The organism is Nonomuraea purpurea (assembly GCF_042650645.1).
Classification (GTDB): domain Bacteria; phylum Actinomycetota; class Actinomycetes; order Streptosporangiales; family Streptosporangiaceae; genus Nonomuraea; species Nonomuraea purpurea.
Genome location: NZ_JBHSBI010000003.1, coordinates 114450 through 170491 on the forward strand (window position 1 = coordinate 114450; position 56042 = coordinate 170491).

At 71.1% G+C, this 56042-nt stretch carries 53 protein-coding genes (1 of these 53 only partly in view); 24 read left to right on the plus strand and 29 right to left on the minus strand.

Annotated features, from left to right (window positions below; translation table 11 throughout):
• From ACFOY2_RS06980 to ACFOY2_RS07015, 8 genes are all read left to right on the plus strand, one after another.
• Nucleotides 1–342, plus strand: the 3' portion of a protein-coding gene (locus tag ACFOY2_RS06980) for a LacI family DNA-binding transcriptional regulator (protein WP_379527103.1). Its footprint begins 681 nt before the window's first position; only the last 342 of its 1023 coding nucleotides appear in the window; its start codon lies beyond the left edge, outside the window; its stop codon occupies nt 340–342.
• Nucleotides 343–494: 152 nt separating this feature from the next.
• Nucleotides 495–1811 carry a carbohydrate ABC transporter substrate-binding protein gene (locus ACFOY2_RS06985; protein ID WP_379527104.1) on the plus strand — a complete coding sequence of 439 codons (1317 nt, stop codon included), beginning with the start codon at nt 495–497 and terminating at the stop codon, nt 1809–1811.
• Nucleotides 1812–1849: 38 nt separating this feature from the next.
• Complete coding sequence (locus ACFOY2_RS06990) at nt 1850–2782, plus strand: carbohydrate ABC transporter permease (RefSeq protein ID WP_379527105.1); 933 nt, start codon at nt 1850–1852, stop codon at nt 2780–2782.
• A gap of 11 nt (nt 2783–2793) precedes the next feature.
• Nucleotides 2794–3669 (plus strand): carbohydrate ABC transporter permease, encoded by an 876-nt coding sequence (locus tag ACFOY2_RS06995; protein WP_379527106.1) that lies wholly within the window; start codon nt 2794–2796, stop codon nt 3667–3669.
• Nucleotides 3670–3689: 20 nt separating this feature from the next.
• The gene (locus tag ACFOY2_RS07000) at nt 3690–3869 is read left to right on the plus strand and encodes a DUF6903 family protein (protein WP_379527107.1); all 180 of its coding nucleotides are present in this window, start codon (nt 3690–3692) and stop codon (nt 3867–3869) included.
• A complete protein-coding gene (locus ACFOY2_RS07005) occupies nt 3866–5281 on the plus strand; it encodes an alpha-L-fucosidase (protein WP_379527108.1) in 1416 nt (471 codons plus the stop codon). Before ACFOY2_RS07000 ends, ACFOY2_RS07005 begins: the two co-directional genes overlap by 4 nt.
• Nucleotides 5278–6336 carry a hypothetical protein gene (locus ACFOY2_RS07010; RefSeq protein WP_379527109.1) on the plus strand — a complete coding sequence of 353 codons (1059 nt, stop codon included), beginning with the start codon at nt 5278–5280 and terminating at the stop codon, nt 6334–6336. The genes ACFOY2_RS07005 and ACFOY2_RS07010 overlap by 4 nt, the downstream gene beginning before the upstream one ends.
• Nucleotides 6333–8669 (plus strand): discoidin domain-containing protein, encoded by a 2337-nt coding sequence (locus tag ACFOY2_RS07015; RefSeq protein WP_379527110.1) that lies wholly within the window; start codon nt 6333–6335, stop codon nt 8667–8669. The genes ACFOY2_RS07010 and ACFOY2_RS07015 overlap by 4 nt, the downstream gene beginning before the upstream one ends.
• A gap of 87 nt (nt 8670–8756) precedes the next feature.
• Here the strand turns inward: ACFOY2_RS07015 and ACFOY2_RS07020 are convergent, their stop codons facing one another.
• Nucleotides 8757–10163: an aldehyde dehydrogenase family protein gene (locus tag ACFOY2_RS07020; RefSeq protein ID WP_379527111.1), complete on the minus strand. Its 1407-nt coding sequence runs from the start codon at nt 10161–10163 to the stop codon at nt 8757–8759.
• A complete protein-coding gene (locus ACFOY2_RS07025) occupies nt 10160–11266 on the minus strand; it encodes a Zn-dependent alcohol dehydrogenase (RefSeq protein WP_379527112.1) in 1107 nt (368 codons plus the stop codon). Before ACFOY2_RS07025 ends, ACFOY2_RS07020 begins: the two co-directional genes overlap by 4 nt.
• A gap of 74 nt (nt 11267–11340) precedes the next feature.
• On the opposite strand from ACFOY2_RS07025, the gene ACFOY2_RS07030 reads away from it, so the two are divergent.
• Together ACFOY2_RS07030 and ACFOY2_RS07035 are read left to right on the plus strand one after the other, a co-directional pair.
• Nucleotides 11341–12948: an AMP-binding protein gene (locus tag ACFOY2_RS07030; protein ID WP_379527113.1), complete on the plus strand. Its 1608-nt coding sequence runs from the start codon at nt 11341–11343 to the stop codon at nt 12946–12948.
• An 8-nt stretch (nt 12949–12956) separates the two neighbouring features.
• Complete coding sequence (locus ACFOY2_RS07035; RefSeq protein WP_379527114.1) at nt 12957–14117, plus strand: cytochrome P450; 1161 nt, start codon at nt 12957–12959, stop codon at nt 14115–14117.
• Between the two features lie 33 nt (nt 14118–14150).
• Here the strand turns inward: ACFOY2_RS07035 and ACFOY2_RS07040 are convergent, their stop codons facing one another.
• Complete coding sequence (locus tag ACFOY2_RS07040; protein ID WP_379527115.1) at nt 14151–15290, minus strand: nitronate monooxygenase; 1140 nt, start codon at nt 15288–15290, stop codon at nt 14151–14153.
• Nucleotides 15291–15432: 142 nt separating this feature from the next.
• Here ACFOY2_RS07040 and ACFOY2_RS07045 point away from each other — a divergent pair, with 142 nt between their 5' ends.
• Complete coding sequence (locus ACFOY2_RS07045; RefSeq protein WP_379527116.1) at nt 15433–16083, plus strand: TetR/AcrR family transcriptional regulator; 651 nt, start codon at nt 15433–15435, stop codon at nt 16081–16083.
• Nucleotides 16084–16088: 5 nt separating this feature from the next.
• On the opposite strand, the gene ACFOY2_RS07050 is transcribed toward ACFOY2_RS07045, so the two are convergent.
• Genes ACFOY2_RS07050 through ACFOY2_RS07065 form a run of 4 tightly spaced genes read right to left on the minus strand, consistent with a single transcriptional unit; the run spans nt 16089 to nt 19622 of the window.
• The gene (locus ACFOY2_RS07050) at nt 16089–16964 is read right to left on the minus strand and encodes a cyclase family protein (RefSeq protein ID WP_379527117.1); all 876 of its coding nucleotides are present in this window, start codon (nt 16962–16964) and stop codon (nt 16089–16091) included.
• Complete coding sequence (locus ACFOY2_RS07055; RefSeq protein ID WP_379527118.1) at nt 16961–17416, minus strand: Zn-ribbon domain-containing OB-fold protein; 456 nt, start codon at nt 17414–17416, stop codon at nt 16961–16963. The genes ACFOY2_RS07050 and ACFOY2_RS07055 overlap by 4 nt, the downstream gene beginning before the upstream one ends.
• On the minus strand, nt 17413–18579 hold the full coding sequence (locus ACFOY2_RS07060; protein ID WP_379527119.1) for a thiolase family protein: 1167 nt from the start codon (nt 18577–18579) through the stop codon (nt 17413–17415). Before ACFOY2_RS07060 ends, ACFOY2_RS07055 begins: the two co-directional genes overlap by 4 nt.
• Nucleotides 18576–19622, minus strand: coding sequence for a thiolase C-terminal domain-containing protein (locus ACFOY2_RS07065; RefSeq protein ID WP_379527120.1), 1047 nt, complete (start codon nt 19620–19622; stop codon nt 18576–18578). The genes ACFOY2_RS07060 and ACFOY2_RS07065 overlap by 4 nt, the downstream gene beginning before the upstream one ends.
• Nucleotides 19623–19727: 105 nt before the next feature.
• Here ACFOY2_RS07065 and ACFOY2_RS07070 point away from each other — a divergent pair, with 105 nt between their 5' ends.
• Genes ACFOY2_RS07070 through ACFOY2_RS07080 form a run of 3 tightly spaced genes read left to right on the plus strand, consistent with a single transcriptional unit; the run spans nt 19728 to nt 22130 of the window.
• A complete protein-coding gene (locus tag ACFOY2_RS07070; protein ID WP_379527121.1) occupies nt 19728–20903 on the plus strand; it encodes a thiolase C-terminal domain-containing protein in 1176 nt (391 codons plus the stop codon).
• Entirely contained in the window at nt 20900–21325 is a 426-nt protein-coding gene (locus ACFOY2_RS07075; RefSeq protein WP_379527122.1) for a Zn-ribbon domain-containing OB-fold protein, read from the plus strand. Before ACFOY2_RS07070 ends, ACFOY2_RS07075 begins: the two co-directional genes overlap by 4 nt.
• On the plus strand, nt 21318–22130 hold the full coding sequence (locus ACFOY2_RS07080; RefSeq protein WP_379527123.1) for an enoyl-CoA hydratase/isomerase family protein: 813 nt from the start codon (nt 21318–21320) through the stop codon (nt 22128–22130). Before ACFOY2_RS07075 ends, ACFOY2_RS07080 begins: the two co-directional genes overlap by 8 nt.
• 108 nt (nt 22131–22238) lie before the next feature.
• On the opposite strand, the gene ACFOY2_RS07085 is transcribed toward ACFOY2_RS07080, so the two are convergent.
• From ACFOY2_RS07085 to ACFOY2_RS07120, 8 genes are read right to left on the minus strand one after another with little or no spacing between them, the layout of a single operon-like run.
• On the minus strand, nt 22239–23852 hold the full coding sequence (locus ACFOY2_RS07085; protein ID WP_379527124.1) for an AMP-binding protein: 1614 nt from the start codon (nt 23850–23852) through the stop codon (nt 22239–22241).
• Nucleotides 23849–25036 carry a CaiB/BaiF CoA transferase family protein gene (locus ACFOY2_RS07090; protein WP_379527125.1) on the minus strand — a complete coding sequence of 396 codons (1188 nt, stop codon included), beginning with the start codon at nt 25034–25036 and terminating at the stop codon, nt 23849–23851. Before ACFOY2_RS07090 ends, ACFOY2_RS07085 begins: the two co-directional genes overlap by 4 nt.
• Nucleotides 25029–25958, minus strand: a complete 930-nt coding sequence (locus ACFOY2_RS07095) for an LLM class flavin-dependent oxidoreductase (RefSeq protein WP_379527126.1) — start codon at nt 25956–25958, stop codon at nt 25029–25031. The genes ACFOY2_RS07090 and ACFOY2_RS07095 overlap by 8 nt, the downstream gene beginning before the upstream one ends.
• Before the next feature lie 16 nt (nt 25959–25974).
• Nucleotides 25975–27294, minus strand: coding sequence for an ABC transporter substrate-binding protein (locus ACFOY2_RS07100; RefSeq protein ID WP_379527127.1), 1320 nt, complete (start codon nt 27292–27294; stop codon nt 25975–25977).
• Nucleotides 27291–28454: a branched-chain amino acid ABC transporter permease gene (locus ACFOY2_RS07105; RefSeq protein WP_379527128.1), complete on the minus strand. Its 1164-nt coding sequence runs from the start codon at nt 28452–28454 to the stop codon at nt 27291–27293. The genes ACFOY2_RS07100 and ACFOY2_RS07105 overlap by 4 nt, the downstream gene beginning before the upstream one ends.
• A gap of 5 nt (nt 28455–28459) precedes the next feature.
• Complete coding sequence (locus tag ACFOY2_RS07110) at nt 28460–29353, minus strand: branched-chain amino acid ABC transporter permease (protein WP_379527129.1); 894 nt, start codon at nt 29351–29353, stop codon at nt 28460–28462.
• Between the two features lie 9 nt (nt 29354–29362).
• Nucleotides 29363–30073, minus strand: coding sequence for an ABC transporter ATP-binding protein (locus ACFOY2_RS07115; RefSeq protein WP_379527130.1), 711 nt, complete (start codon nt 30071–30073; stop codon nt 29363–29365).
• The gene (locus tag ACFOY2_RS07120) at nt 30070–30825 is read right to left on the minus strand and encodes an ABC transporter ATP-binding protein (protein WP_379527131.1); all 756 of its coding nucleotides are present in this window, start codon (nt 30823–30825) and stop codon (nt 30070–30072) included. The genes ACFOY2_RS07115 and ACFOY2_RS07120 overlap by 4 nt, the downstream gene beginning before the upstream one ends.
• A gap of 106 nt (nt 30826–30931) precedes the next feature.
• On the opposite strand from ACFOY2_RS07120, the gene ACFOY2_RS07125 reads away from it, so the two are divergent.
• Nucleotides 30932–32080 carry a CaiB/BaiF CoA transferase family protein gene (locus ACFOY2_RS07125; protein WP_379527132.1) on the plus strand — a complete coding sequence of 383 codons (1149 nt, stop codon included), beginning with the start codon at nt 30932–30934 and terminating at the stop codon, nt 32078–32080.
• A gap of 30 nt (nt 32081–32110) precedes the next feature.
• Here ACFOY2_RS07125 and ACFOY2_RS07130 read toward each other — a convergent pair whose 3' ends face one another.
• Nucleotides 32111–33229 (minus strand): acyl-CoA dehydrogenase family protein, encoded by a 1119-nt coding sequence (locus tag ACFOY2_RS07130; RefSeq protein ID WP_379527133.1) that lies wholly within the window; start codon nt 33227–33229, stop codon nt 32111–32113.
• Between the two features lie 52 nt (nt 33230–33281).
• On the opposite strand from ACFOY2_RS07130, the gene ACFOY2_RS07135 reads away from it, so the two are divergent.
• Nucleotides 33282–34445, plus strand: a complete 1164-nt coding sequence (locus tag ACFOY2_RS07135; RefSeq protein WP_379527134.1) for an acyl-CoA dehydrogenase family protein — start codon at nt 33282–33284, stop codon at nt 34443–34445.
• On the opposite strand, the gene ACFOY2_RS07140 is transcribed toward ACFOY2_RS07135, so the two are convergent.
• Nucleotides 34442–36151: a flavin-containing monooxygenase gene (locus ACFOY2_RS07140; protein ID WP_379527450.1), complete on the minus strand. Its 1710-nt coding sequence runs from the start codon at nt 36149–36151 to the stop codon at nt 34442–34444. The genes ACFOY2_RS07135 and ACFOY2_RS07140 overlap by 4 nt on opposite strands.
• Nucleotides 36152–36436: 285 nt before the next feature.
• Between ACFOY2_RS07140 and ACFOY2_RS07145 the strand changes: the two genes are divergently transcribed.
• The 3 genes from ACFOY2_RS07145 to ACFOY2_RS07155 all read left to right on the plus strand — a co-directional run bounded on the left by ACFOY2_RS07145 (nt 36437) and on the right by ACFOY2_RS07155 (nt 38551).
• Nucleotides 36437–37330 (plus strand): hypothetical protein, encoded by an 894-nt coding sequence (locus ACFOY2_RS07145; RefSeq protein ID WP_379527135.1) that lies wholly within the window; start codon nt 36437–36439, stop codon nt 37328–37330.
• Between the two features lie 133 nt (nt 37331–37463).
• Nucleotides 37464–38159 (plus strand): glycoside hydrolase family 12 protein, encoded by a 696-nt coding sequence (locus ACFOY2_RS07150; protein ID WP_379527136.1) that lies wholly within the window; start codon nt 37464–37466, stop codon nt 38157–38159.
• A 65-nt stretch (nt 38160–38224) separates the two neighbouring features.
• Entirely contained in the window at nt 38225–38551 is a 327-nt protein-coding gene (locus tag ACFOY2_RS07155) for a DUF3817 domain-containing protein (protein ID WP_379527137.1), read from the plus strand.
• Between the two features lie 79 nt (nt 38552–38630).
• On the opposite strand, the gene ACFOY2_RS07160 is transcribed toward ACFOY2_RS07155, so the two are convergent.
• A complete protein-coding gene (locus ACFOY2_RS07160; protein ID WP_379527138.1) occupies nt 38631–39218 on the minus strand; it encodes a TetR/AcrR family transcriptional regulator in 588 nt (195 codons plus the stop codon).
• A 125-nt stretch (nt 39219–39343) separates the two neighbouring features.
• Here ACFOY2_RS07160 and ACFOY2_RS07165 point away from each other — a divergent pair, with 125 nt between their 5' ends.
• Both ACFOY2_RS07165 and ACFOY2_RS07170 read left to right on the plus strand, forming a co-directional pair.
• Nucleotides 39344–40546 (plus strand): cytochrome P450, encoded by a 1203-nt coding sequence (locus tag ACFOY2_RS07165; protein WP_379527139.1) that lies wholly within the window; start codon nt 39344–39346, stop codon nt 40544–40546.
• A 127-nt stretch (nt 40547–40673) separates the two neighbouring features.
• Complete coding sequence (locus ACFOY2_RS07170) at nt 40674–41405, plus strand: DUF6882 domain-containing protein (protein ID WP_379527140.1); 732 nt, start codon at nt 40674–40676, stop codon at nt 41403–41405.
• On the opposite strand, the gene ACFOY2_RS07175 is transcribed toward ACFOY2_RS07170, so the two are convergent.
• The 10 genes from ACFOY2_RS07175 to ACFOY2_RS07220 form a co-directional block, all read right to left on the minus strand.
• The gene (locus ACFOY2_RS07175; protein ID WP_379527141.1) at nt 41402–42286 is read right to left on the minus strand and encodes a 2-hydroxy-3-oxopropionate reductase; all 885 of its coding nucleotides are present in this window, start codon (nt 42284–42286) and stop codon (nt 41402–41404) included. The genes ACFOY2_RS07170 and ACFOY2_RS07175 overlap by 4 nt on opposite strands.
• Nucleotides 42283–43077, minus strand: a complete 795-nt coding sequence (locus ACFOY2_RS07180; RefSeq protein WP_379527142.1) for a hydroxypyruvate isomerase family protein — start codon at nt 43075–43077, stop codon at nt 42283–42285. Before ACFOY2_RS07180 ends, ACFOY2_RS07175 begins: the two co-directional genes overlap by 4 nt.
• Entirely contained in the window at nt 43074–43760 is a 687-nt protein-coding gene (locus ACFOY2_RS07185) for a GntR family transcriptional regulator (RefSeq protein WP_379527143.1), read from the minus strand. The genes ACFOY2_RS07180 and ACFOY2_RS07185 overlap by 4 nt, the downstream gene beginning before the upstream one ends.
• Nucleotides 43761–43809: 49 nt before the next feature.
• Nucleotides 43810–44739: a D-2-hydroxyacid dehydrogenase gene (locus ACFOY2_RS07190; protein WP_379527144.1), complete on the minus strand. Its 930-nt coding sequence runs from the start codon at nt 44737–44739 to the stop codon at nt 43810–43812.
• A complete protein-coding gene (locus ACFOY2_RS07195; protein WP_379527145.1) occupies nt 44736–45623 on the minus strand; it encodes a carbohydrate ABC transporter permease in 888 nt (295 codons plus the stop codon). Before ACFOY2_RS07195 ends, ACFOY2_RS07190 begins: the two co-directional genes overlap by 4 nt.
• The gene (locus ACFOY2_RS07200) at nt 45623–46513 is read right to left on the minus strand and encodes a carbohydrate ABC transporter permease (protein WP_379527146.1); all 891 of its coding nucleotides are present in this window, start codon (nt 46511–46513) and stop codon (nt 45623–45625) included. Before ACFOY2_RS07200 ends, ACFOY2_RS07195 begins: the two co-directional genes overlap by 1 nt.
• Nucleotides 46514–46522: 9 nt before the next feature.
• A complete protein-coding gene (locus tag ACFOY2_RS07205; RefSeq protein ID WP_379527147.1) occupies nt 46523–47806 on the minus strand; it encodes an ABC transporter substrate-binding protein in 1284 nt (427 codons plus the stop codon).
• 56 nt (nt 47807–47862) lie between these two features.
• The gene (locus tag ACFOY2_RS07210) at nt 47863–49803 is read right to left on the minus strand and encodes a hypothetical protein (RefSeq protein ID WP_379527148.1); all 1941 of its coding nucleotides are present in this window, start codon (nt 49801–49803) and stop codon (nt 47863–47865) included.
• Nucleotides 49800–51878, minus strand: coding sequence for a family 10 glycosylhydrolase (locus ACFOY2_RS07215; RefSeq protein WP_379527149.1), 2079 nt, complete (start codon nt 51876–51878; stop codon nt 49800–49802). The genes ACFOY2_RS07210 and ACFOY2_RS07215 overlap by 4 nt, the downstream gene beginning before the upstream one ends.
• An 87-nt stretch (nt 51879–51965) precedes the next feature.
• Nucleotides 51966–52265: a hypothetical protein gene (locus ACFOY2_RS07220; RefSeq protein ID WP_379527150.1), complete on the minus strand. Its 300-nt coding sequence runs from the start codon at nt 52263–52265 to the stop codon at nt 51966–51968.
• Between the two features lie 218 nt (nt 52266–52483).
• Between ACFOY2_RS07220 and ACFOY2_RS07225 the strand changes: the two genes are divergently transcribed.
• Together ACFOY2_RS07225 and ACFOY2_RS07230 are read left to right on the plus strand one after the other, a co-directional pair.
• Nucleotides 52484–53869: a glutamine synthetase gene (locus ACFOY2_RS07225; RefSeq protein ID WP_379527151.1), complete on the plus strand. Its 1386-nt coding sequence runs from the start codon at nt 52484–52486 to the stop codon at nt 53867–53869.
• Nucleotides 53870–53986: 117 nt separating this feature from the next.
• Nucleotides 53987–54658 carry an alpha-ketoglutarate-dependent dioxygenase AlkB gene (locus ACFOY2_RS07230; protein ID WP_379527152.1) on the plus strand — a complete coding sequence of 224 codons (672 nt, stop codon included), beginning with the start codon at nt 53987–53989 and terminating at the stop codon, nt 54656–54658.
• On the opposite strand, the gene ACFOY2_RS07235 is transcribed toward ACFOY2_RS07230, so the two are convergent.
• A complete protein-coding gene (locus ACFOY2_RS07235) occupies nt 54639–55031 on the minus strand; it encodes a hypothetical protein (RefSeq protein ID WP_379527153.1) in 393 nt (130 codons plus the stop codon). The genes ACFOY2_RS07230 and ACFOY2_RS07235 overlap by 20 nt on opposite strands.
• Nucleotides 55032–55112: 81 nt before the next feature.
• On the opposite strand from ACFOY2_RS07235, the gene ACFOY2_RS07240 reads away from it, so the two are divergent.
• Nucleotides 55113–56039 carry a LysR family transcriptional regulator gene (locus tag ACFOY2_RS07240; RefSeq protein ID WP_379527154.1) on the plus strand — a complete coding sequence of 309 codons (927 nt, stop codon included), beginning with the start codon at nt 55113–55115 and terminating at the stop codon, nt 56037–56039.
• Nucleotides 56040–56042: the final 3 nt, after the last annotated feature.

Consider the following 56042-nt stretch of genomic DNA (forward strand, 5'->3'; position numbering starts at 1 on the left):
TGGTCGCCCGACTCGGGATACCGCCAGGGCCAGGTCCTGGCGATGATCCCCGACGTGACCGCCGTCTTCGCCGCCAGCGACGAGATGGCCTTCGGGGTGATCCGCGCGCTGCGCGAGCGCGGCCGGTCGGTGCCCGGCGAGGTGTCCATCGTGAGCGTGGACGACATCGCCCTGGCGGCCTACTGCCACCCGCCGCTGACCACCGTGCGGCAGGACTTCTACCGCTCGGGCGCGGCGGCCGTGGCCCTGCTGCTGGGCGGGGCCGACGCCGGCGACCCGGACTCTCTCGTCGCCGCGTCGCTGTCGGTGCGCGAGTCGACCGCGCCGCCGCGCCCGAGCTGAGACATCCCGGGGGCAAAGTGCCTCTTGCGCCGCGATGTTATCGATGCCACTGTAACAACATCCAGATCCCAGGCCGGCGACGCGGCCGGACCCTGACTCGCTCCTCCGCCCTGCCCAGGTGGGCAGTCGTCCACGGGAAGGACCCCAGAACCATGAGGAGATCCCTCGTCCTCGTGAGCGTCGTGGTGCTCGGACTGCTCACCGGCTGCTCGGCCGGCGGGGACGGCTCGGCCTCCGGCAAGACGACCCTGAACGTCGCCGCCCTCGAAGGCGGCTACGGCCGGGACATGTACGCCGAGGTCATCCGGGCCTACGAGGCCGCGCACCCCGACGTCGAGGTGCGGTTGCAGATCTCGAAGAGCATCGAGGACGAGATCACCCCGAACATGAAGGCCGGGCGCTACCCGGACGTCGTGGTGCTCGGCCAGGGCCGCAAGGCCGCGCTCACCGAGACGCTCATCAAGGACAAGGCCCTGGAGGACCTCACGCCGGTGCTGAAGGCGAAGGTCCCCGGCGAGGACGGGACCGTGGGCGACAAGCTCGTCGCGGGCATCGTCGGAAACCTCAACACCAACCCCTACGGCACCGGCCAGACCTACACGCTGCCGATGTACTACGCCCCCACCGGGCTCTTCTACAACAAGGCGCTGTTCGCCGAGAAGGGCTGGAAGGTCCCGGCGACCTGGGAGGAGATGTTCGCGCTCGGCGAGACGGCCAAGAAGGAGAAGATCTCGCTGTTCACCTACCCGACCGCCGGGTACCTCGACTCGTTCTTCTTCGCCCTGCTCGCCGACGTGGGCGGGGAGCAGTTCTACACCGACGTCATGACCTACAAGCAGAGCGTGTGGCAGACGCCGCAGGCCCGGCAGGTGCTCGACATCACCACCCGGCTGCTGCGTTACGCCGCGCCGACCACGGTCGGGTACGCCAACGAGCAGGACTTCACCAAGAACCAGCAGTCGGTCCTGGACAACAAGGCGATGTTCATGCCGAACGGGACCTGGGTCGTCGGCGAGATGGCCGACGCCCCGCGCGCCGACGGCTTCCAGTGGGCTCTGACGCCGCTGCCGGCGGTCACCGAGGGCGGCAAACGCTACATCACGACGTCGGTCGAGTCGGTCTGGATCCCCGCCGCCGCCCGTAACAAGGACGCGGCCAAGGAGTTCGTCGCCTACCTGTACTCCGACGCGGCAGCGGGGATCTTCGCCAAGGCGAACGCGATCCAGCCGATCAAGGGCATCGTGAGCGGCCTGTCCGGGGAGAACGCCGAGTTCTACAAGGTCTACGAGGACACGTCGGTCTCCGCGCTCGTCGGCGCTTTCGCCGGCACGCCGCCCGTCGAGGGCGTCGACATCAAGGGCACGCTCTTCGACACCGCCAACAGCATCATCAGCGGCGACAAGACCCAGGCGCAGTGGCAGGCCGCGCTGAACGAGGCCAGCGAGAAGCTCCGCCAAGCAGGCAGTTGACCTCCGCTCCCTTCCAGAACCACGCGAGGACCGGCACGGTGACGACCAGTTCCACCCCTCTTCCAGGCTCGGCGGACCGGGCGCCGCGGCGGCGCGGCAACGGCGTCTTCGTGCTCGCCTGCCTGCTGCCCGCGCTCGTGCTGTTCGCGGTGTTCATGGTCGTCCCGACCCTGAACGTGTTCCGGATGTCCTTCTACACCTGGAGTGGTTTCTCCCCGGACATGCGTTTCGTCGGGCTCGACAACTTCGCCCGGCTCCTCGACGACGCGCAGTTCGTCCGGGCCTTCCAGAACACGGTCGCGCTGCTGGTCGTGGTGACGGTCGTGACGATGGGCCTGGGCCTGTTCCTGGCCGCGATCATGACCCGGCAGCGGCTGCGCGGGCGGGTCATGTACCGGTTCATCCTCTACGTCCCGAGCGTGCTGTCCGTGGTCGTGATCGCGGCAATCTTCTCCGCGATCTTCGACCAGGAGAACGGCCTGCTCAACGGCACGTTACGGCTGCTGTCGCTCGACACCCTGCAGCGGGTCTGGCTCGGCGATCAGGACCTCGTGCTCTGGTCCGTCGCGATCGCGATGGTCTGGCAGTCGCTCGGCTACTACATGGTCCTGTACATGTCCGGCATGGCCGGCATCCCGGAGGAGCTCTACGAGGCCTCCGCGCTCGACGGGGCGTCCGCCGTCCGGCAGTTCTTCGCGATCACGCTGCCGCTCATCTGGCAGAACCTCCGCACGACGCTGACGTTCTTCGTCATGAGCGCGGTCAACCTCAGCTTCGTCCTGGTCCGCGCGATGACCGGCGGCGGGCCTGACGGCTCCTCGGAGGTCCTGCTGAGTTACATGTACCGGCAGGCGTACACGAACTCGTCCTACGGCTACGGCATGGCCATCGGCGTCGTCATCTTCGCGTTCTCCTTCCTCGTGTCGCTCCTGGTGAGCCGGGCCACGCGGCGCGAGCCCCTCCAGTACTGAGGACAACCACCATGACCACCATCAACCCCCGCGCACGCGCCGGCCGGGCGCTGACCTACGTGCTCGTCACCGCGATCGCCCTGGCCATCGCGGTGCCGGTCGGCTGGGTGCTGCTCGCCTCGCTCAAGGAGAAGGGCGAGTTCTACGGCAGCCCATGGACGCTGCCCGAGGGCCTGCGCCTGCGGAACTACGTCGAGGCCTTCGTCGACGCCCGCATGGGCCAGTACTTCTTCACCTCGGTGCTCGTCACGGTGCTCGGGCTGGTGTTCGTCGTGGCGGTCTCCGTGCCGGCGGCCTACGTCATCGCCAGGTACGACTTCCGCGGCCGCCGCGTCGTGGAGGCCGCGCTGCTGGCCGGGCTGTTCGTCAACGTCAACTACATCGTCGTTCCGATCTTCCTCATGCTCGTCGGCTGGGACCGCGCGCTCGTGGACGTGCTCCCGGGCGGCCTGTTCATCGACAACCCCGCGGTCCTGTCGCTGGTGTACGCGGCCACGTCGATCCCGTTCACCATCTACCTGCTCACCGCGTCCTTCCGGTCGATACCCGCCGACTACGAGGAGGCCGCGGCGCTGGACGGGGCCTCCCGCTTCCAGGTCATGGTCAGGGTGATGCTGCCGATGGCGCGGCCGGCGCTCACGACGGTGGTGCTGTTCAACTTCCTGGCCTACTGGAACGACTTCATCATCGCCCTCACGCTGATGCCGGGCGACGGCAAGACGCTGCAGGTGGGCCTGCTCAACCTGATGACGGCGCAGAAGGCGGCGGCCGACTACGGGCGTCTGTACGCCGGCATGGTCATCGTCATCGTCCCCGTCCTCGTCTTCTACGCGCTGATCCAGCGCCGGCTCATCGCGGGCATGGCGTCCGGCGGCGTGAAGGGCTGACCCTGGAAAGGAGATCATCCATGAAGGAATCGACGCGCGGCGCGCTGCTCGTCACCGCCAGGACGCTCGTCGCGGCCGGCTGCGTCGCGGTCGTCGTCGCCGCCCGTCCGACGGCCGGGTGGGGCGCTCTGGCGATCATGCTGGCCGCGCTGGCGGGGCTGCCGGCCGTGCTGGCCTCCTACAACCGGCGGTTCCTGTGACCCCGCCGGCCCGCTGGTCCGCGGTCCGGCCGAGCGCGCGCCAGCTCGCCTGGCAGGCGATGGAGTTCTACGCCTTCATCCACTTCGGCATGAACACGATGACGGACAGGGAGTGGGGCGAGGGGCACGACGACCCGGCCGCCTTCGACCCGGCCGCGCTCGACGCCGACCAGTGGATCAGGGCGCTCAAGGCCGCCGGGATGACCGGCGTGATCCTCACGTGCAAGCACCACGACGGGTTCTGCCTGTGGCCGAGCGACGTCACGGCCTACACGGTCGCCTCCTCGCCGTGGCGCGGCGGCCGGGGCGACGTGGTCGCGGAGGTCGCCGACGCGGCCAGGCGGCACGGGCTGCGGTTCGGGATCTACCTGTCGCCCTGGGACCGCACCGAGGCCTCCTACGGCTCCGGGAGCGCCTACGACGACTTCTACGTCGCCCAGCTCACCGAGCTGCTCACCCGGTACGGGCCGGTGTTCTCGGTGTGGCTGGACGGCGCGAACGGCGAGGGCCCGAACGGCAGGCGCCAGGTCTACGACTGGGAGCGGTACTACGCGGTGGCCCGCGAGCTGCAGCCGGACGCGGTCATCAGCGTGTGCGGGCCCGACGTCCGCTGGTGCGGAAACGAGGCCGGGGACACCCGTCCCGACGAGTGGAGCGTGGTCCCCCGTGCCCTTCAGGACGCCGAGCGGATCGCCGAGCGCTCGCAGCGGGCCGACGACGGCGCCTTCGCCCGGCTGGTCCGCAGCGACGAGCGCGACCTGGGCAGCCGCGCCGCCCTGGCGGGGTTCGAGGACGACCTGGTCTGGTACCCGGCCGAGGTGAACACCTCGATCCGGCCCGGCTGGTTCCACCACCCGGCCGAGGACGCCGCGGTCCGCTCCGCGGAGGAGCTGTTCGGCATCTACCTGCGGGCCGTCGGCGGCAACTCGTGTTTCCTACTCAACGTGCCACCGGCCCGTGACGGGCTGCTGCGGGAGGCCGACGTCGCGGTGCTGGAGCGGCTCGGGCGGCGGATCGAGGACTTCAGGGCGCGGCGGGTGACGGCGACCGCGACGGTCTCGTCCGGGACCGCGGGCGACGTCGCGACCGCGTGGCCCGGTAGGGGGCGGATGCCGTGGCGGCGGGACGAGGCCGACCCCCTGCCGGGCGTGCGGCTCGCCTTCGCCGGAGCGCGCCGAATCGAGGCGGTCGTCGTGGGCGAGGACATCGCGCGGGGGCAGCGCGTCGAGCACGTCGTCGTCCGTGGCCTCAGGGACGGCCGCTGGACGATCCTCGCCGAGGCGAACGCGGTGGGCTACCAGCGCATCCTGAGCTTCCCGCCCGCCGAGACAGAGGCGGTGCTGGTCGAGGTGCCCAGAACCCGGGACACCCCCGTCCTGGCCTGCGTGGCCGCGATCGGAGCGACCTCGTGAAGCGCGTCCCGCACCGGGCCGCCGCCCCGCGCCGCCCGCGCCGGGCCTTCGTCCTGGTCTCCGGCGCGCTGACCGCCCTGGCCGCCCTGGTGGTCGCCGCTGTGGTGCTCACGGGGCGCACCGACGAGGTCGCCGCCATCGACGGGCACGCCGTGACCCGCGACGAGTTGCTCTTCCACATGCGCCGCCTGGCGCCCGGCGTGCAGAACGAGTTACGCAACCAGTACCGGCTCCAGGCCCCGATCGACTGGAACGCGAGGACCGGCGACAGGAGCGCGCTCCAGCGGCTCTCGGCCCGCGCGCTCGACGAGATCCGGCGCGACAAGACGGTGCTGATCCTGGCACGGCAGGAGGGGCTGATCGGCTCCGCCGACCACGCCGCCTTCCTCACCGAGCTGGCCCAGGAGAACGAGCGGCGCGCCGGGGCCATCGCCAGGGGCCAGGTCGTCTACGGCCTGGCGGAGTTCTCCCCCGAGGAGTACTACTCCCGCCGGATGACCGAGCTGACCACGGCGTTGAAGCAGCGGCTCAGCACCGGGCCGCTCCGGGTCACCGACGCCGACGTCCGGCGGGCGTTCGACGCCGACAGGCAAGCCTGGAGCGCCAACGCGACCACGTACACCTACTCCAAACTCGTGGTGCCGGTTCCCGAGGGCGCGTCCGGGAACTACGCGGCCGGACTCCAGCGGCGGGTGACCGAGGCGGACCGGCTGGCGGAGGTCGCCGACCGGGAGCCCGGCGCCAGGCTCACCACCGCGACCAAGCACGGCGGCGGCTCGGCCGCCCACGACCGGGACCTCATGGCGGTGCTCGGCACGCTCGCCGCGGGCCAGATCTCCGCCCCGGTCCCCGGCACAGGCCAGATCACCTACTACGAGCTCAACGACAAGAGCGTCGACGAGGACGCGGCCTTCGCCGAGTACTCCCGGCGCATCCGGCAGTCGCTCATCGAGGAGAAGTTCGACACGTTCCTCCAGCGCCGAGTGGACAGCAGCGACACCACGGTCGACACGGCGGCGGTGGACGCCATCAACACGGAGGATGTTCAACAGTGAAACCCGTCGGTACCTCACCCCCCGTCGCGCGCCGATCCTCGCACGCACTCCGCATGTGCCTGGCGGCCCTGGCCCTGCTCGCGGGATCGCTCGCCCCCGCCGCGCCGACCGCCGCCGCGACCCAGGACCGCGCCGCACCCGCCGCCGCCAAGGCGAACTGGCCCGGCAACACGCCGAACCCGAGCGGCGGCAGAGACTACTTCATCGACGCGGCGAACGGCCGCGACAACGCGGCGGGCACCTCGCAGGCGACCGCCTGGCGCACCCTGGCCAAGGCGAACGCGACGACGTTCGGGCCCGGCGACCGCATCCTGCTCAAGGCCGGCCAGCAGTGGCACGACCAGCAGTTGTGGCCGAAGGGCTCGGGCAGCGCGGGCAGGCCGATCACCATCTCGGCCTACGGCGAGCCCGGCGCCCGCCGCCCGTACATCGCGACGAACGGCAAGGTGCCCAGCCCCTTCAGGGCCGACGGCACGAAGAACCCCGACACGGTCGGCCTGACCGGGGCGATCGTGCTGCGCAACCAGCAGTACTTCGAGATCAACAACGTCGAGCTGTCCAACGACGACGACTTCGCCACCGACATCACCACCGGGTCCTACGTCCGCGACGGCATCATGGTCTCCATCAACGCCGACCTCCTGCCGGCGGGCGCGGACAGCATCATGGACCACTTCCGCGTCTCGGACGTCTACGTCCACGATCTGGACGGCCCGAGCACCTGGCAGAAGATCCACTACGGCGGCGTCAACTTCCAGGTCTTCGGCAGCCGCAGCTACAAGGCGTACGGCACCGGCGGCTACTACTTCAAGGACGTGCGGATCGAGAACAACACGTTCGTGAACGTCGAGCTGCACGCGGTGCAGTTCGCGTTCAACTGGTTCGCCGCCGACGGGGCCGACGCCGGCCAGTACGACGAGAGCGGCAAGTTCCACGAGGGCTGGGAGCAGCTCTGGGTGCGCACCCGCGACCTGTACAGCCGTGACGTCTACATCGGCCACAACTACGCCGAGAGCATCGGCCAGGGCGCCTTCCAGTTCGCCAACACCAAGAACATGACGGTGGAGTACAACGAGGTCAACGGCTATCTCGAACGGTATGACGCGGTGTCGGTGGCGCTGTATCTGTGGGCGGGCGCCGATTCGGTCATGCAGTTCAACGAGGTGTACGGCGGCCCCGACAACGAGTTCGACGGCACTCCGTGGGATCTGGAGTACACCAACTTCAACGTCACCTACCAGTTCAACTACTCCCACGACAACGCGGCGGGCTGGATGTCGTACATGGGCAACAGCTCCAACTCCGTCGCCCGCTACAACCTGAGCGTCAACGACAACGGCGTGCTGGTGAAGAACATGTTGTCGACGAACTACTCGCCGACCTACTTCGTCAACAACACCTTCGTCTACGACGGCGCCGACCTCGACTACGTCCACGACGAGACGTTCCTGAGCACCGTCTACTTCATGAACAACATCTTCTACAACACCTCGAAGACCACCTCGACGCCGTGGTACCGCAGGACCGGCGCCCTGCGCCAGGCGGTGTTCTCCAACAACGACTACTACGAGGCCGGCGGCACCCACTCCAGCCAGGAACCGGCCGACCGGGCCGGGACGCGGGCCGACCCGAGGTTCGCCGGCGACCCGGCCAAGTACGTCACCGGGGCGGGCGTGGACCGGATCAGGACGGCCGCGGCGCACTTCAAGCTGCGCCCGGACTCGCCGCTCATCGACGCCGGCCGCTACAACCCCCGCCTGGGCACCGAGGACTTCCTCGGCACGCACATCTACTTCGGCGACGCGCCGGACATCGGCATGGCGGAGAGCCCGATCGGCAAGAAGGTCAACAACCCGGTGGACGAGGACCCCATCGAGGACGACCCGGGCGACGGCCGCGTCAACCTCGCCCTGCGCAAACCGGTCACCGCGAGCTCGACCCACCCTGGCGCGAACGGCACGCTCGGCGCGGAGAAGCTGACCGACGGCGACCCGGCGACCCGCTGGGCGGCGGCCGACGACGCGACCTACCCGATCACGCTCGACGTCGACTTCGGCGCGCAGACCACGTTCGACGAGGTGTACCTGGACGAGTACACCGACTCGGGCACCAACCCGCGCGTCCGGGCGTTCCAGTTGCAGCGCTGGGACGCCGGGGCCGGCGCCTGGGTGACGTTCGCGAGCCGCTCCGCCGGCATGGGGCACGACCTGACCGTGACCGGCTTCGGCAGCCTCACGACGTCCCGGCTGCGGGTGGCGCTGACCGAGAAGGTGCCGGCCGAGGTCTACACCCCGACGCTGACCGAGATCGCCGTCTACCGCTCCGGCGGGTAGCCCGGACGGGCCCGCGCCGAACGGCGAACCGGACGAACGCCTGCTGCCGGCCTCGACCCCGGGGCCGAAAGCGCCAGGCCGGGCCCGTTATCCGCGTCGCCTGTAGACGACCTGCGGCTGGGTGAACTGGTCGAGGCCCCACGGGCCGTTCTCGACGCCGAGCCCGCTCATCTTCCACCCGCCGAATGGCAGGTGCGGCGCCACCGTGAGGTGGTCGTTGACGAAGGCGGTGCCGCACTCCAGGCGGCGGGCGACCGACTCGGCCCGCGCCGCGTCGCCGCCCCAGACGGACCCTGACAGCCCGAAGGGGCCCGCGTTGGCCCGCGCGACGGCCTCGTCCACCTCACGATAGGTCAGGACCGGCAGCACCGGGCCGAACTGCTCTTCGTCCACCACCCGCATGCCCTCGCGCGCGCCGGTCAGGACGGTGGGAGCGTAGAAGTAGCCGGGCCGGGCCGGCGCCAGGCCGCCGACGGCGACGCGGGCGCCCGCCGTCACGGCCTCCTCGACGAGCGCGGCCACCCGCTCGAACTGCGTGCGGTTGTTCAGGGGCCCGATCCGGCTGCGCTCGTCGGTAGCGGGGCCGACGCGGGCCCGCGAGGCCACCGCGACGAGCGCCTCGACGAGTGGGTCGTGGAGCCGTTCCGGCACGTACAGGCGTTTGATCCCGGCGCAGATCTGCCCGCAGTTGGTGAACGCGGCCCAGAACAGCGATTTCGCGATGGCCTCCGGCGCGACGTCGTCGAGGACGATCGCCGCGTCGTTGCCTCCGAGCTCCAGTGTCAGCCGCTTCATCCCGGCGGCCGCCGCCCGCGCCACGGCGACGCCGGTGCGTACCGAGCCGGTGAAGCTGATCTTCGCGACGGCGGGGTGCGCCGTCATGGCGGCGCCCAGCGGGTCGGGGCCGCTGATCACGTTCACCACGCCGGGCGGCAGCACGCCCGCCAGCAGCTCTCCCAGCCTCAGCGTGGCGACCGGCGTGTACGGCGAGGGCTTGAGCACCACGGTGTTGCCCGCGACCAGCGCGGGGCCCAGCTTCCACCCGGCCAGCAGGATCGGGTAGTTCCACGGTGTGATGGCGGCCACGACGCCGAGTGGCCGGCGGACCAGGGCGGCCACGGCGGTCCCGTCGTCCTGGAGGATCTCCTCGGCCAGCGGGAGCGCGGCGGACTCGCGTAGCCACAGGGCGTGCTGGTCCACCTCGAAGGCCGCGGCCCTGACCGGTTTGCCCTGCTCGGTGGCCAGCAGCACGGCCAGTTCGTCGCGGGCCGCGCTCACCGCGCCGGCGGCGGCCCGCAGCAGGTCCCGGCGGGCCGCAGGGTCGGCCGCCCAGGCGCCCGCGGCCCGGGCGGCGGCCTCGAAGGCCAGGTCAAGCTGGGCGGGGGTGCAGGCCGGCGCCTGGGCGAACACCTCCTCGGTGGCCGGGTCGAGCACGTCGAAGACGGCCTGGGCGGGCAGCGCGGCGCCGTCCACGGTCATGGGGAAGCAGATCATCGGGGGATCACCACGGCTCGCGTGCCACGGCTCTGCGCGCAGTAGGCGAGGGCCTCGTCGATCCGGTCGAGCTCGAAGGTCTCGGTGACCAGTTCGTCGAGCCTGAGCGTGCCCGACCGGTAGAGCTGCACCAGGCGGGGCACGTCCCTGCGCACGTTCGCGGAGCCGTAGAGGGAGCCGAGGATGCGTTTGCCGGTCATCACGACCGAGGCGAAGGCGGGCACCGACAGCAGGGCGTCCTCGCCGCCCGCGCCGACGAGCACGACCTGGCCGCCGCGCCGGGTGACGCGCAGGGCGGTGTCGATGGCCTCGGTCCTGCCGGCCACCTCGATGGCCACGTCGGCGCCCCGGCCCTCGGTCAGCGCGCGGATCTCGCGGGCGATCGCGGGCGAGGGTTCGAGCGCGTGCGTGGCGCCGAAGGCGAGGGCGCGCTCGCGGCGGCCCCGGTTGGGGTCCACGGCCACGACCGTGCAGGCCCCGGCCGTACGCGCGCCCTGGATGGCGTTGAGCCCGACGCCGCCGGCCCCGATGACGGCCACGCTGTCGCCCACCTGGATGGAGGCGGTGTTGACGGCGGCGCCGAAGCCGGTCAGCGCGGCGCAGCCGATCAGCGCGGCGGCCTCGAACGGCAGGTCGCCTGGCACTTTCACCGCCGATCCCGCCGGCACCACGCAGTGGTGGGCGAAGGTCCCCAGCCCGGCCATCTGGTGGACGGGGCGGCCGTCGTGCGAGAGCCGGGTCGAGCCGTCGGGGAGCGTGCTCAGCGCGAAGGAGAAGCCGGCCCGCTCGCACAGTTCGGGCTGGCCGCGCAGGCAGTAGAAGCAGCCGCCGCACTGGGCGAGCCAGGCCAGCACGACCCGGTCGCCGGGCGCGAGCCTGGTGACGCCCTCGCCGATCTGGACGACGGTTCCGGCGCCTTCGTGCCCGAGCACGATCGGCATGGGGTTGTCCAGCGTGGCGTCATACACCGACAGGTCGGTGTGGCAGATGCCGCTCGCCCCGATCTCGACCAGGATCTCGCCTGGTCGCGGCGCCTCCAGGTCCAGCTCGACGAGCGAGGGTGGTGTCTTCGGCTGCTCCAGCAGGGCCGCGATCGTCCGCATCCCCGATTGTTGACACACGCCGCCCGCCGAGTCAACACTAACGTTGAACGGCTCACGGAGAGGCTTCCGCAGCGATGACAGATCATGCCTACTGGCCCCCGACGGCAGGCGAACCGACTCTGGACACCACCCTCGGAGACCTGCTCCGCGACGCCGCCGCGACGGTCCCCGACCGCCTCGCCCTGGTGGACGGCTCGGCCGAGCCCTCGGCCCGCCGCGAGTGGACCTACCGCGAGCTGCTCCAGGACGCCGAACGCGTCGCACGCGCGCTGCTGAGCAGGTACGCGCCGGGCGACCGGATCGCGGTGTGGTCGGCCAACCGGCCGGAATGGGAGCTCCTGCAGCTCGGTGCCGCGCTGGCGGGGATGGTGCTGGTCACCGTCAACCCGGCGCTGCGCGAACGCGAGCTGCGGCACGTGCTGGGCCAGTCGCGCGCCTGCGCCCTGTTCCTCACGGCGGACTTCCGCGGCGAGCGCCGCGCGGACGTCGCCGGCAGGCTCGACCTGCCCGAACTGCGCGAGAGGTACCTCTTCGAGGACTGGGCGGCCTTCCTCGCCCTCGCCGAGGCGTGCGACGTCCCGTTCCCCGACGTCAAGCCCAGGGACGCCGCGCAGATCCAGTACACCTCCGGCACCACCGGCGCACCCAAGGGCTGCCGGCTGCACCATCAGGGCAGCATCAACGCCGCCCGGTTCGCGGGCACGCGGGGCGGGCTGCGCGACGGCGACATCTGGATCAACCCGATGCCGATGTTCCACGTCGGGAGCTGCGTGATGGCCGCGATCGGCATCCTGGCCCTGCACGGCACCCACGTGCTGCTGCCCCGCTTCGATGCCACGCTCGTGCTGGACAGGATCCAGGAGCACCGGGGCACGATCATGCTCGCCGTCCCGACGATACTGAACGCGCTCGTCAACCACCCCCGCGTCGAGGAGTACGACCTGTCCAGCATGCGCTCGATGCTGCTCGGCGGGGCGGGCTGCCCGGCCGCCCTGGTGCGCCGGGCGGAGAGCCTGTTCGACTGCACGATCTCGATCGGGTTCGGTCAGACGGAGGTGCACGGCGTCGTGACGCAGACGCACCCTGCCGACTCCTTCGAGGATCGGATGACGACGGTGGGACATCCCCTGCCCCACATGGAGGCCCGCATCCTCGACCCCGTCACCGGCCGGACCGTGCGCTTCGGCGAGCGGGGCGAGATCTGCGTGCGCGGATACCAGTCGATGCTGGACTACTTCGAGCTGCCCGAGGCGAGCCGGGCCACCCTCGACGCCGACGGGTGGCTGCACACCGGCGACCTCGGCTCGATGGACGAGCGCGGCTTCATCCGCGTCACCGGACGACTGAAGGACATGATCATCAGGGGCGGCGAGAACATCTACCCGCGCGAGATCGAGGAACTGCTCCTGACCCACCCGGGCGTCTCGGGCGCGGAGGTGCTCGGCGTGCCCGACGAGCACTGGGGCGAGCAGGTCGCCGTCGTCCTGCAGCTCCGTCCCGGCCCGACGAGGGCGGAGGAGCTGTACCGGTACTGCCGCGAGAACCTGGCGCCGTTCAAGGCGCCGCGCCTTTGGTACCTCACCGAGGACTTCCCGGTGACCGCCAGCGGCAAGATCCAGAAGTACGTCCTGCGCAGGCGGATCGCCGACGGCGACCTCAAGCCCGTGCTCTCCATGATCTAAGAGGACGCATGACCACAAAACTTGACGGCTACGACATCTTCTCCCCGCAGTTCCGCAACTGCCCCCACCCCCACTGGCAGGCGATGCGGGAGGGCTGCCCGGTCGCGCACAGCGACAACACCGGCGGTTCGTGGATGCTGGCCGCCTACGACGACATCCGCGACGCCGTCCGCGACCCCGAGCGGTTCTCCTCCAGATCCGCCGAGGTCGCGGGGCCCGCCGAGTACGCGGGAGGGCTCCTCCTCCCGCCGATCACCTCCGACCCTCCCGAGCACCGCGGCCACCGGGAACGGCTGGCGCCGTTCTTCCACCCGAGAAGGATCGCCGAGTTGGAGCCGTTCGTGCGCGAGCTCGCGCGCTCGCTCGCCGGTGAGTTCGCAGCACGCGGGGGCGGCGACGCGGCGGCCGAGTTCGCCCAGCGGCTGACCGTGAGCGTGCTGGCCAAGCTGCTCGACGTCCCGCCCGAGACGCACGCCAGGTTCATCGACTGGACGGTGCGGCTGCTGCGACTCGGGCCGCTGTCGCAGGAGATCCGCGCCTGCGCCGTCCGGGAGATGATCGCCTTCTTCGACGCCCTTCTGACCGAACGCGCGACCGGCGACGGCGACGACCTGCTCAGCCACCTGGCCCGCGCCGAGACGGACAGAAAGGTGCGGATCGGCAGCGCCATGGTCGTGATGATCGCCGGCGCGGACACCACGTGGAGCGCCATCAGCGCGAGCCTGTTCCACCTGGGCACCCATCCCGAGGACCGGCGCCGGCTGGCCCGCGAACCCGACCTCATGAGCACCGCCGTGGAGGAGTTGCTGCGCGCCTACGCGCCCGTCATGCTCGCCCGCCTCACGACGGGCCCCGTCGAGGTGCGCGGGACGCCGATCCCGGCGGGTGAGCGGGTCATCCTGCCGCTGGCCTCCGCCAACCGCGACCCCGGCGTCTTCGACGAACCGGACACCGTGCTGCTGGACCGCAGGCGCAACCGCCACCTGGCGTTCGGCTCGGGCGCGCACCGCTGCCTGGGCTCGACGCTGGCCCGGCTCGAACTGCGCGTCGCCTTGGAGGAGTGGCTGCGGGTCATACCGGACTACGACGTCATCGGCCCTGACGCCGTCGAGTGGACCGGCGGGAACGTGCGCGGCCCCGACACCGTCCCCGTCCGGGTGCGTACCTGACCCACGCCACCGCCGGGGACGGCCCGCGCCAGGTCAGTCGGCGGAGAGGGCGTCGTCCACGCCCTGCCAGGCGTCGGCCAGTTCCTCGACCATGTCCAGGACCACCCTGCGGGCCGGGCGGACCGTGTTCATCTGCCCGACGACCTGCCCGATGAACGGGCTCAGCAACTCCGCGGCCCGGCTGCCCGGCCGCTCCGAGATGGCCTCCACCCTGCGCCGGGGACGGTCGGACAGCATGCTCTGCAGTGGCATGGGCAGCGGGGCCGGCGCGTCGGGCGCCTCCCACGCGTCGGTCCACTCGCTGCGCAGCACCCGGCACGGCTTGCCGGTGAAGGAACGCGTCCTGGTGGTGTCCTCCGAGTTCGCGGCCAGCATCCGGGCGCGGACCGCCTGGGAGGTCTCGGCCTCGTGGGTGGTCAGCCAGACCGAGCCGCACCACACCCCGGCCGCCCCGAGTGCCAGGGAGGCCGCCATCTGCCGGCCGTTCGCGATGCCGCCGGCCGCGAGCACCGGCACGGGTGCGACCGCGTCGACCACCTGCGGCACCAGCACCATGGTGCTGATCTCACCGGTGTGACCGCCCGCCTCGGTACCTTGCGCGATCACGATGTCCACGCCCGCCTCCACCTGGGCCAGGGCATGCTTCACCCGTCCGGCCAGCGCCGCCACGACGACGCCCCTGCGGTGCGCCTGCTCGACCAGCCACGGTGGCGGTGCGCCCAGTGCGGAGGCCAGCAGCCTGATGTCGTGCCGGAACGCCACGTCGATGAGCGGCGCCATGCTCTTGCCGTCCACCTGGAGGCCGGCCCGCTTGGGGGCGTCGCCGGAGCGCGGGGCGGGCGGCAGCGGCGGCACGTCGTAGCGCTCCAGCAGCCCCTCCAGGAAGGCGCGGTGCCCGTCCGGGATCATCGTACGCAACTCCGTGCGCTGCGCGCCGCCCTTGTCCGCTCCCGCGTACTTCTTGGGCATCAGCAGGTCGACGCCGTACGGCCGGCCGTGCGTCTGCTCCTCGATCCAGGTCAGGTCGGTCTCGAGCTCTTCTGGCGTGTGCGCGACCGCTCCGAGCACGCCGAAGCCGCCCGCGTTGGTGACCGCCGCGACCACGTCGCGACAGTGGGAGAAGGCGAAGATCGGGTACTCGATCGAGAGCATCTCGGTGACCGGCGTCTTCATTCGGCGCTCCTCGGGCCTATCAACGGTAGCGTTGATAGCTTATCAACACTATCGTTGATCGAACACGGGGGTGCGTACGGTTATGGATAATGTCGTCGTCCGGCGCCAAGATCCGGCGCCGGTGCCACAAGGACGGAGACTCATGGCAAGCGGGATCGGTCGCAGGCGCGCTGCCGCGCTCGCCGAAGGCGGCGCCGCCTATGCCGAGCGTCGCGCGGAGATCATCGCGGCGGCGGCGAAGGTGTTTCGTGAGAAGGGTTTCCGGGGCGCGACGCTCGCGGACGTCGCGGCGAGCCTGAACACCGACCGGGCGACGCTCTACTACTACGTCGGCAGCAAGGAGGAGCTGTTCCACGAGATCGTCCAGGGGGCGGCCGAGGCCAACGCCAAGCAGGCGGAGGACATCCGCGACGGCGAGGGCAGCACGGTGGACAAGCTCCGGCAGTTGATCACCATGCTCATGTCCTCCTATGCCGAACATTATCCGTACCTGTTCGTCTACATTCAGGAAGACCTGAGCAGGGTGGGCGACGGGCGCTCCAAGTGGGAGCGCGACATGAAGGCGATCAACAAGCGGTACGACGACGCGGTGATCCAGATCGTCCAGGCGGGGCTCGACGACGGCACGATCCGGCCCACGGGCCCGGCCCGGGTGATCGCCTACGGCCTCATCGGCATGGTCAACTGGACGCACCGCTGGTACCGCGACAACGCCCCCGGCATGCCCTCGGCCGCCGAGATCGGCGGCACCTTCGCCGAGTCCCTGCTGAACGGGCTCGCCGTCGAGCGGTGATCCGCTCAGATCACCGCCACGGGAGCGCACGGGCTGCCGACCCCGCCCACGATGTTCAGCGGCGCGACCACCAGCAGCAGTTCGCTCACCGCCCGCCCGGCCAGCGCCTCCAGGTCGAGCAGTTCGAGGAAGGCGATCCCCAGGTCGCGCAGCGCCGTCACGTGCAGCGGCATCGCCGATCCCCGCACCGTCGAGGGGCCGACCTCCACGCCGATGTTGTCGGCGCCGACCACGGAGATGTCGTGGTCGGCCAGCCAGTCCGCGCAGTCGGCGTCAAGACCCGGCCAGGACTCCACCGTGGCCCGGCCCTCCCGCCACTGCCGCAGCCACCCGGTACGGACGATCAGCGCGTCCCCCGCGGCCGGGCGCAGGCCCGCCGCCTCCGCGGCGGCGTCGAGCCGGTCGACGCCGATCGGCTCCCCCGGCGACAGGCCGTCCCCATCGGCGGCGAAGTCCAGGAACAGTCCGCGGGTCACGATCGGGCCGGCCTTCTCGATGCCGCACCGGGCCGCTCCCCTGCTGGTCACCCGCGCGGCCGGGTAGCCGTTCCACATGAGGCCGTCCCGCCAGACGTGCGACAGGGCGTCGAGGTGGGTGGTGCCGTGGCAGGCCACCATGATCGAGTCATCCGCGTACCCGTACCCGGGCTTTTCCGGCAATCCTGCCGCGTAGTCGCCGCCGTCGCGCGTCATGAAGTGCTGCATCGGCGCGCGGATGCCGGCGACGGGGCCCTGACCGGTCCGCATCGGCAGGCCGAGCGAGATCGGCTCGCCGGCACGCACGGCCGACAGGCCGCGCCGCGTCGCCTCGGCGTCGACCAGGTTGAGCGCGCCGCGTTCGTCGTCGGGGCCCCACCGCCCCCAGTTGCCCGGGGCGCTCACAGCAGCGTGAAGGCGAAGTCGGTGATGCGCCCGTGAGGCTCGGCGACGAACTGCGCCCGCACCCTCGGCTGCCGCTGCAGGCGGGCGGCAGCCGCGTCCACGTCGCGCAGATCCAGCCCGAGCACCAGGTTGACCAGCGCGGTGTCGGCGTTGTCCAGGGTCACGTAGGCCATCACGATCGGCGGTTCCGGCAACCCGGGAAAGGCGGTGGCGATGATGGTGAAGGTCTCCAGTGTGCCCTCCGGGCCCACTTCGACCCAGTCTCCCGTACGCTCGAAGCAGGCGTCGCAGAATGCCCTGGCGGGCACCAGCACCCGGCGGCATGAGGGGCACCTGGCGCCCATGACGCGGCGGTTGTCCTTCAGTTCGGCGAAGAAGCGGCTCGCGGCCTCCCCGGCGAAGTAGGTGTAGTCGAATCCCCAATGACCGGGGATCGTGATCAGTTCCGTCATGGGCGCTCCTTCCCCAGCACGCAAACGGTGGAAAACTGTGTCGCTCCGCCCTGCCCGGTCGCGACGGCCCGGGTGGCGTCCGGCACCTGGCGCGCGCCGGCCACGCCGCGGACCTGGAGCGCGCATTCGGCGATGCGGACCATCGCCGTGGCGCTCACCGGGTTGGCGGTCTGCGGGCCGCCCGAGGGGTTGAACACCGGCAGGGACGGGTCCTCCTGCTGCTCGCGCACGAACCGGGGGCCGTCCTCGGGGCGGCAGAAGCCCAGCGCCGGATAGGTCATGGCCTCGGCGCTGGAGAACGGCGAGTACAGCTCGACCACGTCGATCTGCGCGCGCGGGTCGGTGATCCCGGCCTCGGCGTAGGCGCGCTCGGCGGAAAGGCGCAGTGACAGCAGGTCGACCAGCGAGCCCTCGGGCCGGTGGAACCGGTCGCCCATGGCGTAGCTGTCGGAGGTCGAGGCCATGCCCTGGATCCAGGCCACCTCGCGGCCGCCCACGACGTCCTCGCCGGCCAGCACCAGCGCGCAGGCGCCCTCCGACATGGGGCACGCCTCGTAGCGGTGGATCGGCCAGGCCAGCAGTTGCGAGTCCAGGATGTCCTCGGGCGTCAGCTCCAGGCGCAGGTGGGCCAGGGGGTTGTCGCGCGCGTGGCGGTGGTTGCGGGCGGCGATCTCGGCCCAGTGCCGCTCGGTGTAGCCGTAGACGCGCATCAGCATCGACGCGCGCAGCGCCGCCATGGTGATCGTGGTGAGCGGGAAATCCTTCTCGTACACCGGGTCGAAGATCGTGTTGAACACCTGTTGCGAGGTCGTGGCCTGGCCCATCCGCTCCAGCGCGATGACCAGCGCCACCCTGGCCCGGCCGGAGGCCACGTACGAGGCGCCGGAGAACACCGTGGACGAGCCCGTGACGCCGCCCGTGTTGACCCGCACGAACGGCTTGCCCGCGCCGAAGATCGCGGTCTTCTCGACGCAGTTCTCGCCGGAGAGCGCGTCGGGGGCGACCCCCGTCACGATCACGTCCACGGCGTCGATGCCGAGGCCCGCGTCGGCCAGCGCCCGCTCGGCCGCCTCCCAGATCAGGTCGGCCGAGCTCAGCTCGGAGTGGTGCCGCCGGTAGGTGGTCTGCCCGACGCCGATGACGCCGACGCGTTCCCTGCTCACTCCGCCTCCAGGACGATCGCGGTCTGAGTCTGCCCGGCGACCGTCGAGGAGCCGGTCGCCAGCGCCCGCCGCCCGCCGGACAGCCGGGTGACCGCCTCGACGATCCTGGCCAGGCCCATGCTCGGCGGGCAGTATCCGGCCGCCCCGCCTCCTGACGGGTTGCAGCGCGGGTCGTCGGCCAGGTGCGCCAGGCCCTGCCCCGGCGGCGCGAGGCCGGCGGCCTCCAGGCCCATCGCCTCCTCGATCAGCGTCAGTCCGTCGATCTCCGCCAGGTCCATCGCGCCGGCGTCCAGGCCCGCCTCCTCCAGTGCGCGGCCGGCCGCCTGCCGCAGGCTCGTGATGGCGCGCGGGTCCCTGTCGCCGAACGCGTACGGCTCCGACGACTGGCCCAGCCCCGACACCCGTACCGGGGACGGCTCCGTGGACAGCACGACGGCCGCCGTCACGTCCGCCCACAGCGGCAGGTCCTCATCGCGGAGCGGGTGGTGCGGGCTGGAGCGGAACCCGCCCGAGCGCAGCGCCCGGGGGTTGGCCGCCGCGGCCTTCCGCCTGGCCTCGGCCGCCCGGTCCCTGTCCCTCCTGGCCTCCTGCGTGGCCAGGAGGAGCTGGGCCCGCATCGCGGACAGCACGAACTCGTCCAGGCCCAGGGGCCGCGTCATGGCGGGGTCGAACAGCGCGCGCGAGAACCGGCGCGGGTCGTGCTCGCTCGCCCGCCCCCAGGCGGCCACGATGGAGCGGCGCGCGTGCCCCGCCTCCAGCCTGACCACGGCCGCGGCGAACGCGGCCGCGCCGTCGTCTCCGTACCGGATCTCGTCGCGCAGGTAGGCGCCGGCGGCGGGCGCGGTGACCATGCTGGACAGCGACCGGCCGTCCACCAGGTCGTGGGCCGCCAGCACGACCGAGTCGATCTCGTCCATGGAGCGGCCGGAGTCGTCAACCGCGGCACGGACCGTGTCGAAGATCAGCTCGGACAGGTTCCGTGTCGCGTCGCCGAAGCTGATCTCCAGCGCCACACCTTCCACGTACGTGGGCAAACCGTCCATGCCGCCATTGATACCAGCGGTCCCACGAGGCCGTCAACGTTTGCGTTGACGATGGGTTGACATTGGTCAACACTATCGTTGATGCTTCCAGCGGAGGGAGAGGCGATGACACTGTCAGGCCGGATGGCGATAGCGGGCATCGGCGAGACCGATTACGTCCGCGGCACGGACCAGTCCGTGCTGGAGATGATCCTGGCCGCGAGCATGGCGGCGATCACCGACGCGGGGCTGACCCCGGCGGACGTCGACGGCATCCTGCCGCCGCCGGGCTTCGTGGCCTGGGACGAGATCGCGGCCCACCTCGGCATCAAGGACGTGCGCTACACCACGACGCCGCAACTGGGCGGCGCGAGCCCGACCGCCGCGCTGGTGACCGCCGCGATGGCGATCTCCTCGGGCGTCGCGCGCACGATCCTCGTCCCGATCGGGTGGAACGGGTACTCGGCGCTGCGCCCGCGCCCCGACGCGCGCCCCAGCAAGCGCCGCTTCACCGCCGCCTTCTTCGAGACGGTACGCAACTTCTACGCCCCGTACGGGCTGCGCTCCGCGCCCTGGTGGTACGCGCTCTACCTGCGGCGATACGTGGAGCTGTACGACGTGCCGCCCGAGGCCGCCGGAGCCGTCGCGCTGGCCTGCCGCGACCACGCCCGGCTCAACGGCAAGGCGCTGATGCGAGACCGCCCGCTCACGATGGACGACTACCTCGCCTCCCCCTACATCACCGAACCGCTGCGCAAACTCGACTGCTGCGTCGAGACCGACTGCGCCGCCGCGATCGTGGTCACCAGCGTCGAGCGCGCCCGCGACCTGCGGCACCGCCCCGTCGTCTGGCTCGGCGGCGCGGAAGGGCACGCCAGCCCCGCCGACGAACTCACCAACCGGCCCGACGCGCTGCGTCTCGGGCTGCACGCCGCCGCGCCCAGGGCCTTCGCGATGGCCGGCGTCCAGGCGTCCGACATGGACTTCCTGCAGCTCTACGACTGCTTCACCTACGTCGTGCTGATGCAGATCGAGGCGCTGGGGCTGGCCGAACCCGGCGGGGCCGCCGACTTCGTCAAGGGCGGCACGATCGGGCTCGACGGACGCCACCCGCTCAACACCCATGGAGGGCTGATGTCACAGGGGCACTGCTGGGGCATGAACCATCTCGTCGAGGCCACCAGGCAACTCCGCCACGACGCCGGGCCCGCCCAGGTGGCAGGCTGCGAGCTGGGCCTGGTCACCGGCTACGGCGACCTGGGCGACGGCAGCGTCGCGATCCTGGCCAGGGGGGACGCGTGAGCGGCAAGGCCATCCCCAAGCCGGACGACCTGAACCTGAAGTTCTTCCAGAAGATCGCCGAAACCGGCCGGATGCACGTCCAGGAGTGCCGCCGATGCGGCCACCACAGCCACCCGCCGCGCTACTACTGCTGCGAGTGCTTCTCCCCCGACTGGCGCTTCAAGGAGATCGGCGGCGACGGCACGGTGTACTCGCACACCCTGTCGCACTACACGGCCGAGCCCGCCTGGCGCGACGAACTGCCGTTCGCGACCGTCGTGGTCGAACTGGACGAGGGGCCGAGGATCGTCGGCTCCGCCAGAACCGCCGACCCGGCCTCGATCAGGATCGGCCAGCGGGTGCGGGTGCTGCCGGAACGGCGCGGCGACGACTTCGCCTTCTTCACCGTCGTCTTCGACAAGGACGGGTACCCCGATGTCTGAGAGCCCCATCCTGTTCGAACTCGGCGGCGGCGTCGCCGAGATCACGCTGAACCGGCCGGGGAAGATGAACGCCCTCACTCCGGAGATGCTGGTCCGCCTGGACCGGGCGTGGACACAGATCCGGCAGGACCCGTCGGTCCGGGTCGTCGTCCTGACCGGGGCCGGGGACCGGGCGTTCTGCGCGGGCGCCGACCTCGGCCGCCTGACGCCGCTGCTGACCCGCGCGCGGCCCGCCGAGGACGACTGGGACAAGGCGCTGCTGGACGACCCGCTGATACTCAACAGGGCGCTGCTGCGCGGCACGGAGATGACCACACCGGTCATCGCGGCCATGCGCGGTGTGGTCGTGGGCGGCGGCATGGAACTGATGCTCGCCTGCGACCTGCGGGTGTGCGCCGACACCAGCGAATTCGGGCTGGTCGAGGTCCGGCGCGGCCTCATCCCGGCGGCCGGCGGCATCGCCCGCCTGTCCCGCCAGGTCGCCCAGGCCCAGGCCGCGGAGATCCTGCTGGTCGGCGACCGGGTCGGGGCGGCCCAGGCGCTCGGCTTCGGCCTGGTCAACCGGGTCGTCCCGGCTGAGGAGGTGCTCGAGTGCGCCCGCGGGCTCGCCGCGCGCATGGCGCAGAACGGGCCGCTGGCGATGCGCACGCTCAAGCAGGTGATGCTGGAGTCGTCGGGGCGCTCGCTGGCCGAGGCGTTCCAGGCCGAGGACGAGGCCGTCAAGGTCATCCTGCGCTCGTCCGACGCCCGCGAGGGCTCGCGGGCGTTCATGGAGAAGCGCGCCCCCCGCTTCACCGGCTCTTGAGCGGCTCCCGGCGACGGGCTGCGCGCGGTCAACGTGTACCTGGTCCGCGGCGACGACCGGCTGACCCCTGCGGGCCGGCGGCTGACCCACCGGCCCGCAGCCGGCGGGTCAGCCGGCTTCGGCCTGCGCGAGTTCGGTGGCCAGTCGCTTGATCGCGGCCAGGTCGGCTTTTCCGCTCGGGGCGCGCCGCATGCTCTCGACGAAGAACACCCGCTTGGGCGCCTTGTAACCGGCCAGCCGGGAGCGCACCCCCGCGATGATCCCGGCGGCGTCGCGGGCCGCGCCAGGAGCCGGCTCCACGACGGCGACGACCATCTGGCCGTACTTGTCGTCGGGGACCCCGACCACGACCGCGTCCGCCACGCCGGGCAGCCCCTTGACCGCCCCCTCCACCTCCTCGGCGAACACCTTCTCACCGCCGGTGTTGATGCAGGCCGAGTCGCGGCCGAGCAGCGTCACCGACCCGTCCCGCGCCACCGTCGCCCAGTCACCCGGCACCGAGTAGCGGTGCCCGTCGATGACCTGGAACGTCGCCCTGGTCTTGGCCTCGTCCTTGTAGTAGCCCAGCGGCTGCCGGCCGCGGAAGGCGATGAGCCCGCGCTCGCCGGAGCCGGGCACGATCTCGCGGCCGTCGGGCGCGATGACCCGCATGTGGGCGCTGGGGCGGAAGGAGCCGGTCGGCGGCGTGGTGTCCGCAGTGGTGATCGACTGCCCGACCGTGATCGCCTCCGAGGCGCCGAACACGTCCGCGATGAGCAGGTGGGGCGCATGCCGCAGGATGCCGCGCTTGATCTCTTCGCCGAACATCACGCCGCCCGAGGTGAGGTGGCGCAGGCTGCTCAGGTCCCAGCGGCCCGGGTGGGCGTCGAGCGCGGCCAGCACCGGCTTGGCGAAGGCGTCGCCGACCCAGTTGACCGAGTTGACCTGGTCGCGGTGGACGGCGTCCAGCAACTCGGCGGGATCGAACGAGCGGCCCTCCAGGAGCACGATCGCGCCGCCGCGAGCCATGATCGGGATACAGCTGAACAACCCGGAGCCGTGCATGAGCGGGGCGGCGGGCAGGTGCCTGCGGCCGGGCGAGGCCACCCGGGCGCGGGCGTGCGCCAGGTCCTGCTCGTCGCCGTACCCGCCCCTGGAGGCGTTGCCGAGCAGCACGAACACGTCGTCCTGGCGCCACATGACGCCCTTGGGCAGGCCGGTGGTCCCGCCCGTGTACAGCAGGAGCAGGTCGTCGCCGTCGCGATCCCATGGGGCGGGGGACGCCTCGCCGTCCGTGGCCGCCTGTTCGTACGGCGTCGCCCAGTCCGGGCAGGTCCCCGATCCGTCCGCCACCCACAGCCACGCTTTGACGTGCGGGAAGGCGGGACGTACCCGCTCGACGACGGGCGTGAACTCGCCCTGGAAGACCACGGCCGAGACGTCCGCGTTGTCCCACAGGTACGTCAATTCCCCGGCTTCGTAGCGGTAGTTGGTGTTCACCGGCACCAGCGCCGCCTTCAGCGCGGCCACCAGCGCCTCGATGTACTCGGGCCGGTTGCGCAGGTAGAGCGCGACCTTGTCCTGCCGTCCCAGGCCCCGGGCCACCCACCAGGCGCCGAGCCGCGCGGCCCGGCGGTCGAGCTCTCCCCAGGTGATCCGGCGCGGGCCCTGGATGACGGCCGGGGCGTCCGGCACCTCGGCGGCGACGATCTCCAGCACGTCGGCGATGTTCCAGCCGGTCATTGGTCTCCTCTTGCGTCGAGCTGTACGGCGGCCCCTGCCTCGAACAGGGCGTCGATCTCCTCCGGCGGCAGGCGGGCGACGCTCTCCAGCACCTCGCGCGTGTGCTCACCCAGCGCGGGCACACGGGTGCCGCCGGCCGGGGTGGCCACCTCGTCGAGCCGGAACGGCGTCACCGGGACGGGGAACGGGCCGGCGGCGTCGAGCACGTCGCGGAAGCCGCCGCGCAGTTCCGGGTCGGCCAGGATGTCGCCCACCGAGCGATACCGCGCCGCCGGCGCCCCGGCCGCCAGCAGCCGCGCCTCGGCCTCGGCCGTGGTGCGCCCGGCCGCCCACGCCGCTACGTGCGCCTGGAGTTCGGCCCAGTTGCGGGTGCGGGAGGAGACGTCGCGGAAGCGCTCGTCGGCGGCCAGTTCGGGGCGGCCGATGGCGGCGGCCGTCGCGGCCCAGTTCGCGTCGTTCACGATCGTCAGCGAGAGGTGGCCGTCGAGCGTGCGGACCGGCGGGTGGGTGATCCTGCGCTCGGTGAGCCCGGCCACCGCCGCCTGCAACTCGTAGACCAGCATCGACAGCATGCCCTCCATCATGGACACGTCCACCTGGGAGCCGACGCCCTCGGCGGCGCGGCGGTGCAGGGCCGTCATGATCGCCCCGAACGCCAGCGCGCCACCGAGGAAGTCGGCGACGAAGACACCCGTGACCGGCGGCCGGTCGTGGTCAGGCTGGTAGGACATGCTCGCCAGGTCGAACCCCGAGAAGGCGTGGATGGTGGGGGCGAAGGCCGCCCGGTCCGCGTGCCGGCCCGCCCGGCCGTACCCGGAGATGGAGCAGTGGACGATCCGGCCGTTGACCCGCCGGCAGTCGTCGTAGCCCACGCCGAGCCGGTCGGCGACGCCGGGCCGCCAGTTGTCGATGACGACGTCGGCGCCGCGGGCCAGCTCCAGCGCCGCATCCCTGCCCGCCTTGTGCCGCAGGTCCAGCACCACGCTGCGTTTGCCCGCGTTGAGCTGGCCGAAGAACCGGCTCGCTCCCCGCGTGCGCGGCCGCAGCCTGCGCATGTGGTCGCCGCCCGGCGCCTCGACCTTGATGACGTCGGCGCCCAGGTCGGCCAGCAGCCGCGTGCAGTACGGGCCGGAGATCATCGCGCTGTGGTCGAGGACGACCAGGCCCTCCAGCGGCTCAGCCATGCGCCCGCACCAGGGGCAGGACCTGCTCGGCGAGCAGGTCGACGTGCCGGTCGGCGTAGTCGAGCGGGCACGCCGCGCCGAAGACCACCAGCCCGGCCCCCGCCTCGACGTACTCGCGCGCCCTGGCCGCGACCCGCTCCGGTGTGCCCACGGCCAGGTACTTGCCGGCCATGGAGGTGAAGTCCTGCCGGTAGGTCTTGGCCAGGCTCCGCTTGGCGTGCTCCAGCGCGACGGCGCCGTCCTCGTGGACGCACGACCACAGGAAGACGCCGGCCTCCACCGGCTCCGGCCGCTCGCGCATCGCCGCGACCTTGCCGATGGAGTCGGCCAGCATCTCGGGCGTGTACATGTACGGCATCCAGCCGTCGCCGTGCCGGGCCGCCCTGCGCATGGCCGGCTCCTTGCGCCCGGCGACCCAGATGGGCGGCCGGCGCACGGGCGCGGGCGCGATCCTGACGTCCTCCAGGCGGGCGAAGCGCCCCTCGTAAGTCACCGGCCCGCCCTCCCACAGGCGCCGGATCACCTCCAGCGCCTCGTCCGCGCGGGCGCCGCGCTGGCTCACGGGCACCCCGCACGCCTCGAACTCCCTGGGGTTCTCACCGCCGATCCCGACGCCGAAGACGAACCGCCCGCCGCTGACGTTGTCCAGCGCGGCGCCCATCTTGGCCGCGAGCGCGGCGGGGTAGAGCGGCAGCAGGGCCACGCTGCTCATGAGCTCGACCCTGCTGGTCACGGCCGCCGCGGCGGACAGGGTCACGAACGCGTTGGCGATCGGCAGGTTGAAGCTGACGTGCTCGCCGGTGGCGATGACGTCCCAGCCCTGCGCCTCGAGCCGCCCCGCCGCCGAGGGAACGGACGCGTCCGTCGCGGTGATGACGGTGCCGAAACGCGGTGGATCCGATGGCGCGTGGATGCTGATCACTCTCCTTGACAGGGGGTCACTGACGACCGCTCTGGCCCTCTATGCTCAGCAGATCGCCGCTGAAGGTGAAGTGTCCCGCCTTGGCGCCGTCCTTCGGCGGCACGTACGTGGCGATGCGCGCCGACTCCATCAGGAAGGCGTCGTCGACCCCGCTGGTGCGGAACCTGATGCCGTCCAGGGAGACCGGGACCGCGACGTCGGAGTTCCACATGGCCTTCAGCACGTTGACCCTGGTGAGGCCGCCGGGCATGGTCAGCGCCTTGCGCAGTGTCCGCTCGACGTACATGCCCAGCAGGACCCCGTCGAGCGGCCGGCCGCTGACGTCCAGGCCCGCCTCCTGGAGGATCTTGACGACGTCCTGGAACGGCCGGTCGTCCTTGAAGGTGTCGTCGTCGCCGTCCTTGCGGTCGAGCACGACCCGGGTGCCGGAGCCGTCGGGGTCGGTGGGTTGGAAGGTCAGCGCGATCTGGGCGCAGGTGAGCGACATGATGACGACGGGCTTCCACGAGGAGGCCGCGATGCCGGCCAGGGCCTGCGGGCAGAAGGCGCCGGTGGTGCCGAGCAGGACGACGTCGGCCTTGCTCGCGGCCAGCGTGGTGAGCTGGTTGGTGATGCCGGGCGCGTCGGGCGCGTGCTTGACCGACGCGGCGAGCTTGACCTCGCCGCGCTCGGCGCAGGCGCCGACGCCCTTGGCGTAGTTGGAGCCGAAGTCGTTGTCCATGTAGAGGGCGGCCACGCTCTTGCCGGCGCCGATCGTGTTCTTGATGTAGTCGCACCAGATCAGCGCCTCGGAGCGCTGGCTGAACATGCCGCCGATCGTCCACGGGTGGCGCGCCGGGTCGTTGATGCGCGGGTCGCCGGTGCCCGCCATGAGGTGCGGCGTGCAGGATTCCTCGATCAGCGGCTGGACCCCGAGGTTGTGGGCGGTGCCCACCACGTAGTTGAAGGCGAAGAGGTTGTCGCCGGCCAGCATCTCCTGCACGTTGGTGCGCGTCCTGGCCGGATTGTAGGCGTCGTCCCGCTGGACCAGCACGAGCTTCTTGCCGTCGATGGGGTCGCTGTCGTTGACGTGGTCGAAGTACGCCTGCTCCCCGTCGGCCATGGCGCCGACCGACGCCATCGAGCCGGACTTGGGCAGGCTGATGCCGATGCGGATCTCCTTGTCGGTGATGCCGCCGGTGTCGCTCCACCCCGACGGGCACGTGTCCAGGTCCACGGTGGTTCCCTTCGCCACCTCGATCTTCCCCCGGGACCCGCCGTCGCCGCCTCCGGCATCGACGTTCGTGCTGCACGCCGCCAAGGTGATCACGGCGAACACGGCGATGAGTCTTCTCATGGCTGCTCCTTGCGAGCCGATACGACGACCGTCTCAGGGACGGGAGGAGGAGGTGGAGGGGGACTCGTGGCGCGACGACGGGCCCGCACCCGGCGCGAGTACAGGGAGACCACGCCGTCGGGAAGCGCCAGGGGGATCACGACGAGCAGCAGCCCGAGGACGAGCGCACCGGTGGGGCCGCGCAGCCACTCGGCCGGTACGCCGGGCAGCGAGGTGACCTGGGCGGCGAGCGCGGGCAGGAAGGCGACCACGACGCCGCCGGCCACGGCCCCGCCCAGCCGCCGGTAGCCGCCGGCGATCATGCCGAAGAGCAGGTAGATCGTCAGCGTGATGCCGAAGGTGTCGGGGGCGACGATGCGGAACAGCACCGCGTACATGGCGCCCGACACTCCTGCCAGCGCGGCGCTCCAGCCGAACAGCGCGACCTTGGTCCCCGCCACGTCCACGCCGCAGCTCGCGGCGCCGATCTCGTGGTCGCGCACGGCGCGGATCGCCCGTCCTGACCGGCCGCGCAGCATCCCGCGGACGAACCAGAAGACGAGCGCCGCGCAGGCCAGCAGCACGAAGTAGAGCCAGACCGCGGCGGCCTCGCCCGGCGGCAGCGGGCGGGTCCCGATGAACTGCGGCCCGAGGAGCGGGATGCGGCCGAGGACCTCGGGCATGGAGGCTATCGGCAGCCAGGCGGGCGGCTCCGCCCTGCCTTCCAGCGGCAGGCCGTTGGACCCTCCGGTGTGTCCTTCGAGCAGCGGCAGCCGTACCAGTGAGGGAAGGACGGCCGCCAGCGTGACCGTGACCAGGGCCAGGTACGCGCCGCGGATGCGCAGCGCGGGCAGCCCCAGCAGGACGCCCAGCAGGAACGTCGTCGGGACCACGCTCGCCCCCGCCACCAGGGCGGGCCAGTCCAGCCAGGTCATCGCCACCATCGCCTGGTAGGCGCCGACCCCCATGAAGAAGCCGGAGCTCAGCGAGAGCTGCCCGCCGAAGCCCACGAGCAGCACCAGGCTCAGCACCGCCACCGACAGGACCACGGCGTAGGTCAGGTTCTGGATGCCGAAGGTGAAGCGGTTGCCCAGGATGAGCAGGGCGGGCGTCTTGACCGCCACGAACGGGACGACGACCAGGAACACCGCCGCGATCAGCGCCTTGACCGGGAATCTCATGGCTCTCACACCCGTACCGTGACGCGGCTGCCGAACAGCCCGGACGGTCTCCACAGCAGGGCGAGCAGCAGCGTGCCCAGTGCCACGCACACGCCGAGCTCCGGCGGGATCCAGGGGACGTATCCGGCCACGAGGCTCTCCGTGAGCCCGAGCAGCAGCCCGCCCGCCAGCGAGCCCCAAAGGCTGTCGAGACCTCCGAGCACGGCGGCGGCGGCCGCGAAGATGAGGACCCGGTCCATGATGTTCGGATCGAGGTGGCGCAGCGGATCGGAGACGTAGAGGGTGGCGGCCAGCGTGCCCATCGCCGCGGCCAGCGCCCAGGCCAGGGCGATCACCCGGTTGACCTGGATGCCCACCAGGCGGGCGGAGTCGAGCGTGGTCGCGACGGCCCGGAACGACAGCCCGATCCTGCTGTGCCGCAGGAACAGGCTGAGCGCGGTCAGCACGATCAGCGAGACCGCCAGCACGCCCACGGTGTACCAGCGCAGCGAGGCCGAGCCGTAGGTGAGCAGGTTGCCCGAGGGGAAGATCTGCGGCAGGCGCCGCGAGTGGTGCCCCCACACGATGCCGGCCAGGGCGTTCAACGTCAGCAGCAACCCGAGCGTGGCCAGCACCAGCGGCAGGTGCTCGCGCGGGTCGAACCGGCTCACCACCAGCCGGTGGACGGCGACGCCGCCGAGCGCGCTCAGCGCCATCACGACCAGCAGGCTCAGGTAGACGTTCCAGCCGTGCTCCACCGAGAGCAGGTAGACCAGGAAGGCCCCGATCATGGCCATCTCGCCCTGGGCGAAGTTGATCAGGGCGGTCGACTTGTAGATCACGACGAGCGCGAGCGCGATCGTCGCGTAGAGCGACCCGGTCGCGATTCCGTCGAAGATCCGTGCGATCAGCAGATCCATGTGTCCCCGCTATCCACCCAGGTACGCCTCTCTGATCCGGTCCTCGCCGGCGAGCCGGTCGGCCTCGCCGCTCAGCACGATGTGCCCGGCCTCCACGACGTAGGCGCGGTCGGCGAACCCCAGCGCCAGCCTGGCGTTCTGCTCCACGACGAGGACGGCCGTGCCCGTCGAGCGCCTGATCTCCACCAGCGCGGCGAACAGGTCGGCCACGACCAGCGGAGCCAAGCCCAGCGAGGGCTCGTCCAGGAGGAGCAGCTTGGGCCGCATCATGAGGGCCCGGGCGATGGCCAGCATCTGCTGCTCGCCTCCTGACAGGCTGCCGGCGAGCTGGCGGCGCCGCTCCCCCAGCCGGGGGAAGGTCTCGTACCACCGTGCGATCTCCGCGCCCACTCCCCTCCCCGACCGGGTGATCGCACCGACGCGCAGGTTGTCCTCGACGTTCAGGCCGGTGAACGTGCCGCGCCCCTGCGGGACGTGGGCGACGCCCAGCCGCGCCACCTCCTCCGGCGTGTGGCCGCTGAGCCGCCGGCCGTCGTAGGCGATCTCGCCCGTCGTGGTGACCAGGCCCGACACGCAGCGCAGGGTCGTGGTCTTGCCGGCGCCGTTGGCTCCCAGCAGCGCGACGGTCTCCCCTTCCGCGACCTGCAGGTCGATGCCGTGCAGGGCGCGCAGCGAGCCGTACCGGGCGTGGACGTCGCGCAGTTCCAGCAGCGTGCTCATGCCTGCGCTCCCAGGTAGGCGGCGACGACGCGCTCGTCGTTGCGGACCTCGTCCGGCGGGCCGTCGGCGATCTTCCTGCCGGAGTCGAGCACGACGACCTGGTCGGACAGTCGCATGATCATTCCCATGTGGTGCTCGACGAGCAGCACGGTGAGCGCGTGCTCGGCGACGATCCCGCGCAGGAGGAGCACCAGTTCGTCCACCTCCGGGTGGGTCAGGCCCCCGGCGGGCTCGTCGAGCAGGAGCAGCCGGGGACGACCCATGAGAGCGCGGGCCAACTCGACCCGTTTCAGCGTCCCGAAGGGCAGGCCGGTCGCGGGGTGGTCGGCGTGCTCGGCCAGGTCGAGCGAGGCCAGGAGCTCGTCGGCCTCGCGGGCGAGCCGCTGCTCCTCCCCCCGCGTCCGCAGCCGCAGTCCCGATCGGAGCAGCCCGGCCGAGGCGTGGATGTGCGCGCCGGTCATGACGTTCTCCCGCACCGACATCGACGGCCACAGCGCGAGGTTCTGGAACGTGCGCGCCGCGCCCAGGCCCAGGATCCGATGCCGGCGCCTGCGCAGGAGGTCCTGCCCGGCGAAGACGACCCGGCCGGACTCCGGCGCGCAGACCCGGCTGACGACGTTGAACAGGGTCGTCTTGCCCGCTCCGTTGGGGCCGATGAGCGCGCAGACGCGGCCTTCCTGCGCGGAGAAGCTGAGCCGGTCGAGGGCCAGCACGCCGCCGAAGCGGACCGTGACGTCCGCGATCTCCAGCACGGGGACCACCTCCTCACCGCGGTCAACATGCGTGTTGAAACATCGTTGACGCAAGGAGTGCCCGCTGTCAACATGTTCGTTGATTGGATCTCGGCTGGAGGCTGCGATGGGCTCACAGGGGCCGCTGCTCGGTGTGAAGGTGCTCGAACTCGCCGGAATGGGCCCCGCCCCGTACGGCTGCATGCTGCTGGCGGACCTGGGGGCGGACGTCGTGCGGGTGGACCGGCACGACGCGAGGATGCCGCCCGAGCAGGCCGCCCGCGACGTCGTCTCCCGGGGCAGGCGCTCCATCGGCGTGGACATGAAGTCACCCGAAGGGGCCGAGGTGGTGCTCCGGCTGGCGGAGCGGGCCGACGTGCTGGTCGACCCGTACCGGCCCGGGGTGGCCGAACGGCTCGGGCTGGGCCCGCAGGCGTGCGCGAAGCGCAACCCCCGGCTGGTGTACGCGCGGATGACCGGCTTCGGGCAGAGCGGCCCGCTGGCCGCGAACGCCGGCCACGACATCAACTACATCGCGCTCGGCGGCGCGCTCGCGCACATCGGCCGGGCCGGCGAGCCGCCGGTGCCGCCGCTGAACCTGGTGGGCGACATGGGCGGGGGCATGCTGCTGGCCTACGGCGTGGCGTGCGCGCTGTTCGAGGCCAGGGGGTCAGGACGGGGACAGGAGATCGACGTGGCGATGATCGACGGTGTCGCGTCGCTCATGTCGATGATGTACGGCTTCGCCGCCCAGGGGATCGTGACCGAGGAGCGGGGCGCCAACGTCTTCGACACCGGCTCGCACTTCTACGAGGTGTACGAGTGCGCGGACGGCGAGTACGTCTCGGTGGGCGCCATCGAGCCCGGCTTCTACCGGAAACTGGTCACGGCCATCGGCCTGGATCCGGACTCCCTGCCCCGGCGCGGCGACCGGCGAAGCTGGCCCGAGTCGAAGCGCACGCTCGCGGCGGTCTTCCGCACCAGGACGCGCGCGCAATGGAGCGCGCTGCTCGAACCGCATCCCGACCTCTGCTTCGCGCCCGTGTTGTCGATGTCGCAGGCCCCCTCCCACCCTCATCACCGCGAGCGTGGAACGTTCATCGAGGTCGAAGGCGTGACGCAGCCCGCGCCCGCACCCCGCTTCAGCCGCACGCCCGGCGCGGTGGCCCGCCCGCCCGCGGCGCCCGGCCGGCACGCCGACGAGGTGCTGACCGACTGGCTCGACGTGGACGCGCAGGAACTCCGCGACCTGCGCGAGCGCGGCGCACTCGGCTGACCGCGGGCGCGGTGGGGTGTGGTCGGCTGGTTACAGGCCGAGGTGCGCGGCCAGTCGTTCGCGGTGCTCGGCCGCGCCTCCGAAGAGCACTGCCGAGGAGTGGGCGCGTTTGAGGTACAGGTGGGCGAAGTGCTCCCAGGTGAGCCCGATGCCGCCGAACACCTGGATCGCCCCCTGCGCGACCTTCACGTACGCGTCCGAGCAGTACGCCTTGGCCAGTGGCGCGGCCCAGACGATCTCCTCGTCGCCGGCGAACATCGCGTAGTAGGCGGCCGACCTGGCGGCCTCCGACTCCATCAGCATGTCGGCGAGCCGGTGCTTGACCGCCTGGAAGGCCCCGATGGGACGGCCGAACTGCACGCGGGACTTGGCGTACTCGGTACTCGCCTCGACCAGCCTGCGGGCGCCGCCCGCCTGCTCGGTCGCCAGAGCGGCGCAGGCCAGCAGCAGCGCGTGCTCGATCCTGTCGCGCATCCGCCCCACGGCCCCGACGGGTGTCGCCGCGACGCCGGTGAACTCCAGCCTGGCCTGCTTGCGGGTCTGGTCCATCGTGGGCAGCGGGGTCCGCGTGAGCCCGTCCGCCGCGCCGTCCACGGCGAACAGGCCCAGGCCCTCGGCGGTGTCGCACACCACCAGGATGAGCTCGGCCAGCGCCCCGTCGGTCACGTACGTCTTCATCCCGGTCAGCCGCCAGCCGTCCGGCCCGCGTTCGGCTCTGGCCCGCACCGCGTCGAGGTCCCAGCCCTGCCGCCCCTCGGCGACGGCCGCGGTGGCGACCAGGTCCCCCGAGGCGATCCTGGGCAGGTGCCGGGCGGCGGCCACCTCGTCGCCCGAGCACAGCAGGAGGTCGGCGGCCAGCACGACGGTGGAGAAGTAGGGGCCGCACAGCAGCGCGCGGCCCATCTCCTCCAGGACGATGCCCTGCTCCACCCGTGTGGCACCGGCGCCGCCCCACTTCTCGGGGATGGCCAGGCCGTGCAGTTCGAGCTGGGTGGCCATGTCCGTCCACACCCGCAGGTCGAAGCCGTCGGCGGTGGCCATGAGGCGGCGCACCTCCTCCTCGGAGGAGCGCTTGTCCAGGAAGGAACGCACGGCCAGGCGCAGCTCCTCCTGTTCGCGGTCGAATCCCATTCCGGTCTCAACGCTCATGTTGACATCCTTGCCTTGCCCGCCGATCTCGTCAACGGTTATGTTGACGGCCATGGAGCTTCCCGAGAGATTCCGTGACGAGGTGCGCGCCTGGCTGCGCGACAACTGGACGCCCGGCCTGGAGCGGGAGGAGTGGAACGCCCGGCTCTACGAGGCCGGATGGATCTGCGCCTCCTGGCCGGTCGAGTACGGCGGGCGAGGGCTGACCACACTGGAGAGCGTGGCGCTGGCCGAGGAGTTCGCGCGGGCAGGGGCGCCGATGCGGGCCGACTGGTTCGGCGACACACTCGTGGGGCCGACCATCCTGCGCTGGGGCACCGAGGAGCAGAAGGAGTTCTTCATCCCGAAGATCCTGCGCGGCGAGATCACCTGGTGCCAGGGGTTCTCCGAGCCGGAGGCGGGCTCCGACCTGGCCTCGCTGCGCACCAGGGCCGTGGCGGACGGCGACGAGTGGGTGATCGACGGCCACAAGATCTGGACGACGCGCGCCCAGGACGCCGACTACGTCTTCCTGCTCGCCCGCACCGACCCGGACGCGCCCAAGCACCGCGGCATCTCCTACCTGCTCGTCCCCATGCGCCAGAACGGCGTCGAGGTGCGGCCCATCGAGCAGCTCGACGGCGCGGGCGACTTCTGCGAGGTCTTCTTCACCGGCGCCCGCACCCGGAGGGAATGGGTGGTCGGCGGGGTGAACAACGGCTGGAAGGTCGCGATGACCACGCTCGGCTTCGAGCGCGGCACCTCGGCGACCACCGGTCACCGCCGCTTCGAGAAGGAACTGGCCCAGATCATCGAGCTGGCGCGCTCGACCGGGACGTCCGGCGACCCGCTCGTACGGCAGCGGCTGGCCCGGCAGTGGTCGAAGATCCAGATCATGCGGTTCAACGGGCTGCGCACACTCTCCGACACCCTCAGGGGCACCAAGGACGCGGCGGCGCTCGGGCCACTGGCCAAGATCTGGTGGTCGGAGACCCATCGGGAGACGATGGACCTGGCCATGGACATCCTCGGCCCCGACGGCCAGATCCTGACCGGCCAGGCCGCCGCCGCGGAATGGGTGCCCGGCTACGGGATGCGCCACGGCCGGGAGGACTACCCGGCCAGCGTGCTGCAGCGGGCCTTCCTCTTCTCACCGTCCGACACCATCGGCGGCGGGACGGCCGAGATCCAGCGCAACATCGTGGCCGAGCGGGTCCTGGGGCTCCCCCGCTCCTAGCCGATGAGCCGCTCCTCCTCGCCCTTGATCTGCAGGGCCAGGTACTTGGAGTAGGGGCGGCACTGCTGAAGGCTCCCGCCCGCGAGCCAGAAGCCCGGCTGCCCGGTGCGCCGCCACATCGCCCGCACCTCGCCCTCCGCGTCGAGCCCCCACACCGGGCCGACGCGGTCGGCGACCTCGTCGCCCAGCAACATCCGGATGGACTCGGACATGTTCTGATAACCCGTGGCGACGACCACCATGTCCACCTCGAGGCGGTCGCCGTCGGTGAAGACGGCCGAGTCCGCGGTCAGGCGCTCGATCTCGACGCCCTGCTTCACCCGCACCCTGCCCGCGGCGATCAGGTCCGAGCAGCCGACGTTGATGTAGTAGCCGCCGCCGTGGCGGTGGTACTTCATCAGGAAGCCGCTGCCGTCCTCCCCGAAGTCCAGGGCGAAGCCCGCCCGGCGCAGGCCGTCGAGCAGGGCGGCGTCCATGTCCGCGATGCGCCTGGTCATCTCCTTGTGCAGTTCGGCCAGCAGCGGGAAGGGGAAGGCGTTGTTGATCAGGTCGGCGTCCCGCAGCGGGATGCCGTCCTCGGCGTAGATGGAGTACGCGCGCGCCGCGCCGGGATCGACGCTCACCACGCAGGTGGACGAGCGCTGGAGCATGGTGACGTGCGCGCCGGCCTCACAGAGGTCCTGCGCGACGTCGTGGGCGCTGCTGCCGGACCCGACCACCAGGACCCGCAGGCCCTTCTCATGCTCCGCGGCCCCCCGGTACTCGGTCGCGTGGGTCAGCACGCCGCGGAAGTCCTCCGCCCCGCGGATCTCCGGCCGGTCCGGGACGCCGAACACCCCGGTCGCCTGCACCAGGTGGCGCGGGCGCAGCGTGCGGACCGTGCCGTCCTCCCGCCGGACGCGCACCGTCCACAGGCCCTGCCGTTCGTCGTAGGCGGCGTCGAGGACCTCCGCCGAGGTCCAGACGTTCAGGGGGAGGATCGAGGCGTACGTCTCGAGCCAGTCGGCGAGCTGGTCCTTGGTGATGTACACCGGCCAGGAGGAGGGGAACGGCAGGTAGGGCAGGTGGTTGGCCCACACCTGGTTGTGCAGCACCAGCGACTGGTACCGGTTGCGCCAGTTGTCGCCGACCCGCGCCTCCCGTTCGATCACCAGCGTGTCCACGTTGAGGCGGCCCAGGCGGGCGGCGACCGTGAGTCCGGCCTGCCCGGCGCCGATGACGAGCACGCGGGGGTCGCGCGGCTCGGACTCGGCGCCCTGACCCACCTCGGTGGGCCGGTGGTGGCCCGCCCGCTCCTCGAAGCCCTTGAGCTGCTCCATCGAGGTGCACAACGTCCAGGCCCGCCACCGCTCGCCGTCGGAGAGCAGGCGCAGATGCGCCCGGCACCAGGCGTAGTCGGTCTCGAACGTGACGAACGTCTCTATGGTCCTGCCCCAGTTCCTGCGCTCGTAGATCTGGGGGCCGCCGTCCTCCAGCGCGAGGTTCAGCGGTGTCCTGGCCGCCTCCAGCAGGCCGGCGGCGATCCTGTCGGGCCCGGAGAAGGTTCTCAGGTCCCAGGTGAGGGCCAGGATGTCGCGCCAGTGACCGTCCGGCAGGAAGAGCTTGCGCACAGCCTCCGCGTCGCGGGCCTCAAGAGCCGAGGCGAAGTCGCCGAGCCACTCCGCCGCCACCTTCTGCCCGGTCGCGACGGACAAGGTGTCCATCATCGTCACACGCACTCCATCCCGCAATTTCCGCCCATATGAGCAGACCTTCAGGAACAGGGGGAACTGGCGAACAGCGTGCCACGCGGAAGAATTCGCTGTCAACGCGATAGTTGACTGATCTTGAGGGCGTGCGTAGAAAGGGATGCGTGACCGATCTCCGGCCGATCATCGGCCCCGTCGCCCGGGGGCCCTGAGGCGGCGAATCGGGTGGGCCGCCCCTCGAACTCGGCGACATTGGGCGACAGCGCAGCGCCACCGTGCCGACTTGTGCTGAAATTTGGTGACATGGAGCGCACACGGATCCCCGTTGGCCGGGGCATGTTGACGGGACTGCTGGTCGGTCTCGTGCTGGCGGCCATCTACGCGGACGCCGTGGCCAAGGACGACGAACTCGGCGCGCTGCTCAACTTCTGGGCGATGTTCGTCGTCCCCTTTCCTGTCGGCGCCGTCGCGGCCCGTCTGCTGCGGATGCCGCACTGGGGTGTCGTGGCGATCGCCGGTGGGATCGCGACCCCGGTCCTGGGCGCGAGCCTGGGGCGCCTCGTCCCCGACCACGACATCTTCGGTTTCGATGAGATGCTGGTCAGCGGCGTGTACGTGCTCGCCGCAGTGCTCGGCTACGTCGCGGCGGCCTGGTGGGCGGGCGAGAGCGGCGGCTGGTGGATCCGCATCACGGTGGCCGGCGTGCTGGTCTCGGCGCAGGTGGCCTCGGCGCAGGTGGCTGAGCCGTTTCGCCGCTGGCAGGACGTGCAGGCCTTCGAGCGGTCGGGTGTCCCGCTGCTCGCCCCTGCGGTCCCGGCGGGGTACACATTGGCACGTGCGGAACCCTGGTCGGGCGACGGGGGAGACTACGGCCCGGCAATCTTCCTCGAATTCGAACGCGGGCGCGGCGACGCCTACGACCCGACCTGGTCGTTGATTCAGGTGTTCGTCCACCCGGGTGCCGCGGCAACCCCCGAGGCCATGTGCGCCACGCCATATCCGACCGAGGGCGGCACGTGCCGTCCGGCCGCGGATGGCCACTGGGTGCGCCAGGACAACGACAGCCTGACCCTGGTAGTCGCCAGGCACAGCAACGCCCTGGTGCAGCTCGAAAGCCGGCACGCCTCAGAAGCGGAACTCCTCACCGTGCTCCGCACCGTGCGCCCGGTTTCCGCCGCCTATCTCGCGAGCGCCTGAGTCTCCCGCGATTCGCTCCGCCGGTCTTCCTGGCGAAAGTTTCACACCAGGTTGACTGGACGGGCCGACTGGCGCACATTCTTTAATTTGTACGACGGCCAAACTAAAGGAGAGAAGACAGAAGGGATCGAGCATGCGCGGGATCGCACGTTCAGGAGCGTTACTCGTTTGCGTAGTGGCGACCGTCGTCGGCTTCTTCGCCCCGCCGGCGCTGGCCGCCACCTGGTCCTCCACCGACCAATGGGGCACCTGGAACAACGGCGGCTACACCCTCTACAACAACATCTGGGGCGGCGGCGCCGGCCCGCAGACCATCTGGGCGAACTCCTACAGCAACTGGGGCGTGTGGGCCAACCACCCCAACACCGGAGGGGTGAAGTCGTACCCGAACGCCACCAAGTACGTCGGCAAGCGCATCAGCGCACTCGGCAGCGTCACCAGCAGCTTCAACGTCACCGTGCCAGGCGGCGGGGCGTACGCGACGGCCTACGACATCTGGGACTCCGCCAACGCCTACGAGATCATGCTCTGGATGAACAAGCGAGGCCCCGTCGGCCCGCTCGGCTCCCGCCAGACCGGCGCCACGGTCGGCGGCCACAGCTGGGACGTCTACCGAGGCAGCAACGGCGCCAACCAGGTCTTCTCGTTCGTCAGGACCGGCAACACCAACTCCGGCACGGTGGACGTCAAGGCGGTGCTCAACTGGCTGCGCACCAACGGCTGGATGGGCGACGTGACACTCGGCAACGTGCAGTTCGGCTACGAGATCACCTCCTCCAGCGGCGGAATGGACTTCGTCACCAACAGCTTCTCGGTGTCGTCCAGTTAGCTCCGCGCGCCCGGCCCGCTCCGCCCTTCCCCTCCGGCCGAGCCGTCCTCTACAGCCTGTAGAGTATGCGCGGATACCGGGTGAAAGGGTGGAGTGTGCTGCGCTGGTTTCGAGTCGTCGCGGTGGCCGAGGCGTGTTCGTGGGCGGGCCTGCTGGTCGGGATGTTCTTCAAGTACGTGACCGAGACCGGTGAACTCGGGGTGAAGGTGTTCGGCCCGATCCACGGCGCGCTGTTCCTGCTGTACGCGGCCGGCGTGGTGCTCAGCGCGCGGGAGGCGGGCTGGAGCCGGGGCACGGTCGTGCTCGGCCTGGTGTGCGCGGTGCCGCCGTTCACCTCGGTGTGGTTCGAACGGCGGATGGCCGCGCGCACGGAGGCCGGGCAGCCCGCCTGACCCCGGCCGTTCACGTCGGGCAGCGCGCGGAAGGGCCGGTTCGTCGCGCTGCCGCCATGGGCCCGCCGGGAAGCGGGCGTCACGGTCGCGGGTGGACGTCCTCGCGGTAGAGCGCCATCAGGAGCGGCTTGGTCAGGGCGGCCATTTCGGCGGGCGAGCGCGGGCATCCGTGTTCGAGCCAGTCGGTGGCGACGCCGATGAGCGCCCCCGCGGTGAACGCGGCGGGCACGTCGTGCGGCGTGCGGGCCGTGTAGTCGGCGGGCGACGGGGTCTCGTCGCCGGTGGCGGCGCGGCGTGCGCCGAGGTAGGCGGCGACGGTGGCGCGGCGGCGCACGTGGCCGATGACGCGCGCGCTGCCTTGGGACCCGAGCACGCTGCGGTAGAGGCCGGCATGGTCGGCGAGGTGGGCGAAGAAGGTCAGCAGGGTGTCGGCGGGCGTGTGGGGGACGTCGCCCGCGCCGGGGTTGGGAATGGCCTCGATCAGGTCGTCGATCATCGTGGTGCAGGCGGCCTCGGCCAGTTCGTGCACGTCGCGGTAGTGGTCGTAGAAGGTGGAGCGGCTCACCCCGGCGCGTTCGGCGACGTCGGCGACGCTGATGCGGGACAGCTCGCGGTCCTGGACGAGATCGATCAGTGTGCGTTGCAGGGCCGCCTGTGTGCGGCGCACCCGCGGATCGCTCAGGTCGCTGCTTCTGTCTCTGGGGAGGGCCACATTTCAGTGTAACTGCACCCTACATCTGTAGGTTAGCCTACAGATGTAGGGAAGTTGGGCCTTGCTGATTGGGGACAATCGTGACCGCTGACTCCACTGAAACGCTCCAGATCAACCGCACCTGCCCGTACGCGCCGCCTGACCAGCACCTCCGTCTCCTGCGCGAGCAGCCGGTCTCCAAGATCACGCTGCCGGGCGGCTCGCCCGCCTGGGTCGCCGCCCGCTACGAGGACATCCGCACGGTCCTGAGCGACCCCCGCTTCAGCGCCGACCGCCGCAACCCCAACGCCCCCAGGCTGAACGGCGAGATGGGGCCGAGCGAGTCACCGCTGCCCAAGATGCTGCTGGAGATGGACCCGCCCGAGCACGGTCCCGCACGGCGCGCGGTGGTCGGGGAGTTCACCGTCAGGCGCATGGCGGCCCTGCGGCCGCGCATCCAGCAGATCGTGGACGAGCACATCGACGCCATGCTGGACGGCCCGCGCCCGGTCGACCTGGTAAGCGCGCTGGCCCTGCCGGTGCCCTCACTGGTGATCTGCGAACTGCTCGGCGTGCCCTACGACGAGCACGACTTCTTCCAGACGCACTCCGCGCAACTGCTCAACCACACCATCACGGCGCAGGAGCGGCAGCACTCGGCCCTCGAACTGATCATCTACCTCGACAAGCTGATCAAGGCCAAGGAGGAGGAGCCCACCGACGACCTGCTCGGCCGCCAGGTCATCAAGCAGCGCGAGAGCGGCGAGGTGGACCACGGGGCACTGGTCAGCCTGGCTTTCCTGCTGCTGATCGCCGGGCACGAGACCACCGCGAACATGATCTCGCTGGGCACCTACATGCTGCTGCGGCACCCCGACTCACTCGCCGCGATGCGCGAGGACCCCGCCAAGACGCCGGGCGCGGTCGAGGAGCTCCTGCGGCAGTTCACGATCGCCGAATTCGCGATCATGCGGGTGGCCGTCGAGGACGTCGAGCTCGGCGGCACGGTCATCCCCGCCGGGGAAGGCGTGCTCACGCTGGCGAACGCCGGCAACCGCGACCCGGAGGTGTTCGCCGACGCCGGCAGCTTCGACATCGACCGCGACGCCCGCAGCCACCTGGCCTTCGGCTACGGCCCGCACCAGTGCCTGGGCCAGAACCTGGCCCGCGTGGAACTGGAGATCGTCTTCGACACCCTGTTCCGGCGGATCCCCGGCCTGCGACTGGCCGTCCCCGACGAGCAGCTCCGGTTCAAGGACGACGCCAGCGTCTACGGCATGCACGAACTGCCCGTCACCTGGTAACCCCGGCGGGCCGTACCTGACCCGAGGAAACCCAAGGCCGGGGTGAGCATCGCCCCGGCCTCAACCATCGGCGGTATATCTGGTGGATTCTCCACCATTTGCCGCCGAGCCCCTTACGCTGCGAAAGGTGCAAAACTCCCTCACCTTCGCAAACCTGCTCGACGATGCCGCTCTGCTCTCCCTGGAACACCAGTTGCACCTCGAAGAGGTCCTCGACGAGCACAGCTGGCACGTGGACCTGCAACAGCAGCGCTTCGAGTTCACCGGCGCCCGTACGATCACCTGCACCACCTTCCACCTCCTCGGCAGCGCCGCCCCCGGCCCGGGCTCGTGGTTGTGGGCCTGGGCGAACCCGTCGGGTTTCCCGGATCCCGTGGTGGCGGCGTCCACGACGTTGCGCGACTTCGGCCGGCAACACGGCATCGCCGAGCTCGCCTCCGCCGAGGTCCCGTTCAGCGCGCTGCCCGGTTCCCCGTCAGAACCGCACCTGGCCGCCGGGCTCATGACCGAGGCGGCCAAGGCCGTGACCGGACTGTGGACCTCCTACAACGGCGACGCGGGCGGCGGGACGCGGGCCGCGTTCCTGGTGGAACACCCCGACTTCCGGCTGCCCCCGCCCGAGCCGGCCCGCGTCATGCGCGTCATCCAGCAGGCGCTCTTGGGCCTGACGCTCACCGACCACCGGCGCGTCCTGCACGGCTACGCCGCCAGGCGCGGCTTCCAGGCGGACTCGGAGGCCCACCGGATCAGGCTCAGGGGCCCGGGCTTCGAGGCGGTCGCGGAGTTCGACCAGGACGACCGCATCAGCGGCATCAAGGCCGACCTGTCGTCCCCGGACGCCGGCCACGCCCGCTCCTAAGGACGGGGCTCGCCGGACAGGCGTTCGACGCCGCGCAGCAGCGCGGAATGGTCGAGGGCGCCGTCGCCCGACGCGTTCGCCGAGGCGACGAGCTGGGCGACCAGCGCCCCCAGCGGCAGCACGACGCCGGCCTCACGGGCGGCCGAGGTGACGATGCCCATGTCCTTGTGGTGCAGGGCGATGCGGAAGCCGGGCTCGAAGGAGTGGCGCAGCATCTTGTCGCGCTTCTGCGCCAGCACGGCGGAGCCTGCCAGCCCGCCGCCGAGCACCTCCAGCGCCGCCTCCAGGTCCACGCCGTAGGCCCGCAGGAACACCACGGCCTCGGCCAGGGCCTCGATGTTGGCGGCGACGATGAGCTGGTTGGCGGCCTTGACCGTCTGGCCGGAGCCGCTCGGGCCGACGTGCACGATCGTCTTGCCGACCGCGTCGAAGACGGGCCCGGCCGCCTCGAAGTCGGCGCCGTCGCCGCCCACCATGATCGACAGGGCGGCGTTCCTGGCGCCGGCCTCGCCGCCGGAGACGGGCGCGTCGAGGTAGCGCAGGCCGTGCCCGGCCGCCTCGCCGGCCAGTTCGCGGGTGACGTCGGGACGGATCGTGGAGAAGTCGATGATCAACGTGCCGGGAGCGGCGTGCGCGAACACGCCGTCCTCGCCGGTCAGCACCTGGCGCACGTCGGGCGAGTCGGGCACCATGAGCGCGACCACCTCGGCGCCCCTCACCGCGTCGGCGACGGACGCGGCGGCCCGTCCACCGGCTTCGACCAGGGGTTTGGTCTTCTCCGGCGAGCGGTTGTATCCGGCCACGGCATGCCCGGCCTTGGCCAGGTGGACGGCCATGGGGCTGCCCATGATACCGAGTCCGATGAAGGCGATGGTGCTCACGTTGTTCCTCCCGCGCGTTGGTCGCGTGGTAGCCAGTCGAAGGCGCCGGGGCCTTCGAAGCGGTATTCGAGACTGACGTGGCCGTCGTATCCGGCGGCCCGCACGTCGTCGATCCATTGCCGCAGCGGCAGCGTGCCCTGGCCGGGCGCGCCTCTGCCGGGCGCGTCGGCGATCTGCACGTGGGCGATGCGGGCCGCGTGCCGCCGGATGACGGCCGGCACGTCGTCGCCGTTGACGGCCAGGTGGTAGAAGTCGGCGAGCAGGCCCACGTTGGGCGCCTCGCCGAGCCGGTCGAGCACGGCCACCGCGTCGTCGGCGGTCAGCAGCGGATAGCGGGGCGCGCCGCTGACCGGCTCCAGCAGCACGGTGCCCTCGACACCGCGCGCGCAGGCCGTCAGCGACTCCAGGGCCAGTTCGTCCTGTTCCTTGGCCTCGACGCCGTCGAGCCTGTTGCCGTACAGGGCGTTGAAGGCCCGGCAGCCGAGCCGTTCGCCGATGGCCGCCACCACGGGGATGTTGTCGAGCAGCTCGCGCGCCCGCGCGGGCCACGACACCACGCCGCGGTCTCCGGCCGGCATGTCACCGGCGAAGAAGTTGAGGCCGGTCAGTCGCACCCCCGCCTCTTCGACGGCGCGGACGAAGGCGTCCACGTCGCGGTCGGCGGGGACCGCCACCGGCCACGGCCACCAGAACTCGACCGCCGCGAACCCGTCGGCCGCCGCCGCGGCCGGGCGTTCGAGCAGGGGCAGGTCGGTGTAGAGGATGGAACAGTTGACGGTCCAGTTGGTCACGCGGGAGCCTCTTCCGATTGTTCGCGGCGGAGCTGGCCGAGCAGGCGCCCCTGGGCCTGGTCGAGGTGGTGGGCCAGACACTGCTGGGCCTGTTCGGGGTCGCCGTCGCCGATGGCCTTCAGTATGTCGTCGTGCTCGTGCACCACGTTCATCGGGTGGGTGGTGCGGTGGGCCTGGAACTGCCCCATCGTGAGGTGCACCTCGCCGAGGATCACCTCGTGCATCCGCGACAGCCGGCGGCTGCCGACGGCGGCGACGAGCGCGGAGTGGAAGGCGATGTCGGCCTCGACCTGGCTGGCGAAGGCCATGTCGCCGGCCGCGGCCTTCATCGCCGCCTGCGCGCGCACGGCCGCGGGCGGCACGGTGGCCGAGCGGGCCAGCGCCGCGACGGCGGCCCGCTCGACGGTCTCGCGGCTGAAGTACAGGTCGCGGATCTCCTCCTCATCCAGTTCGGGGACGACGGCCGTCTTGTGCGTGGTGCGGCGCAGCAGCCCGAGCGCGGTGAGGCGTTCCAGGCACGCCTTCGCGGTCGGGCGCGCGACGTTGTACTCGCCGGCGATGCGGATCTCGGTGAGCTTCTCCCCCGGGGCGATCTCGCCGTTGACGATGCGCTTTCTGACCGACTCGTAGAGCGCTTCCGTCAGAGACGACGGTCCCAGAGAGAAGTTGGTCTGACCGTCCACAAAACTCCTCCCAGATCTGCGAAATCGTCAGACAAGTATACTGGTCCTCTCAGTATCCGGCGGCCTTGTCGACGATGTTCCGCAGCGGCTCGCCCCGCGCGAACCGGCCCACATTGTCCAGCATGATGTCGAAGCCGCGGCGGGCGGTCTCCTCGGTGGTGGCGCCGTTGTGCGGGGTGACGATGACGTTCGGCAGCCTCCAGAAGGGGCTCTCGCGCGGGAGGGGCTCCACCGCGTGGGCGTCGAGCCCGGCTCCGGCGATCTCTCCCTCGCGCACCGCGTCGAACAGGGCGGCGTCGTCGGCGATCCCGCCGCGCGAGACGCAGACGAAGAACGCCGTGGGCCGCATCGCCGCGAACGCCTTCCTGCCGAACCGGCCCGCGGTGGCCGCCGTGAGCGGCGCGGTCACCACCACGAAGTCGGACTCGGCGAGAAGGCGCGGGAAGTCGTCCTGGCCGAGGAGTTCGTCCACGCCGGGGGCGGTGGCGCCCGGCAATCTGCGCATGCCGAGCACCCGCATGCGGAACGCCTTCGCCTTGGCGGCCAGGTCGAGGCCGGCGTTGCCCAGCCCGTACAGGCCGACGGTCCGGCCCGCGAGCTCGCCGTGGACGTAGCGGTCCCAGCGGCGCTCGGACTGGGCGCGCAGCCAGCGCGGCGCGTCCCTGTTGAGCATGAGCATCAGCATCATGGCGTGCTCGGCCAGCGGGATCGCGCCGTTGCCCGTGGAGGAGGTGAGGATCACCTCACTGGCCAGCAGCTTCTCGGACAGGACGGCGTCGACCCCGGCCGACGGGCTGTGCACCCAGCGCAGTCTGGACGCCCTGGCCAGCAGCGGGTCCGGCACGTTGCCGACGACGGCGTCGGCGTGCTCGATGCCCTCCGCCGGGTCGGAGGCGAACGCGACGTGCGCGTCCCCGGCGGCCCGGCGGATGCGCCGGCGTGTGATCTCGTCGTGGTGTCCGGTGACGGTGATCCTCATTTGAGCCCCGTAGTGGCGATGCCGCGGATGAGCTGTTTCTGGGCGATGGCGAAGAAGATGAGCACGGGCAGCAGCGACACGAGCGACATCGCGAACAGCATGCCCACACCGGTCTGCGACTCGGAGTCGACCATGGAGTTGAGCGCGACCGGCACCGTGAACATCTTCGGCGAGGTGAGGTAGATCAGCGGGACGAAGAAGTCGTTCCAGGTCCAGATGAAGGTGAAGATCGTGGTGGTCACGAGGGCCGGCCGCATGAGCGGCAGGACCACGTACCAGAAGGTACGGAAGGGGCCGCAGCCGTCGATCCAGGCCGCGCGGTCGAGGTCGCGCGGGATGGTCCTGATGAACTGCACCATCAGGTAGATGAAGAACGCGTCGGTGGCCAGGAACTTGGGCACGAGCAGCGGGAAGTAGGTGTTCACCAGGTCGAGCTGCGAGAAGAAGATGTACTGCGGGATCACCAGCACGTGCATCGGCAACATCACCGACACCAGCGTGATGGCCAGGTAGACCTTGCGCATCCGAAACTCCAGCCTGGCCAGCGCGAACGCGGTCAGCGAGCAGGAGAACAGGTTGCCGATGATCGCGCCGACGGTGACGACCAGGGAGTTGAGGAAGAAGACCGAGAAGGGGCGGTTCAGCGCGTTCCAGCCCTCGACGAAGTTGTCGAAGGTGATCTCGCCGGGGATGAGGCCGGTCTCGGTCAGGATGAGGTGGTCGGGCTTGACCGAGCTGACGATCATCCAGACCAGCGGATAGAGCATCAGCACCACGAAGGCGCCGAGCCCGAGGTGCTTGAGCAGGTCGCGGCGGCCGCGCCGGCGAAGGGCCGCCCTGGAGCCGGCCCGCGTGGACTCGAACGAGGTGGTCGCGGTCGTCATCAGTCGTCTCCGTAGAAGACCCAGTACTTCGACAGGATGAAGTGCACGGCCGTCACCAGGCCGATCGCGGCCATCAGCACCCAGGCCAGGGCGGAGGCGTAGCCCATGTCGAAGTTCGTGAAGCCCTGCTGGTAGATGTAGAGCGTGTAGAACAGCGTCGAGTTGGCCGGGCCTCCGGTGCCGCCGCTGACGACCTGGGCCTGGGTGAAGGTCTGGAAGGCGCCGATCGTCTGCAGGATGAGGTTGAAGAAGATGATCGGGGTGAGCAGCGGGATCGTGACGCGGGTGAACTGGCGGACCAGCCCGGCGCCGTCCACTCTGGCGGCCTCGTACAGTTCCTCGGGGATCTGGCGGAGGCCGGCCAGGAAGATGACCATCGGCGAGCCGAAGGTCCACACGTTCAGGACGATCAGCGTCGACAGCGCCAGGCTCGGGTTCTGCAGCCAGCTTCCGAGTTCGAGGCCGAAGACCGACAGCGCCCGGTCGACGAGGCCGTCGTCGCCGAAGAGCTGCCGCCACAGGATCGCCACGGCGACGCTGGTGCCCAGCAGCGAGGGCAAGTAGAAGGCGCTGCGGTAGAAGGCCAGCCCGCGCAGCCCCCGGTCCAGGATGAGCGCCAGCAGCAGCGCGAAGCCGAGTTGCAGGGGGATGGAGACCAGGACGTAGACGAGGGTCACCCGGACGGCGGCCCAGAAGTTCTCATCCGCGAACATGCGCTCGAAGTTGGCCAGGCCGTTGAACTCCGGCGTGGCCAGGATGTTGTAGTCGGTGAAGGCCAGGTAGAGCGAGGCCAGCAGCGGCACCAGCGTGATCAGCACGAGCCCGAGCCACCACGGGATGAGGAAGACGTGCGCGGCGCCGCCCTGACGTTCGAGGCTGCGTTTCGCCATGACGCTCTCCTACTGGGCCCGGGTGATGCCGGCCTGGATCTCGTCCAGCAGCCGTTTGGCGCCGTCGGCGGTGCTGAGCCGGCCGAGCGCGATCTCCTCGCCGACCTTGCCCATGTTCGTACGCCAGGCGCTCGTGCCCGGCGGCGCCTCGAAGCGGGGGCGGCGTTCGGCCTCACGACCGGCCCGCACGACGGTGAGCATCTCCTTCTCGTCGCCGCTGGCGCTGTCCAGGGACTGCTGGAAGACCTTGGGGTTGACGGGCGCGCCCATGGTCATGCCGACCGTTCTGAGCATCGCGGGGTCGCCGGTGTTGTAGCTGATGAGCTTGCCGGCGGTCTCGACCTTGTCATCGTCGATGCCCTGATATATCGCCATCCGGGGGAGGTAGAGGAATGGATGACCGGCCTGGGCGTCCTTGGCCACGGGTATCGGGCGCAGTTTGAAGCGGTAGTCGGGGAACATCTTGGCGTCGTCGATGAGGTGGTTGGAGTTGCCCATCTTGGCCAGCACCTTCTTGCCGACCAGAGCCCAGTCGGGGCCCATGCCCTCCTGCTCGCTGAGCGTGGTCACGGCACCGGCCTTGTACAGCTTGTCCCACCAGTCGAGCCAGGCGCGCAGGGTGTCGACGGTGAACCCGGGCTTGCCTTCCTCGGTCCAGAGCTGCTCGCCGCGCTGGCGCAGCCAGTCTTCGAAGCCCAGGTCGGCTTCGGGCTCGTACGGCATGCCCCGGCGCTTGCCCGGGTTGTTCTTGGCGTAGTCGATGAGGAAGGCCGACCAGGCGTCCCAGTCGGCCTCCTTCGGCGGGATCTTGACGTCGTCTTCCTCGGCGAAGCTCTCGTTGTAGCGGATGACGCCGACGAAGATGCCGAACGGCATGGTGTTGAGCTGCCCGCCCAGCTTGAACGACTCCAGCTCCTCCTTGGAGTAGTCGGCCAGGTTGAGGGTCGGGATGTCGTCGAGGCGGCGGTAGAGCTTGTTCTTGTGGTAGGTCATCACCTGGGGTGAGGCCACCCAGAAGATGTCGGCCACGTCGCGGGCGGCCATCTGGGTGGTCATGCGCTCCTGGAAGGCGCCGTACTCGGCGAACTCCGGCTCGACCTGGATGCCCGGGTTCTTGGCGACGAACTCCTTGAGTGCCTTGGTGTAGTTCTGCTGCCGGACGTTGTTGCCCCAGAAGGCGTATCTCAGTGAGCCGGCGCCCCCCTCGGAGCCGCCGCCGCACGCCGAGAGGCTCGCCCCCAACACTCCGGCCGCCGCCAGTTTCAGGAATCCCCGCCGATCGAGTCCGCTCATCACTGTTCTCCCGTCGTTCTCACAGGGGACCGGCTACCCCGGTGATGACCTAGTGTTCATTTGTCTGACGTGACCGTCAATAGGTCATGAATACTTGTTTGACAATCTGCCAGAGCGATCACTTCGTACAGGTCGATCTCGGGGAGGCCTACCTTGCGCTCGTCGATCTCCAGTTCGCGGCCCGCGCGCAGGGCGTAGGCCCGCCACTCGCCCGGCCACGGGAGCTCCAGCCACGCGGGGGCGATCGGCACCGGCCGGCGGAAGCGCTGGTCGGCGTCGCCGGAGCGGTTGAGCAGGTGGATCACCCTCGCCTCGCCCGAGCGGGCGGGCACGATCTCCACCTGCTCGGGCAGGCCGGTGTCCAGGCCGGGCCCCGCGTGGCCGGCGAACAGGTCGCGATGCGCGCTCAGCCCGCTCTCGCGGTAGCCGCGGCCGACGGTCCACGGCATCAGCACGCCCCTGCCCCGGCCGTAAGGGGTGCTCAGCCAGCCGGGATGAGCGGTTTCGTGGTGGCCGTGACATTTCTCCGGCGGGCCGTACCTGGCTCTGGACAGCGCCAACAGGCCCGTCTGGGCCTGCTCGGCCGGCTCGATCACGTGGAAGGCGCCGATCACGGGCACCATGCCGTGCTCGCCGCGCAGGTGGAGCGAGCGCACGGACTCCTCGCTCTCCCAGCTCGCCAGGCGGCGGGCCGCGGGCAGGCAGGCGAGCTGGGGCTGGTCCACGTCGAAGCCGCTCGAACCGGTCGCCAGCACGCTCCCGCCCGACTCGGCGTAGGCGTCCAGCACCTCGGGGCAGGCCAGCGGGCCGAGGTCGGGCAGCACGACCGTCCGGTACCGGGACAGGTCGCTCACCGGCAGCTTGCCCACCGGCAGCACGTCGAAGGGGATGTGCCGCTCGAGCAGCGCCAGGTACAGCCCCTGGAACTCGGCGGACTCCCCCTCGGGCCGGACGAGCAGCGTGCCCGCCTCGGAGACCAGGTCCCGGTAGAGGCCGGCGTGGTCGCGGTGGAATCGGGTGATCTCGCCCGCGATCCCCAGGCACTCGTACGGGCTGTCATCGGGCGTCCCCATGATGTACGTGGACGGGATCGCCCCACGGGAGATCGCCTGCAGCAGGTACTGGGCGAAGTGGTAGGGCTCCTCCCCCGCCATCCGGTACGGCATGTCCACGAACCCGACCGAGTTCACCAGCACCGGCACCTGCGGCCGATGCGACTTGGCCGCGCTGACGTGCTCGCTGGTGCGGTGGTGCCACAGGGGCCGGCCGACGGCGTTGTTGGCCTCGTGGAAGACGATGTCGGCGTGCTCGCCCAGGATCAGCGCCGCCTGCGGCCGCCGCCCGGCGATCTCGGCCCTGATCCGAGCGTTGAGGTCTTCGAGCGTGTCGCGGGCGAACGTCCGCCAGCGCCCGTAGCCGGGCGAGTCAGGCCCTTCGGGGAGCTCGTCGCCGAAGCGGCGGGCGCACGCCAGGCACTGGCAGACCCCCCAGTAGCGCCGGCTGTAGTCCACTTCGTTGAACGACATCCAGTTGAGGAAGAAGCCGTCGATCTCGTACCTGTCGAGCACCTCCCCGATGACCTCGAACAGCTTGACCTGGTAGTAGTCGCCGCTCGGGCACACGCTGGTCAGCCCGTTGTAGACCTGCGGCTCGCCCGAGGGCGAGACGAAGCACCACTCGGGATGCTCCTCGGCCCGCCGGTGGTCAATCTTGGAGAAGTCCATGCGGGCCAGGACGCGCACACCCCTGCGGCGGGCCGCCGCCACGGCGTCGCCGATCAGGTCGCCGGACGGCCGCTCTGCCAGATGCGGGTTGCGCGTCTGGAAGTCCAGGTCGGTCGGGTAGTTGGACAGGATGCCGCCGACGCTGATCAGCCAGGTGTTCGCGCCGAACTCCTCCAGGTAGTCGAGCACCCGCTCGACGTCGAGCCCGGCGTCCACTTCGTGGAGGTTGGTCTGGAACATCCGGAACGGCTCACGCCACCACGCCCTGCTCATCGCCGCCCCCAGATCAGGTGCACGACCTCGATGAGCCCCATGCCGGTCAGCTCCACCTCGGCCCGGCCGTCGCGGACCACGACGGGGACGTCGGCGTCGGCGACCAGCAGCCGGGCCGTGGCCTCCTCGACGCCCGGCGGCAGGGCGACGGTCACGGTCTGCGGTGGCAGCGGGATGGTCTCCCTGATGGCGCCGCGCATGGCCATCGGGTTGGTGAGGTTCACGACGGTCACGGCCAGGCCGCGCTCGTCCTTGCGCACGGCGAGGTCGGCCAGCCCCGGCCCGCGTACGGTGGCCTCGGGCTCGGCGCCGAGCGCCCACCGCACCGCGTTGGCGATCAGGCGGCCGTGGTCGGCCTGGAGCGCCTCCCAGAAGACCGCGCCGAGATCGAACGGGAAGTAGACGACCCGGCCCTGACCCTGCCTGGTGATGACGGCCGGGGCGTCGGGGGCCTGCCTGGCGTACAGCTCCTCCATGGGTAGGTCGGGAAAGTCCGGGACGAACCGGAACGGCACCCGCGTGTCCTCCCCGGCCGCGACCCGCAGCAGCCGGGTGCCGCCGATGATGCGCTGGGCGCCGCCGAAGCCGGCGTTCACCGGGTGGTCGCCGGTCAGGGCGATGTAGTTGTTCTTCACCGGCCCTCTGACCGGTTCGAGCAGGTCGGCGCCGAAGACGTCGGCCAGGCCGAAGTTCGCGCGCGGCTCGCCGTGCTCGTCGTACAGGGAGGACTGGTAGGCGGCCACCAGCCCGCCGCCCTGCGCGACGTACTCCCGGATCGCCTGGCACTGCGCCTGGCCGAGGTGCTCGGCGTTGGCCAGGACCAGCACCTTGTACGGACGCAGCCGCTCGGCGGTCAGCATCTGGTCGGCCAGGAGCTCGAACGGGATCCGCGCCTCCACCAGCGCCTGGTAGAAGCCGTCCTCGTCGGGGAAGCTGTGTGCCGCCCCCGGCACGAGCTTGCCCGCCCTGCCGGGGTCGAGCAGCGCGACCTCGGCGGTGACCGGCATCGCCGACAACACCGGCTCAAGGCGCGCGTGCAGGTCGAACGCCTCCACCACGGCCGGCACCCAGCGGGGGTCGGAGACGGTGGCGTTGAACTTGGTGAACCACGGGAACGCGCCCTGCGCGAAGCCGTCCACGATCCAGGTCCGCACCTCCTCGGGCGGGGCCACCGAGTCCTTCCACCGGTGCTGGTGGTGCTCGGGGCCGACGGAGGCGATGAGCCCGATCGGCCGGTCGGGGAACAGACCTCGGCTGCGCTTGGCCACCCGCCCGGCCACCCAGGGCGCCTCGATCCCCGAACGGCCCTGCTTGTCGACCACGAACAGCGGGTAGACCCGGCGGACCAGCTCGGGCTCCAGGTCGCGGGCGGCGAAGCCGCCCAGGTTGGGGATGAAGCGGGCGTGCGGCCGCAGATCCTTGACCGCCGCGTCCCAGATCGCGACCAGGTCGCTCAGCTTGCGCCGCCGCCAGGCCACGTAGGCGGGCCAGGCGGGATCGGACGGGTCGCGCTCGCGTTTGGGCAGCTCGAACCCGGTCTCGTCGCGGAAGGAGCGCCGGGCCTCCTCGCTGTAGGAGATGCCGCCGTAGCCCTCCCAGCGGTTGGCGAAGACGGCGTCCACGTCGTACTCCCGCACGATCTCGCGCGTCACCTCGGTGATGAACTCGCGGTGGTAGCCGGTGAAAGCGCAGGTCAGCCAGATGCCGGGGTACGACCAGTGCTCGATGGGCTCCCCCTGCGGGTCGCACGCCAGCCACTCGGGATGCGCCCTGGCCGCGTCGGCGTGCACGGCGTGCGGGTCCACCCTGGCCATGACGTGCATGCCCAGCCCCCTCGCCGCCTCGACCAGCGCGCCGAACGGGTCGGTGTCGCCCATGAAGGAGCTGCGGTAATGGAAGGGGATGCGCGTCGGATAGTAGGCGATATAGCCTCCGGCGCTGATGCAGGCGGCGTTGGACCTGCTCTCCCGCATCACCTCCGTCCAGAAGCCGACATCGAGATGGGCCGGGTCGTCCTCGGCCAACGTCAGTTGCGTCCATCGGGTCGCCGTACGGGGCCAGTCGGAAGTTCGCATCGTGACACACCTCTCGTCAGGCTTTTTGTCAGACGCGAAATATTGTCATACAAGAATTCAAGACGGACAAGACCTCAGGGCCGATCGTCACGTGGTGGCCGTGGTGTCGGGGGCCAGGGGCGGGCCGTCGGGGTCGCGCCAGGTGGCGAGGAACGCCTCGGCCACGGCGCACGAGCCGGCGTACGGGCCGTCGGGATGCTCCAGCGCCGAGGCGGTGAGCCCGCCGATCCGCTCCTCCACCAGGGCCCGCGCCGAAGCGGCGTCGGAGACCCCGCCCGCCATCTCGGCGTGGTAGCCGATCGTGGCACCGGCCCCGCAGACGAAGTCCGCCGGCGTCACCACGCCCCGCTCCCGCAGCGTCCGCAGCCCCGCCGCGGTGCAGGGCACGTTCGCCGCCGGGGCGACCAGATGTACCCGTCCACCGAGGCCAGTTCCACGAACCTCGTGCGCGCTCCTCGTGTCGTGCGATGCCTGCCGACCAATCTCGACGCCAACGCGGACGATGTCCATGGGCGTGGCGCCCATGGGCGGGCACCGGCTGGCTGTAAAGTGACCCCGGCGCGGCGCTCGACGCTGTGACCAGGCACGATCCGGATCGTGGGGGGATGTCGATGCTCGACCAGGCGACCGCGGGCGCGCCGCGGACCGGCACGGACGGGTCGGGTCCGAGCGACGACGGCGTCGTCGGAGTCACGATCGTCTGGGCCGACAACAACGGGATCCCGCGCTCACGCACGGTGCCCGTCGACCAGTTCGGCGCGGTGAGCGAGCGGGGAGTCGGCGTGACGCCGCTGTTCGCGGTGTTCGACTCCCATGACGCGATCACGTTCGACCATGCCCCTTTGGGCACCCCTTCAGGCGACATCCGGCTGGTGCCGGTCTCCGACCGGATGGTGCGGCTCGCCGGTCAGCCCGGGTTCGCGTGGGTGCCCGGACGGCAGGTGGCCGCCGACGGTTCGGCGTGGCCGTACGACCAGCGGGGCGCGCTGGAACGCCAGGTCCGCCGGGCCGCTGATCTGGGGCTCGACTTCCTGGCCGGCTATGAGATCGAGTTCCACCTCAGCCGGGCCGACGGCGACGACGACCCGCGCCCCGTTTTCGACGGGCCGTCCTACGGGCCGGCCAAGATGCTGGCCGTCGACGCCTTCGCCGCGCGGTTGCTGCGCGACCTCGACCGCAACGGCGTGCCCATCGGGCAGTTCCAGGGCGAGTACGGGCCGGGGCAGTTCGAGTTCGACATCGCCCCCGCCGACCCGGTCACCGCCGCCGACCGCCAACTCCTGGCCAGGCAGACCGTGCACGCCGCCGCCCGCGCCCACGGTCTGCGGGCGAGCTTCGCCCCGCTGGTCACCCTCGGCCAGGTGGGCAACGGCTGGCACCTGCACACCTCGCTGTCCCGTTCGGGGACGAACCTGCTGTCCGGCGGTGACGGCCCAGAAGGCATGACTGCCGAGGGCGGCGCCTACCTGGCCGGGCTGCTGCGCGACCTGCCCGCGATCGTGGCCGTCACCGCGCCCAGCCTGTCCTCGCTGCAGCGGCTGCGGCCCGGCTACTGGTCAGGCGCGTACACGTTCTGGGGCGTGCAGAACCGGGAGGCGGCCCTGCGGCTCGTACCGGCCACTCCCCTGCTGGGCGCCGCGCACGCCAACGTCGAGCTCAAGCCGTCGGACGCCTCGGCCAACCCCTACCTGGCGCTGGCCGCCGTCATCGCCGCCGGCCTGGCCGGTGTCGAGGACGGCCTCACGCCTCCCGGCCCCGTGCAGGAGGACCCCGGTACCTGGACCGACGAGCAGCGTGCGGAACGCGGCATCCACCGGCTGCCCACGAGCGTCGAGGAGCAGCTCGGGGCGCTGCTGACCAACGAGCGCATCCGCAGCGCGCTGGGCGAGGAGCTCACTGACGCCTTCCGCGCGGTACGCGCCTCCGACGCCGCCTGGGCGGCCGGCCGTGACGCGGCGGACGTGGTCCGCTCCTTCCGCTGGCTGTACTGACCTCCTCTTCCTGAGGACCGCCTTCCTTTCCCGCCGATCCATCCCGGCGCGTTCGGCTCCGTCGAGGCGCTGCCCACGGTGGCCGTTTCTGTCGGTCGGTCCCGATACTGTCCCGCCATGCCGGAGCCCTTCGACGCCCGTGATCGCCTGCCGCCGGGGTTGCGCTACCTCCCTGACTGGCTGGCGCCCGACGCCTGCGCGTCGCTGCTGTCCGCCATCGACGCCGCCGAGTGGTCGTCCCCGCTGCGCCGCCGCGTGCAGCACTACGGCCACCGCTACGACTACGGCCGCCGCAGCGTGGCGAACGCCTCCCCCGCACCGCCGATCCCCACGTGGGCCGGGCAGCACGCCAAGCGCCTGGTCCACGAAGGGCTCATGCGGGCCGAAGCCGGCCAGGTCATCGTCAACGAATACCTGCCGGGTCAGGGCATCAGCCCGCACGTCGACTGCATGCCCTGCTTCGGCCCGGTCGTCGCCGCGATCTCCTTGGGTTCCGGGTGCGTCATGGACTTCACGCACCCGGGGGACGGCAGGAGGGCGGAGGTGCCGCTTGCTCCGGGCAGCCTGTGCATCATGGCGGGGCCCGCCCGATACAGCTGGCGTCACAGTATTGCCGCGCGGAAGAGCGACCCCGGCGCGGCGGGCCGCGTTCCGCGCGGGCGGCGCGTCTCCGTGACCTTCCGCACCGTCATCGACGAGGGCTTAGCCGATGCTCATCAGCTCTCTGAGAGCCTGAGTCGTGTCCGCGTCGATCCATTCGGGCAGGTCGTCACCCTGGCAGTCCCATAACGCGGCCCAGTCGATGTGCTCCAGCCCGTCCAGCGGCGTCGCGTCCATGGTCAGTGCGGCAGGGCGCGGCGACGCCCGGGAAGCGGATCGGCATGTTGCCGATGGACCCACTCCGCACCCATCCGCCTGGCCCTGCCACCTCGTCCAGCGCCTGGTGGAGCAGCGGGCTGCGGATGAACTCCCCGAACGGCCCCTGACCGGCCAGGTCGGCGGCCCACACGACGGGCTGCTTCCAGCCGGAGGGGTCGTCGGGCGACAGGCCGATCTGCTGCCACACCAGCGCCCTGGCCTGGTCGCCGACCTCGCGGGGCACGGCCGCCTCCAGTTTGACGAACCCGTCGGCGGCGAAACGGTCAACATCGACAACGCTCATACGAACCACCGTAACGACGCCGTCCACCGCTTTTCCGGCGGCGGGATGGACGGGACAGGGGCGGGTGGGTGATGCTGTGGCGTGTTGTTGCGCCAGTTGGAGTATTTGGTGGCCTTGGCCAGGGAGCGGCATTTCGCGCGGGCCGCCGCGTCCTGTCATGTTTCCCAGCCGTCGTTGTCGGCGGCCATCCGCAAGTTGGAACGCGAACTGGACGTGCCGCTCGTCCGCCGTGGGCGGAAGTTCTCCGGGCTGACCCCGGAGGGTGAGCGGGTGGTGTTGTGGGCGCACCGCATCCTGTCCGACGTCGACGCCCTGCGCCAGGACCTGTCCAGGATGCGCGGGGGGCTGTCGGGCACGTTGCGGATGGGGGCGATCCCGACCGCGCTGACCGCGGCCTCGCTGCTCACCACGCCGTTCTGCGAGCGGTATCCGCACGTCAGGGTGTTGCTGACGTCGTTGTCGTCACGGGAGATCGCGCGGCGGCTGGCGGAGTTCGAGATCGACATGGCGATGACATACCTCGACGACGAGGAGGACCTCGGCGAGGTGCGGACCAGCCCGCTGTATGAGGAGCGATACCTGCTGCTGACCCCGTCCGACGGCGAACTGGCCGATCGGCGGGTGGCGCGCTGGGCGGAGGTCGCCGCGCTGCCGCTGTGCCTGCTGGCCCCCGAGATGCGCAACCGTCGCATCCTGGACGCGAACTTCCGCGCGGCCGGGGCGGTGGCCGTCCCGGCGATCGAGACCGACACCGTCTCGGCGCTGTTCGCGCACGTGGCGACCCACCGCTGGTCGAGCGTGATCGCGCACGCGTGGCTGCACATGTTCGGGGTGCCGGAGGGGATGCGGGTCGTGCGGCTGGAGCGGCCCGCGCGCGAGCCCTCCGTCGGGCTGGTCGCCGCCGGTACGGGGCCCGAGCCGATGATGGCGCGGGCCCTGCGGGACATCGCCCGCGATCTCGACCTGCGCGAGGTGTTCGACCGGCTGGCCCGCGAGCACCTGGCGTGAGAG

Bases quoted from the DNA above. Each gene is read 5' to 3' on its own strand.
- ACFOY2_RS06985 (WP_379527104.1), top strand. From the start codon at position 495: ATGAGGAGATCCCTCGTCCTCGTGAGCGTCGTGGTGCTCGGACTGCTC.
- ACFOY2_RS06995 (WP_379527106.1), top strand. From the start codon at position 2,794: ATGACCACCATCAACCCCCGCGCACGCGCCGGCCGGGCGCTGACCTAC.
- ACFOY2_RS07000 (WP_379527107.1), top strand. From the start codon at position 3,690: ATGAAGGAATCGACGCGCGGCGCGCTGCTCGTCACCGCCAGGACGCTC.
- ACFOY2_RS07020 (WP_379527111.1), bottom strand. From the start codon at position 10,163: ATGATCTGCTTCCCCATGACCGTGGACGGCGCCGCGCTGCCCGCCCAG.
- ACFOY2_RS07025 (WP_379527112.1), bottom strand. From the start codon at position 11,266: ATGCGGACGATCGCGGCCCTGCTGGAGCAGCCGAAGACACCACCCTCG.
- ACFOY2_RS07030 (WP_379527113.1), top strand. From the start codon at position 11,341: ATGACAGATCATGCCTACTGGCCCCCGACGGCAGGCGAACCGACTCTG.
- ACFOY2_RS07035 (WP_379527114.1), top strand. From the start codon at position 12,957: ATGACCACAAAACTTGACGGCTACGACATCTTCTCCCCGCAGTTCCGC.
- ACFOY2_RS07040 (WP_379527115.1), bottom strand. From the start codon at position 15,290: ATGAAGACGCCGGTCACCGAGATGCTCTCGATCGAGTACCCGATCTTC.
- ACFOY2_RS07045 (WP_379527116.1), top strand. From the start codon at position 15,433: ATGGCAAGCGGGATCGGTCGCAGGCGCGCTGCCGCGCTCGCCGAAGGC.
- ACFOY2_RS07055 (WP_379527118.1), bottom strand. From the start codon at position 17,416: ATGACGGAACTGATCACGATCCCCGGTCATTGGGGATTCGACTACACC.
- ACFOY2_RS07065 (WP_379527120.1), bottom strand. From the start codon at position 19,622: ATGGACGGTTTGCCCACGTACGTGGAAGGTGTGGCGCTGGAGATCAGC.
- ACFOY2_RS07070 (WP_379527121.1), top strand. From the start codon at position 19,728: ATGACACTGTCAGGCCGGATGGCGATAGCGGGCATCGGCGAGACCGAT.
- ACFOY2_RS07080 (WP_379527123.1), top strand. From the start codon at position 21,318: ATGTCTGAGAGCCCCATCCTGTTCGAACTCGGCGGCGGCGTCGCCGAG.
- ACFOY2_RS07085 (WP_379527124.1), bottom strand. From the start codon at position 23,852: ATGACCGGCTGGAACATCGCCGACGTGCTGGAGATCGTCGCCGCCGAG.
- ACFOY2_RS07090 (WP_379527125.1), bottom strand. From the start codon at position 25,036: ATGGCTGAGCCGCTGGAGGGCCTGGTCGTCCTCGACCACAGCGCGATG.
- ACFOY2_RS07100 (WP_379527127.1), bottom strand. From the start codon at position 27,294: ATGAGAAGACTCATCGCCGTGTTCGCCGTGATCACCTTGGCGGCGTGC.
- ACFOY2_RS07105 (WP_379527128.1), bottom strand. From the start codon at position 28,454: ATGAGATTCCCGGTCAAGGCGCTGATCGCGGCGGTGTTCCTGGTCGTC.
- ACFOY2_RS07110 (WP_379527129.1), bottom strand. From the start codon at position 29,353: ATGGATCTGCTGATCGCACGGATCTTCGACGGAATCGCGACCGGGTCG.
- ACFOY2_RS07115 (WP_379527130.1), bottom strand. From the start codon at position 30,073: ATGAGCACGCTGCTGGAACTGCGCGACGTCCACGCCCGGTACGGCTCG.
- ACFOY2_RS07125 (WP_379527132.1), top strand. From the start codon at position 30,932: ATGGGCTCACAGGGGCCGCTGCTCGGTGTGAAGGTGCTCGAACTCGCC.
- ACFOY2_RS07130 (WP_379527133.1), bottom strand. From the start codon at position 33,229: ATGAGCGTTGAGACCGGAATGGGATTCGACCGCGAACAGGAGGAGCTG.
- ACFOY2_RS07135 (WP_379527134.1), top strand. From the start codon at position 33,282: ATGGAGCTTCCCGAGAGATTCCGTGACGAGGTGCGCGCCTGGCTGCGC.
- ACFOY2_RS07140 (WP_379527450.1), bottom strand. From the start codon at position 36,151: ATGATGGACACCTTGTCCGTCGCGACCGGGCAGAAGGTGGCGGCGGAG.
- ACFOY2_RS07145 (WP_379527135.1), top strand. From the start codon at position 36,437: ATGGAGCGCACACGGATCCCCGTTGGCCGGGGCATGTTGACGGGACTG.
- ACFOY2_RS07150 (WP_379527136.1), top strand. From the start codon at position 37,464: ATGCGCGGGATCGCACGTTCAGGAGCGTTACTCGTTTGCGTAGTGGCG.
- ACFOY2_RS07155 (WP_379527137.1), top strand. From the start codon at position 38,225: ATGCGCGGATACCGGGTGAAAGGGTGGAGTGTGCTGCGCTGGTTTCGA.
- ACFOY2_RS07190 (WP_379527144.1), bottom strand. From the start codon at position 44,739: ATGAGGATCACCGTCACCGGACACCACGACGAGATCACACGCCGGCGC.
- ACFOY2_RS07195 (WP_379527145.1), bottom strand. From the start codon at position 45,623: ATGACGACCGCGACCACCTCGTTCGAGTCCACGCGGGCCGGCTCCAGG.
- ACFOY2_RS07200 (WP_379527146.1), bottom strand. From the start codon at position 46,513: ATGGCGAAACGCAGCCTCGAACGTCAGGGCGGCGCCGCGCACGTCTTC.
- ACFOY2_RS07205 (WP_379527147.1), bottom strand. From the start codon at position 47,806: ATGAGCGGACTCGATCGGCGGGGATTCCTGAAACTGGCGGCGGCCGGA.
- ACFOY2_RS07210 (WP_379527148.1), bottom strand. From the start codon at position 49,803: ATGAGCAGGGCGTGGTGGCGTGAGCCGTTCCGGATGTTCCAGACCAAC.
- ACFOY2_RS07215 (WP_379527149.1), bottom strand. From the start codon at position 51,878: ATGCGAACTTCCGACTGGCCCCGTACGGCGACCCGATGGACGCAACTG.
- ACFOY2_RS07225 (WP_379527151.1), top strand. From the start codon at position 52,484: ATGTCGATGCTCGACCAGGCGACCGCGGGCGCGCCGCGGACCGGCACG.
- ACFOY2_RS07230 (WP_379527152.1), top strand. From the start codon at position 53,987: ATGCCGGAGCCCTTCGACGCCCGTGATCGCCTGCCGCCGGGGTTGCGC.
- ACFOY2_RS07235 (WP_379527153.1), bottom strand. From the start codon at position 55,031: ATGAGCGTTGTCGATGTTGACCGTTTCGCCGCCGACGGGTTCGTCAAA.